General features: G+C 58.9%; 56 protein-coding genes (2 of these 56 running past the window's edge). 20 read left to right on the top strand and 36 right to left on the bottom strand.

All coding sequences use genetic code 11. The features are described 5' to 3' along the window. The 5 genes in view from ASD46_RS06435 to deoA are tightly spaced (at most 19 nt apart) and all read left to right on the top strand, a layout consistent with a single transcriptional unit that may run on beyond the window. Positions 1–366, top strand: the end of a protein-coding gene (locus tag ASD46_RS06435; RefSeq protein WP_003514401.1) for an ABC transporter permease. The gene continues 606 nt to the left of window position 1, outside the view; the window shows 366 of its 972 coding nt (coding positions 607–972); its start codon lies off the left edge, out of view; the stop codon is at positions 364–366. Positions 367–385: 19 nt separating this feature from the next. Then, a complete protein-coding gene (locus ASD46_RS06430) occupies positions 386–775 on the top strand; it encodes a cytidine deaminase (RefSeq protein ID WP_060641876.1) in 390 nt (129 codons plus the stop codon). Beyond that, on the top strand, positions 775–1,575 hold the full coding sequence (locus ASD46_RS06425) for a purine-nucleoside phosphorylase (protein WP_003514406.1): 801 nt from the start codon (positions 775–777) through the stop codon (positions 1,573–1,575). The genes ASD46_RS06430 and ASD46_RS06425 overlap by 1 nt, the downstream gene beginning before the upstream one ends. Positions 1,576–1,577: 2 nt before the next feature. Then, positions 1,578–2,351: a deoxyribose-phosphate aldolase gene (deoC, locus tag ASD46_RS06420; protein ID WP_025592063.1), complete on the top strand. Its 774-nt coding sequence runs from the start codon at positions 1,578–1,580 to the stop codon at positions 2,349–2,351. Beyond that, positions 2,348–3,664, top strand: coding sequence for a thymidine phosphorylase (gene deoA / locus ASD46_RS06415; RefSeq protein WP_076843886.1), 1,317 nt, complete (start codon positions 2,348–2,350; stop codon positions 3,662–3,664). Before deoC ends, deoA begins: the two co-directional genes overlap by 4 nt. Here the strand turns inward: deoA and ASD46_RS06410 are convergent. The 9 genes from ASD46_RS06410 to cyoA form a co-directional block, all read right to left on the bottom strand. Further along, positions 3,657–4,178 carry a TIGR02281 family clan AA aspartic protease gene (locus ASD46_RS06410; RefSeq protein WP_025592066.1) on the bottom strand — a complete coding sequence of 174 codons (522 nt, stop codon included), beginning with the start codon at positions 4,176–4,178 and terminating at the stop codon, positions 3,657–3,659. The genes deoA and ASD46_RS06410 overlap by 8 nt on opposite strands. A gap of 135 nt (positions 4,179–4,313) precedes the next feature. Next, positions 4,314–4,943, bottom strand: coding sequence for a uracil phosphoribosyltransferase (upp, locus tag ASD46_RS06405; protein ID WP_003493096.1), 630 nt, complete (start codon positions 4,941–4,943; stop codon positions 4,314–4,316). 96 nt (positions 4,944–5,039) lie between these two features. Beyond that, entirely contained in the window at positions 5,040–6,017 is a 978-nt protein-coding gene (locus ASD46_RS06400) for an adenosine deaminase (protein ID WP_025592068.1), read from the bottom strand. After that, positions 6,014–7,234, bottom strand: coding sequence for a phosphopentomutase (locus tag ASD46_RS06395; RefSeq protein ID WP_025592070.1), 1,221 nt, complete (start codon positions 7,232–7,234; stop codon positions 6,014–6,016). The genes ASD46_RS06400 and ASD46_RS06395 overlap by 4 nt, the downstream gene beginning before the upstream one ends. A 114-nt stretch (positions 7,235–7,348) precedes the next feature. Beyond that, positions 7,349–8,119: an SURF1 family protein gene (locus tag ASD46_RS06390; RefSeq protein WP_025592072.1), complete on the bottom strand. Its 771-nt coding sequence runs from the start codon at positions 8,117–8,119 to the stop codon at positions 7,349–7,351. A gap of 202 nt (positions 8,120–8,321) precedes the next feature. Continuing rightward, on the bottom strand, positions 8,322–8,717 hold the full coding sequence (cyoD, locus tag ASD46_RS06385) for a cytochrome o ubiquinol oxidase subunit IV (protein ID WP_003514416.1): 396 nt from the start codon (positions 8,715–8,717) through the stop codon (positions 8,322–8,324). Then, the gene (gene cyoC, locus ASD46_RS06380; protein WP_003514417.1) at positions 8,717–9,343 is read right to left on the bottom strand and encodes a cytochrome o ubiquinol oxidase subunit III; all 627 of its coding nucleotides are present in this window, start codon (positions 9,341–9,343) and stop codon (positions 8,717–8,719) included. The genes cyoD and cyoC overlap by 1 nt, the downstream gene beginning before the upstream one ends. Before the next feature lie 5 nt (positions 9,344–9,348). Then, positions 9,349–11,352: a cytochrome o ubiquinol oxidase subunit I gene (gene cyoB / locus ASD46_RS06375; protein WP_003514419.1), complete on the bottom strand. Its 2,004-nt coding sequence runs from the start codon at positions 11,350–11,352 to the stop codon at positions 9,349–9,351. Positions 11,353–11,428: 76 nt separating this feature from the next. Continuing rightward, positions 11,429–12,502 carry a ubiquinol oxidase subunit II gene (gene cyoA / locus ASD46_RS06370; RefSeq protein ID WP_003514421.1) on the bottom strand — a complete coding sequence of 358 codons (1,074 nt, stop codon included), beginning with the start codon at positions 12,500–12,502 and terminating at the stop codon, positions 11,429–11,431. Between the two features lie 306 nt (positions 12,503–12,808). Between cyoA and ASD46_RS06365 the strand changes: the two genes are divergently transcribed. The 3 genes from ASD46_RS06365 to ASD46_RS06350 all read left to right on the top strand — a co-directional run bounded on the left by ASD46_RS06365 (position 12,809) and on the right by ASD46_RS06350 (position 21,812). Then, positions 12,809–14,137, top strand: coding sequence for an MFS transporter (locus ASD46_RS06365; protein WP_003514422.1), 1,329 nt, complete (start codon positions 12,809–12,811; stop codon positions 14,135–14,137). 407 nt (positions 14,138–14,544) lie between these two features. Further along, positions 14,545–20,049 carry a glutamate synthase-related protein gene (locus tag ASD46_RS06355; RefSeq protein ID WP_060641875.1) on the top strand — a complete coding sequence of 1,835 codons (5,505 nt, stop codon included), beginning with the start codon at positions 14,545–14,547 and terminating at the stop codon, positions 20,047–20,049. Next, complete coding sequence (locus ASD46_RS06350; RefSeq protein ID WP_025592077.1) at positions 20,046–21,812, top strand: sulfite reductase subunit alpha; 1,767 nt, start codon at positions 20,046–20,048, stop codon at positions 21,810–21,812. Before ASD46_RS06355 ends, ASD46_RS06350 begins: the two co-directional genes overlap by 4 nt. 19 nt (positions 21,813–21,831) lie before the next feature. On the opposite strand, the gene ASD46_RS06345 is transcribed toward ASD46_RS06350, so the two are convergent. The 5 genes from ASD46_RS06345 to fabA form a co-directional block, all read right to left on the bottom strand. Continuing rightward, positions 21,832–22,425 (bottom strand): TadE/TadG family type IV pilus assembly protein, encoded by a 594-nt coding sequence (locus ASD46_RS06345; RefSeq protein ID WP_003514432.1) that lies wholly within the window; start codon positions 22,423–22,425, stop codon positions 21,832–21,834. Continuing rightward, complete coding sequence (locus ASD46_RS06340) at positions 22,422–23,015, bottom strand: TadE/TadG family type IV pilus assembly protein (RefSeq protein ID WP_025592078.1); 594 nt, start codon at positions 23,013–23,015, stop codon at positions 22,422–22,424. The genes ASD46_RS06345 and ASD46_RS06340 overlap by 4 nt, the downstream gene beginning before the upstream one ends. Before the next feature lie 189 nt (positions 23,016–23,204). Then, positions 23,205–24,011: an enoyl-ACP reductase FabI gene (gene fabI / locus ASD46_RS06335; RefSeq protein ID WP_003514436.1), complete on the bottom strand. Its 807-nt coding sequence runs from the start codon at positions 24,009–24,011 to the stop codon at positions 23,205–23,207. Positions 24,012–24,016: 5 nt separating this feature from the next. Beyond that, on the bottom strand, positions 24,017–25,240 hold the full coding sequence (fabB, locus tag ASD46_RS06330; protein WP_003514438.1) for a beta-ketoacyl-ACP synthase I: 1,224 nt from the start codon (positions 25,238–25,240) through the stop codon (positions 24,017–24,019). A 75-nt stretch (positions 25,241–25,315) separates the two neighbouring features. After that, the gene (gene fabA / locus ASD46_RS06325; protein ID WP_003514441.1) at positions 25,316–25,831 is read right to left on the bottom strand and encodes a 3-hydroxyacyl-[acyl-carrier-protein] dehydratase FabA; all 516 of its coding nucleotides are present in this window, start codon (positions 25,829–25,831) and stop codon (positions 25,316–25,318) included. Positions 25,832–26,147: 316 nt separating this feature from the next. Between fabA and irrA the strand changes: the two genes are divergently transcribed. Then, positions 26,148–26,567: an iron response transcriptional regulator IrrA gene (gene irrA, locus ASD46_RS06315; protein ID WP_003507276.1), complete on the top strand. Its 420-nt coding sequence runs from the start codon at positions 26,148–26,150 to the stop codon at positions 26,565–26,567. Between the two features lie 71 nt (positions 26,568–26,638). Here irrA and ASD46_RS06310 read toward each other — a convergent pair whose 3' ends face one another. Then, complete coding sequence (locus ASD46_RS06310; RefSeq protein WP_003514444.1) at positions 26,639–27,277, bottom strand: trimeric intracellular cation channel family protein; 639 nt, start codon at positions 27,275–27,277, stop codon at positions 26,639–26,641. 77 nt (positions 27,278–27,354) lie between these two features. On the opposite strand from ASD46_RS06310, the gene ASD46_RS06305 reads away from it, so the two are divergent. Beyond that, complete coding sequence (locus tag ASD46_RS06305; RefSeq protein ID WP_025592081.1) at positions 27,355–27,873, top strand: hypothetical protein; 519 nt, start codon at positions 27,355–27,357, stop codon at positions 27,871–27,873. A gap of 12 nt (positions 27,874–27,885) precedes the next feature. Here ASD46_RS06305 and ASD46_RS06300 read toward each other — a convergent pair whose 3' ends face one another. After that, complete coding sequence (locus tag ASD46_RS06300) at positions 27,886–28,596, bottom strand: YoaK family protein (protein ID WP_025592082.1); 711 nt, start codon at positions 28,594–28,596, stop codon at positions 27,886–27,888. Between the two features lie 205 nt (positions 28,597–28,801). Here ASD46_RS06300 and ASD46_RS06295 point away from each other — a divergent pair, with 205 nt between their 5' ends. The 8 genes from ASD46_RS06295 (at position 28,802) to ASD46_RS06260 (ending at position 36,164) form a co-directional block, all read left to right on the top strand. Further along, the gene (locus ASD46_RS06295) at positions 28,802–29,743 is read left to right on the top strand and encodes an ABC transporter substrate-binding protein (protein ID WP_003514451.1); all 942 of its coding nucleotides are present in this window, start codon (positions 28,802–28,804) and stop codon (positions 29,741–29,743) included. 141 nt (positions 29,744–29,884) lie between these two features. Continuing rightward, entirely contained in the window at positions 29,885–30,658 is a 774-nt protein-coding gene (locus ASD46_RS06290; RefSeq protein ID WP_003514452.1) for an ABC transporter permease, read from the top strand. Continuing rightward, positions 30,658–31,443 carry an ABC transporter ATP-binding protein gene (locus tag ASD46_RS06285; protein WP_013635262.1) on the top strand — a complete coding sequence of 262 codons (786 nt, stop codon included), beginning with the start codon at positions 30,658–30,660 and terminating at the stop codon, positions 31,441–31,443. Before ASD46_RS06290 ends, ASD46_RS06285 begins: the two co-directional genes overlap by 1 nt. Positions 31,444–31,478: 35 nt before the next feature. Continuing rightward, positions 31,479–32,216: a histidine utilization repressor gene (hutC, locus tag ASD46_RS06280; RefSeq protein ID WP_003514455.1), complete on the top strand. Its 738-nt coding sequence runs from the start codon at positions 31,479–31,481 to the stop codon at positions 32,214–32,216. Between the two features lie 193 nt (positions 32,217–32,409). After that, positions 32,410–33,573: a tonB-system energizer ExbB gene (gene exbB / locus ASD46_RS06275; RefSeq protein ID WP_025592084.1), complete on the top strand. Its 1,164-nt coding sequence runs from the start codon at positions 32,410–32,412 to the stop codon at positions 33,571–33,573. 6 nt (positions 33,574–33,579) lie between these two features. Then, positions 33,580–34,065 carry a TonB system transport protein ExbD gene (exbD, locus tag ASD46_RS06270; RefSeq protein WP_025592086.1) on the top strand — a complete coding sequence of 162 codons (486 nt, stop codon included), beginning with the start codon at positions 33,580–33,582 and terminating at the stop codon, positions 34,063–34,065. Beyond that, on the top strand, positions 34,062–34,988 hold the full coding sequence (locus ASD46_RS06265; RefSeq protein ID WP_025592088.1) for an energy transducer TonB: 927 nt from the start codon (positions 34,062–34,064) through the stop codon (positions 34,986–34,988). The genes exbD and ASD46_RS06265 overlap by 4 nt, the downstream gene beginning before the upstream one ends. 186 nt (positions 34,989–35,174) lie before the next feature. Continuing rightward, a complete protein-coding gene (locus ASD46_RS06260) occupies positions 35,175–36,164 on the top strand; it encodes an Ldh family oxidoreductase (protein ID WP_025592090.1) in 990 nt (329 codons plus the stop codon). A 223-nt stretch (positions 36,165–36,387) separates the two neighbouring features. Here ASD46_RS06260 and ASD46_RS06255 read toward each other — a convergent pair whose 3' ends face one another. The 16 genes from ASD46_RS06255 to phnG all read right to left on the bottom strand — a co-directional run bounded on the left by ASD46_RS06255 (position 36,388) and on the right by phnG (position 50,662). Further along, positions 36,388–36,633, bottom strand: a complete 246-nt coding sequence (locus ASD46_RS06255) for a LuxR C-terminal-related transcriptional regulator (protein ID WP_003514469.1) — start codon at positions 36,631–36,633, stop codon at positions 36,388–36,390. Between the two features lie 383 nt (positions 36,634–37,016). Further along, the gene (locus ASD46_RS06250) at positions 37,017–38,057 is read right to left on the bottom strand and encodes an AraC family transcriptional regulator (RefSeq protein WP_013635267.1); all 1,041 of its coding nucleotides are present in this window, start codon (positions 38,055–38,057) and stop codon (positions 37,017–37,019) included. 87 nt (positions 38,058–38,144) lie between these two features. Then, on the bottom strand, positions 38,145–38,759 hold the full coding sequence (phnN, locus tag ASD46_RS06245; protein WP_025592092.1) for a phosphonate metabolism protein/1,5-bisphosphokinase (PRPP-forming) PhnN: 615 nt from the start codon (positions 38,757–38,759) through the stop codon (positions 38,145–38,147). Then, on the bottom strand, positions 38,756–39,892 hold the full coding sequence (locus ASD46_RS06240) for an alpha-D-ribose 1-methylphosphonate 5-triphosphate diphosphatase (protein WP_025592093.1): 1,137 nt from the start codon (positions 39,890–39,892) through the stop codon (positions 38,756–38,758). The genes phnN and ASD46_RS06240 overlap by 4 nt, the downstream gene beginning before the upstream one ends. Beyond that, entirely contained in the window at positions 39,889–40,587 is a 699-nt protein-coding gene (locus ASD46_RS06235) for a DUF1045 domain-containing protein (RefSeq protein ID WP_029658721.1), read from the bottom strand. Before ASD46_RS06235 ends, ASD46_RS06240 begins: the two co-directional genes overlap by 4 nt. A gap of 266 nt (positions 40,588–40,853) precedes the next feature. Beyond that, positions 40,854–42,203 (bottom strand): phosphonate ABC transporter, permease protein PhnE, encoded by a 1,350-nt coding sequence (phnE, locus tag ASD46_RS06230; RefSeq protein ID WP_025592096.1) that lies wholly within the window; start codon positions 42,201–42,203, stop codon positions 40,854–40,856. Further along, positions 42,203–43,189 (bottom strand): phosphonate ABC transporter, permease protein PhnE, encoded by a 987-nt coding sequence (gene phnE / locus ASD46_RS06225; RefSeq protein WP_013635271.1) that lies wholly within the window; start codon positions 43,187–43,189, stop codon positions 42,203–42,205. Before phnE (ASD46_RS06225) ends, phnE (ASD46_RS06230) begins: the two co-directional genes overlap by 1 nt. 69 nt (positions 43,190–43,258) lie before the next feature. Next, positions 43,259–44,164, bottom strand: coding sequence for a phosphonate ABC transporter substrate-binding protein (gene phnD / locus ASD46_RS06220; protein ID WP_003514479.1), 906 nt, complete (start codon positions 44,162–44,164; stop codon positions 43,259–43,261). A gap of 85 nt (positions 44,165–44,249) precedes the next feature. After that, entirely contained in the window at positions 44,250–45,110 is an 861-nt protein-coding gene (phnC, locus tag ASD46_RS06215) for a phosphonate ABC transporter ATP-binding protein (protein ID WP_003514481.1), read from the bottom strand. Positions 45,111–45,346: 236 nt separating this feature from the next. Then, a complete protein-coding gene (locus ASD46_RS06210) occupies positions 45,347–45,964 on the bottom strand; it encodes a DapH/DapD/GlmU-related protein (RefSeq protein ID WP_025592100.1) in 618 nt (205 codons plus the stop codon). Then, the gene (gene phnL / locus ASD46_RS06205) at positions 45,961–46,668 is read right to left on the bottom strand and encodes a phosphonate C-P lyase system protein PhnL (protein ID WP_025592102.1); all 708 of its coding nucleotides are present in this window, start codon (positions 46,666–46,668) and stop codon (positions 45,961–45,963) included. Before phnL ends, ASD46_RS06210 begins: the two co-directional genes overlap by 4 nt. A 4-nt stretch (positions 46,669–46,672) precedes the next feature. Then, positions 46,673–47,449: a phosphonate C-P lyase system protein PhnK gene (phnK, locus tag ASD46_RS06200; RefSeq protein ID WP_003514488.1), complete on the bottom strand. Its 777-nt coding sequence runs from the start codon at positions 47,447–47,449 to the stop codon at positions 46,673–46,675. Further along, positions 47,446–48,348, bottom strand: coding sequence for an alpha-D-ribose 1-methylphosphonate 5-phosphate C-P-lyase PhnJ (locus ASD46_RS06195; protein ID WP_003514490.1), 903 nt, complete (start codon positions 48,346–48,348; stop codon positions 47,446–47,448). The genes phnK and ASD46_RS06195 overlap by 4 nt, the downstream gene beginning before the upstream one ends. 133 nt (positions 48,349–48,481) lie before the next feature. Next, positions 48,482–49,591 carry a carbon-phosphorus lyase complex subunit PhnI gene (locus ASD46_RS06190; RefSeq protein WP_060641874.1) on the bottom strand — a complete coding sequence of 370 codons (1,110 nt, stop codon included), beginning with the start codon at positions 49,589–49,591 and terminating at the stop codon, positions 48,482–48,484. A gap of 1 nt (position 49,592) precedes the next feature. Next, positions 49,593–50,201: a phosphonate C-P lyase system protein PhnH gene (phnH, locus tag ASD46_RS06185; protein ID WP_013635274.1), complete on the bottom strand. Its 609-nt coding sequence runs from the start codon at positions 50,199–50,201 to the stop codon at positions 49,593–49,595. After that, entirely contained in the window at positions 50,201–50,662 is a 462-nt protein-coding gene (phnG, locus tag ASD46_RS06180) for a phosphonate C-P lyase system protein PhnG (RefSeq protein WP_013635275.1), read from the bottom strand. Before phnG ends, phnH begins: the two co-directional genes overlap by 1 nt. A gap of 82 nt (positions 50,663–50,744) precedes the next feature. Here phnG and phnF point away from each other — a divergent pair, with 82 nt between their 5' ends. Continuing rightward, positions 50,745–51,482, top strand: coding sequence for a phosphonate metabolism transcriptional regulator PhnF (phnF, locus tag ASD46_RS06175; RefSeq protein ID WP_003514498.1), 738 nt, complete (start codon positions 50,745–50,747; stop codon positions 51,480–51,482). Positions 51,483–51,504: 22 nt separating this feature from the next. Here the strand turns inward: phnF and dapB are convergent, their stop codons facing one another. The 4 genes from dapB to mepA all read right to left on the bottom strand — a co-directional run bounded on the left by dapB (position 51,505) and on the right by mepA (position 55,026). Further along, positions 51,505–52,332 carry a 4-hydroxy-tetrahydrodipicolinate reductase gene (gene dapB, locus ASD46_RS06170; protein WP_013635276.1) on the bottom strand — a complete coding sequence of 276 codons (828 nt, stop codon included), beginning with the start codon at positions 52,330–52,332 and terminating at the stop codon, positions 51,505–51,507. Between the two features lie 115 nt (positions 52,333–52,447). After that, complete coding sequence (locus ASD46_RS06165) at positions 52,448–53,470, bottom strand: glucokinase (protein ID WP_019564516.1); 1,023 nt, start codon at positions 53,468–53,470, stop codon at positions 52,448–52,450. 21 nt (positions 53,471–53,491) lie between these two features. Then, a complete protein-coding gene (locus ASD46_RS06160; protein WP_013635278.1) occupies positions 53,492–53,875 on the bottom strand; it encodes a methylglyoxal synthase in 384 nt (127 codons plus the stop codon). Between the two features lie 101 nt (positions 53,876–53,976). Beyond that, a complete protein-coding gene (gene mepA / locus ASD46_RS06155) occupies positions 53,977–55,026 on the bottom strand; it encodes a penicillin-insensitive murein endopeptidase (protein ID WP_013635279.1) in 1,050 nt (349 codons plus the stop codon). A gap of 206 nt (positions 55,027–55,232) precedes the next feature. Between mepA and ASD46_RS06150 the strand changes: the two genes are divergently transcribed. After that, positions 55,233–55,686: the start of an extracellular solute-binding protein gene (locus tag ASD46_RS06150; RefSeq protein ID WP_013635280.1), read on the top strand. It continues 1,391 nt past the right edge of the window; only the first 454 of its 1,845 coding nucleotides appear in the window; it begins with the start codon at positions 55,233–55,235; its stop codon lies off the right edge, out of view.

Genomic DNA, 55,686 nt, shown 5'->3' with positions numbered 1-55,686 from the left:
TGGATGCGTTACCGCGCCGTCATCGTTGCCGGCTTCCTCTGCGGTTTTTCGGGCGCCTATCTAGCCGTTGCGCAATCGGCGGCCTTCATCGCCAACATGTCGGCCGGTAAGGGCTATATCGCACTCGCCGCGCTGATCTTCGCGAAATGGAAGCCGGTGCCGGTCATGTTCGCATGCCTCCTCTTCGGTTTCCTGGATGCTTTCGCCAACTTCATGCAGGGCAAATCCGTGCCGGGTATCGGTGAAGTGCCGGTGCAGATTTTCCAGGCCATGCCCTATATTCTGACCTGCATCCTGCTTGCCGGTTTCATCGGCGTCGCCAAGCCCCCCAAGGCCGGTGGCGTTGCCTATGCGAAGGAGCGTTAAATCCATGTCCCGTGAACCAATGTCCCATCAGTTGTTCGAGGCAGCGGTGGAGGCCATGGCCTTTGCCCATGCGCCCTATTCGAAATTCCCTGTCGGTGCGGCAATCCGCGCTGAAGACGGCAAAATCTACAAGGGCGCCAATATCGAGAACCTCTCCTTCCCTCAAGGCTGGTGCGCCGAGCCTTCGGCCATCAGCGCCATGATCATGGGTGGAGCAAAGAAGATAAGCGAGATCGCCGTCGTCGCGGAAAAGCTTGCTCTTTGCCCGCCCTGCGGCGGCTGCCGGCAGAAGATCGCCGAATTCGCCTCGCCAGACACCAAGGTCTATCTCTGTGACGAAACCGGTGTTCAGAAGGTCATGACCATGGATGAACTTTTGCCCTTCAGCTTCAAGACCGAGCTGCCCTGATGCCGGATACGCTGATCGATATTCTGGTGGAGCGTCTGAATGGCCTGATGCCGCGCATCGCCATCGTGCTGGGCTCAGGCCTGGGGTCGCTGGTGGACGAGGTCAGCGATGCGATCCGCGTGCCTTATGCCGAACTTCCCGGTTTCCCTGCAAGCGGCGTTTCTGGCCATGCGGGCGAGTTGGTGGCCGGATATCTCGGTGGCGAGCCGGTAATGATGCTGTCCGGCCGGGTGCACTATTACGAAAAAGGCGATCCGGCCGCCATGCGCGCGGTCATTGAGGCGCTCGCCGGTCTTGGCGTGCAGTCGCTCATCCTCACCAATTCCGCAGGCTCGGTCAGGCAGGACATACCGCCCGGCTCGGTCATGCAGATCACCGATCATATTAATTATTCCGGCATGAACCCGCTGATTGGCGAAGAGAGCGACAACCGCTTCGTCGGCATGACAACGGCTTATGATCCGGACCTGATGCTCGCCATGCGTAATGCCGCGATCCGCGCGACGGTGCCCTTGTTCGGCGGCGTCTACATGTGGTTTTCCGGCCCGAGCTTCGAAACGCCGGCGGAAATCCGCATGGCGCGGCTGCTGGGTGCGGATGCCGTCGGCATGTCCACCGTGCCGGAAGTCATCCTCGCCCGCTTTTTCGGGATGCGCGTTGCCGCCGCATCGGTTATTACCAATTACGGTGCCGGCATGACTGGCGCTGAACTGAGCCATGAGGAAACCAAGGACATGGCTCCGGTAGGCGGCAAGAGGCTTGCCGCCATCTTGAAAGAAATGATCGCAGGAGGAGCGTGACCATGGAACTCCAGCGTCCGCGCGAAGCGGCTGCCCTGACACTATCCTTGCTGGACCTGACCAACCTCAAGGAAGACTGCACGCCCGAGCAGATTGCTGCTTTGTGCCAGAGGGCTCATACCGAATACGGCAATACCGCCGCGATCTGCATCTGGCCGCGTTTCGTCGCCCAGGCGCGTGCCGCTTTCGGAAAAGACCATGCGATCCGTATCGCCACGGTCGTCAATTTTCCTTCGGGCGATCTGGATGTTGCGACCGTGGTGGCGGAGACCGAGGCAGCTATCCGCGACGGTGCCGACGAAATCGATCTGGTCATCCCCTATCGTAAGTTCATAGCAGGCGATGAAACGGCCGTTTCCGAGATGGTGGCTGCCGTACGCAAGGTCTGCGTCCCACCCGTTCTTCTCAAGGTCATTCTCGAAACCGGCGAGCTGAAGGACAAGGCTCTCATTCGTCGTGCTTCCGAACTCGCCATTGCCGAAGGGGCCGATTTCATCAAGACCTCAACAGGTAAGGTCGCCATCAACGCCACGCTGGAAGCCGCCGATATCATGTTGCAGGCGATCCGCGACAGCAGGCAGAAGGTGGGCTTCAAGCCTGCCGGCGGTGTCGGCACGGTGGAAGACGCCACGCTTTATCTGCGGCTGGCGGAAACAATCATGGCGCCCGACTGGGCCATGCCGTCCACGTTCCGCTTCGGCGCTTCCGGCGTTCTCGATGATGTCCTGAACGTGCTGGCCGGTGGCGAACCGGCCAAGGCCGCCAGCGGGTATTGAGCTTGATCCCGCAGGAAATCATCCGCCGCAAACGTGATGGCCTGCCGCTTGCGCCGCAGGAGATTGCCGCTTTTATCGAGGCGCTGTCCAAGGACGGCATATCGGAAGGCCAGGCCGCTGCTTTTGCCATGGCGGTGTTTTTCCGGGGTATGAACCGCGACGAGATGGTGGCGCTGACACTCGCCATGCGCGACAGCGGTGATGTCCTGTCCTGGAACGATATTGGCAGGCCGGTGGCGGACAAGCACTCGACCGGCGGCGTCGGCGACAATGTCTCCCTGATGCTCGCCCCGATCGTTGCCGCCTGCGGTCTTGCGGTGCCGATGATTTCCGGCAGGGGTCTTGGCCATACCGGCGGCACGCTCGACAAGCTGGAAGCGATCCCCGGTTACGATGTGATGCCGGACGAAGCCCTGTTCCGCCGGACGGTCAAGACGGTCGGCTGTGCCATCATCGGCCAGACGGGCGATCTCGCCCCCGCAGACAAGCGCCTCTATGCTATCAGGGACGTGACTGCGACGGTGGATTCCATCCCGTTGATCACCGCCTCCATTCTGTCTAAGAAGCTTGCGGCCGGACTTCAGACGCTGGTTCTGGATGTGAAGGTCGGCAACGGCGCTTTCATGCAGAGTGTGGAGGATGCCCGTAATCTCGCCGTCGCGCTGGTCGATGTGGCAAATGGCGCAGGCCTGCCGACGACGGCTCTTATAACCGACATGAACCAGCCGCTTGGCGATGCCGCAGGCAATGCGGTCGAAATCGTCAATTGCCTGGACTTTCTGGCTGGCCGCAAGGCGGGAAAACGTCTCGAAAAGGTGGTTCTTGCCTTTGCTGCGGAAATGCTGGTGCAAGCGGGCAGCGCGGCCACTCTGGATGAAGGCGAGGCGCTGGCTGAGGCCGCCCTTTCCTCCGGGCGTGCCATGGAAGTCTTTGCGAAAATGGTCGCAGCACTTGGCGGGCCTGCGGACTTTGTCGATCATCCATCGCGTTACCTGCCATCGGCGCCGGTCATTCTCCCGGTTTCGGCTGAGCGCAGCGGCTGGCTGGCATCCTGTGCGACGCGCGATCTCGGCATGGTCGTTGTCGAGCTTGGCGGCGGCAGAAGAATGCCGTCAGACAAGATCGACCCTTCGGTCGGGATTTCCGATATCCTGCCGCTCGGCACAAAAGTGGAAAAAGGCGAACCAATCGCCTGCGTCCATGCGGCCTCTAAGCAAGAAGCGGAACTTGCCGTCAAAAGGATTACGGCCTGCTATGGGGTTGCTGACACTGCGATGGAAACCAGCACTGTGGTCCTCGAGCGAATTACCTGACCAGCCTCATTTCGCCACCCGATACCTTGAATGACGATAGTTGTTTCAGGAAGCTCATGCCAACAAGCATGTTGCTCAACGCATTATCTTTCAGCACCATGGCGTCGACATTCTGGACCCGGATCGTGCCGATTTCCACCCGGTCGAGCTTCAGATAGGCCGCCATGGTCTGGCCGTTGGCGGTTGATATCGGATATTTGAAATCGAGGCTGTTGACGCCGAAACCGAGCCGCCGGGCGATCGTCTCATTGATGGCAACCATGGAGGCGCCGGTATCGACAAGCCCGTCGAAAGATTTACCGTTGATACGGAAGGCGGCGTTGAAGTGGCCGCGTGCGTCCGCTTTCAGATTGACGCCACCAAGCGAAACGGGTTCCGGTTTGACGGCTTCCGATTTGACTTCGGCTTTTTTTACCTTGGCTTCCGGGCGCGGCTGAAATTTTTCCACCAGCGCCGGAATCTGCGTGGCGCTGACCGAAAGACCGATAAGCAGAAAAATCGTACGCGCCAGCAAGTCGTCGCTCCTGAGAAGGCAGGGTTATCCCTATGCAGAATAGACGCAAAACATGCTGAAATCTTAAAAGAAAAAAGCCATTCGCCGCTTGTTGGTCGGCGAATGGCTCAAACGGTTAAGCGATGATGAACGGTGTTATTTCGTGCCGTACATGCGGTCGCCCGCATCGCCGAGGCCGGGAACGATATAACCCTTTTCATTCAGCTGCTTGTCGATTGCGGCAGTATAGATCGGCACATCGGGATGCGCTTCACGGAAATTCTTGATGCCTTCGGGTGCAGCCAGCAGACACAGGAAGCGGATGTTCTTCGCGCCCCGCTCTTTCAGCTTTTCAACCGCAGCGATGGAGGAGTTGCCGGTCGCCAGCATTGGATCGACGACGATGATAAGGCGGGCATCGAGGCTTTCAGGAGCCTTGAAGTAATATTCGACCGCCTCCAGCGTATCGTGATCGCGATACACGCCGATATGCGCAACACGCGCCGAAGGCACGAGCTCGAGCATGCCTTCCAGAAGGCCGTTGCCGGCACGCAGGATGGAGGCGAAAACCAGCTTCTTGCCCTCCAGCACCGGAGCCTCGATGGTTTCGAGCGGCGTATCGATGGTTTCCATCGTCATTTCAAGGTCGCGCGTCACTTCATAGCAGAGCAGCGTCGAGATTTCCCTGAGCAGGCGGCGGAAGCCGGCTGTCGAGGTTTCCTTCTTGCGCATGATGGTAAGTTTGTGCCGCACCAGCGGATGTTCGATGACTGTGACGCCGTCCATGAAACTGGCCTTCCTTTTTTATCCTGTGCCCCTGTAATTCACCGAAAGCAGGCTTTTCGCAAGCCTTCTTCGCGGTTTTACCCCGCCAACCGATGCCTAGTGGCTATCGAGTTTCGCAAGCAGCCGGGCGCGTGTGACTTCATCCATAAAGGCGCTTTCCAGTGCGGTTCGGGTCATACGGTTGATCTCGGCATCGCTGAAACTGAAAGCATCCGCAGCCAGCGCATATTCCCGGGCAAGCGAGGTAAAGAAGAATGGCGGATCGTCGGAATTGATGCAGACGCGCACCCCGGCATCGCGCAACGCCCTCAGCGGATGGCTGCCGAAATCGGGATAAACGTTGAGCGCGATATTTGATCCGGGGCAGACCTCAAGCACTGTTCCCGCCTCAACCAGCCGATCGACGAGAGCGGCGTCTTCGATGGCGCGCACGCCATGACCGATGCGCGACGGCTTTACGAGGTCGAGCGCATCGACGACGCTTTCCGGTCCGCAGACCTCACCCGCGTGGATGGTCAGCCCAAGGCCGGCATCGCGGGCAATGTCGAAGGCGCGTGCATAATCGGCGACGCGGCCCATGCGCTCCTCGCCAGCCATGTTGAAACCGGTCACCAGCGGGTGTTTCGTCCGTGCTGCATATTCAGCCGCCGCGATGACCCGTTCAGGACCGAAATGCCGCTCGCCGGTCACGATGATGCGGGTTTCGATACCGGTCTTTTCTTTCGCGATCCGGATGCCCTCGGCGATACCGGAGAGATAGGCGTCAGCGCCGAGCCCGATGCGGTCGCCATGATCGGGCGAGATGATGAGCTCGCTATAGATCGTATTGGCCTCGGCAAGTTCGGTCAGATAGGTTTGCGTCAGAACCGCATAGTCCTCATCGGTCTTGAACACCTGCGCCACCGCATCGTAGCACTGGATGAATTGCGCAAAATCCGACCAGACGTACTGGCCGTCGCGCAGAAAGCTACTGGTGTCTATGCCGTATTTCTCAGCCTGTTTTGCGACGAGGGCAGGGGGTGCCGCACCTTCCAGGTGGCAGTGAATTTCCGCTTTCAGCAAATGCGATGTCAAATGAAGCTCCTGCCGTGCGAACCGGCCTCGATACCTAGATGGTGGGCGATGCTCTCGCCGATGTCGGCGTAGCTTGAACGAATGCCGACATCGCGGGAGCGGATGCCCGGCCCGAATGCCATGATCGGCACTCTTTCCCGTGTATGGTCCGTGCCCCGCCATGTGGGATCGCAACCATGGTCGGCGGTAAGAATGGCGATGTCGCCGGGCGCCATTTTGCGATGGATTTCCGGAATGCGCGCATCGAAGGCTTCAAGCGCCGCCGCATAACCGGCAACATCGCGTCGATGGCCGTAGAGCATGTCGAAATCGACGAAATTGGTGAAGACAAGATCGCCGTTTTCGGCTTCGTCAATAGCGTGCAGCGTTGCATCCATCAGGGCGCTGTTGCCATTTGCCTTGATGACGCGCGAGACACCCTTGTGGGCATAGATATCGCCGATCTTGCCGATCGCGTGCACTTTCCTGCCAGCCTCCACAAGGCGGTCGAGCAACGTCGGTTCGGGCGGCGGAACGGAGAAATCGCGGCGGTTGCCGGTGCGTTCGAAGGTTGCGACCGTCTCGCCGATGAAGGGACGGGCAATGACACGGCCGATATTCAGCGGATCGAGCAGCTTGCGCACCGTCTCGCAGAGCGTGACGAGCCGCTGCAATCCGAAATGGGTCTCGTGCGCGGCGATCTGGAACACGGAATCGGATGAGGTGTAGCAGATCGGCTTGCCGCTCCTGATATGCTCTTCGCCAAACGTCGCGATGATCTCGGTGCCGGAAGCGTGGCAATTGCCGAGAATGCCTGGAATATCCGCTTGCGTGCAGATGGCTTCCACCAGTTCGGGAGAAAAGGCGTCGCCCTCTGTCGGGAAGTAGCCCCAGTCGAAGGTGACGGGCGTGCCCGCGATCTCCCAATGGCCTGAGGGCGTATCCTTGCCCTTCGATATTTCGCTGGCAGAGCCATGCAGGCCGAAAATACGCTCCGGCGGCTCCATGCCGGCGGGAATGTCGCCGCTTGATTGTCGTGCAATCTCCAGAAGACCAAGCGAAGACATGTTGGGCAGCTTCAGCGGACCCGCCCGAAGGCCCGGCCTGTCGGCAGCACCTGCCGCGCAGAATTCGGCGATATGACCGAGCGTATTGGCGCCGAGGTCGCCATAATGCTCCGCGTCAGGCGCACCGCCGACACCGAAGGAATCCAGAACGAGAAGAAATGCTCTTGCCATAACTCACCGAAACGAAAATGCGCCGACGGGCAATGTCAGGCCGAACTGTCGTTATAGATCAGCAAAACGTGAAGAAGGAAGTGATTTTATGAACCATCCGGTAAAACCGGCTGTTCAATCCTCTTCCCGTTTCGATTTCGGCGCGTTGAGATTGCGCAGCACGTACCATCCAGCGGCAATTACCATGGCCGCCAGAATGTACCATGTGATGGCGTAGGACAGGTGGTTGTTGGGGAAGGTGAGCATGGTCTTGCCGCCGACCGGTAGGCCACCCGGATTGGGCGTCGCATCGGCATCGACATAAAAGGGCGCCACGCCGGAAAGGCCGGATGCCTGCGATATCTGCGGGATATTGCGGGAGTACCAGCGCCGATTTGCCGGATCGTTGGTTCGAAGGAAAAGCCCGCCGGTTTCTGACGCGCGCATCAGCCCGACGATCTCGACCTGCCCGGTTGGCTCGCCTTCCCGGCGCGAGGATGGATCGCGTTTGTCGGAAGGCACGAAGCCGCGATTGACGATGATATTCGATCCGTCATCGCGTCTCAGCGGCGTCATCACCCAGTAGCCGGGCCCGAGATCACTGACCGTATAGACCTGGACCTCCTTGTCGTTGAGGAAGGTGCCGGACAGTTTCACGCGGCGATATTCATACTCTGCGGGATCGGCAAGGGCCGGCCATTCGCTGGCTGCCGGTGCATCCACAGGTGCGGCATGGGCGCGAGCTTCGACGCGTTCGATGAGATCGAGCTTCCAGAAGAGGCGTTGAACCTGCCATGTTCCAAGCGCCAGCAGGAAGCCTGTCAGTACAATAGTCAGAAGCAGGACGACGATTGCTGCGGGGCGGATGCGTCGCGTGTGCGGGGCGGTTGTCGACGGATCGGTCATGGTTTCACAGTCCTTGCAAGGCCATGCGGTTTGCTGCGGCAACACTGTCGGCTGTCGGCTGTCGGCTGTCGGCATCCGGGTCTTCCAGCAAATAACCCCATAAATCGCGCCGACGATTCATGGGGTTATGCGCTGCGGGGGTCGTGTGCTGGCGCAGAAAGCGGCCCGCCGGAAATCCGGCAGGCCGTTGATCTATGGCTGCTCAGGGCAGGTTTTTCACATCCTCGATGTGCAGCGGCATCATGTTCTTGTTCATGTTGTACATGACCCAGAGTGAGCCGGAGAGCGTGATCAGCAGCACCACGACGGTGAAGATCAGCGCCATGAAGGTCCAGCCGCCTTCGGACTTGGTGTCCATGTGCAGGAAGTAGATCATGTGCACGAAGATCTGGATGACGCCGAGACCCATGATCGCGATGACCAGCAGCGTCTTGTTTTCAAGAACGTCGCCCATGACCAGCCAGAACGGGATCGCCGTCAGGATGACCGACAGGACGAAGCCGATCATGTAGCTTTTGAACGTGCCGTGGCTGGCGCCATCATGGTGATGATGGTCGTCGCCATGCGCGTCGTGGTGTGCGTGTGCTTCGGAACTCATCAAAGAACTCCCATGAGATAAACGAAGGAGAAGACGCCGATCCAGATGACGTCAAGGAAGTGCCAGAACATCGACAGGCACATCAGGCGACGCTTGTTTGCGGCGATCAGACCATGTTTTGCGACCTGGAACATCAGTGTGACGAGCCAGATTACGCCGAAGGTGACGTGCAGACCGTGCGTTCCAACCAGCGCGAAGAAGGCGGAAAGGAACGCCGAACGCTGTGGACCTGCACCTTCTTCGATCAGGTGATGGAACTCGTAAAGTTCCACGGCGAGGAAGGCGAGACCGAAGAGACCGGTGATGCCGAGCCAGATCAGCGTCGTCTTCACCTTCTGCTTTTCCATTTCCAGCATGGCGAAGCCATAGGTGATGGAAGAGAAAAGCAGGAAGGCCGTGTTGATCGCCACAAGCTTCAGATCGAACAGATCTGCGCCCGAAGGGCCGGCCGCGTAGTTGCGGCCGACAACGGCATAGGTGGCAAACAGCGTTGCGAAGATGAGGCAGTCGCTCATCAGATAGAGCCAGAAGCCCAGCGAGGTGCCGTTCTCCGGATGGTGGTCTTCCTTGAGGTAGAAGACCGGTGTTTCCGCGCCCGCGGCGCTTTGTGCAGGTGTATGAGCCATATTCGTTACGCCTGTTCCGCAAGCAGCTTCGTACGTTCCGCCTCGACTGTCGAAACATCGGAGGCAGGAATGTAGTATTCGCGGTTGTAGTTGAAGGTATGGGCGATCGAGACCGCGATGATTGCGAGCATGGACAGAGCCGCCAGCCACCAGATGTGCCACACCAAGGCAAAGCCAAGCACGACGCTGATGGCGCTGATGATTACGCCCGCACCGGTGTTCTTCGGCATATGGATCGGTATGAAGCCTTCCTTGGGACGGTCGTAACCGCGCTTCTTCATATCCGCCCAGGCGTCGACGTCATGCACAACCGGCGTGAAAGCGAAGTTGTAGGCAGGCGGAGGCGACGAGGTCGACCACTCCAGCGTACGCCCATGATAGGGATCGCCGGTCACGTCACGGAGCTGATCGCGCTTCAAGAAGCTGACGATGAGCTGGATGACGAAGGAAGCGATGCCGAGCGCGATCAGGAAGGCGCCGAAGGCTGCGATCAGGAACCAGATCTGGAGCGAATTGTCTTCGAACTGGCTGATACGGCGGGTCACACCCATCAGGCCGAGAATGTAGAGCGGCATGAAGGCGAAGTAGAAGCCGATGAACCAGAACCAGAAGGACAGCTTGCCCCAGAACGGATCGAGGCGGTAGCCGAAGGCCTTCGGGAACCAGTAAACGATACCCGCAAGCACACCGAACACCACGCCACCGATGATGGTGTTGTGGAAGTGGGCGATGAGGAACAGCGAGTTGTGGAGCACAAAGTCCGCCGGCGGAACAGCGAGAAGAACGCCGGTCATGCCGCCGATGACGAAGGTGATCATGAAACCGATCGTCCACAGCATCGGAACGTCGAACTTGATGCGGCCCTTGTACATGGTGAAGAGCCAGTTGAAGATCTTCGCACCGGTCGGGATCGATATGATCATCGTGGTGATGCCGAAGAAAGCGTTGACGCTTGCGCCGGAACCCATGGTGAAGAAGTGGTGCAGCCAAACGATGTAGGCGAGGATGGTGATGACACCCGTCGCATAGACCATCGAGGCATAACCGAAAAGACGCTTGTTGGAGAAGGTCGATACGATTTCCGAGAAGACGCCGAAGGCCGGCAGCACCAGGATGTAAACTTCGGGATGGCCCCAGATCCAGATGAGGTTGACATACATCATCGGGTTGCCGCCGAGATCGTTGGTGAAGAAATTCGTACCAACATAACGGTCAAGGGTCAGAAGGGCGAGCGTGCCGGTGAGGATCGGGAAGGATGCCACGATCAGGATGTTCGAACACAGCGACGTCCAGACGAAGATCGGCAGGCGCATCATGGTCATGCCAGGTGCGCGCATCTTGATGATCGTGACGATCAGGTTGATACCCGAGAGCGTCGTGCCCACACCGGCGATCTGCAGACCCCAGATGTAATAATCCACACCCACGCCCGGACTTCCATCAATGCCGGAAAGCGGCGGATAGGCAAGCCAGCCAGTCTGCGCATATTCACCGATGAACAGCGAGATCATGGTGATGACGGCGCCGGCCGTGGTCATCCAGAACGAGAAGTTGTTGAGGAAGGGGAACGAAACGTCGCGGGCGCCGATTTGCAGCGGCACGACGAAGTTCATGAGACCGGTGATCATCGGCATGGCCATGAAGAAGATCATGATGACGCCATGGGCCGTGAAAATCTGGTCGTAATGGTGCGGCGGAAGATAGCCTTCCGATCCGCCCGAGGCGATCGCCTGCTGGACGCGCATCATGATGGCATCTGCGAAACCGCGCAGCAGCATGACGAGTGCCAGAATGATGTACATGATACCGATCTTCTTGTGATCGATGCTCGTGAACCATTCATTCCAGAGATAACCCCACAGCCGGAAATAGGTGAGGGCGCCGACGACGGCGATGCCGCCCAGAGCCACTGCCGCGAAGGTCGCGACGAGAATGGGCTCGTGAAGCGGGATGGACTCCCATGTCAGCTTCCCGAACAGGAATGACGTTTGATCGGAATTGACGATCATTTTTAGCCTCTTGCGATTCTAAGACATAAGATCGGCGCAGCCATTGGCCGCGCCGCATAATGCCGGGACTTATCCGTCAGCCAGCGACTTGTTTCGTTTCCGGCAGCGCCGCGGGTTCGAAAGTCTGTCCTTCGATCGCAGCCGGAGTGGATTGGGGTCCGCTGGCGACACCGTAAGGTGAAAGCGGTGTACAGACGACGGAGTTCAGCGCCTTGGCGATATCGATGCCTTCCTTGCCGCCGCCGCCCTTGGCGTCGATATGCATCATGTCACGCATGCAGAGCTTGTTGGGCTCGACACAGCGGTTGAGGATGGCATCGTAAAGCTGCGGATCGACGGAGGCGAAATATTGCACCGGCTCACGTTCCGAAGGCTTGGCAAAGTCGAGATATTCCTGGCGACCGAAGCCTTTGCCGCCATCCTTGATCTTCGCAACCCACTGATCGAAGCCCTGCTGGCTGAGACCATGGAACTTGAAGCGCATATGCGAGAAGCCAGGGCCGGAGAAGTTGGCCGAGAAGCCGTCATAAACGCCTTCCTTGTTGATGACCGCGTGCAGCTTGGTCTGCATGCCACCCATGGCGTAGATCTGGCCGGCGAGTGCCGGAACGAAGAACGAATTCATAGCGGTCGTGCCGGTGATCTTGAAGTTGATCGGAACATCGACCGGAGCTGCGAATTCATTGACGCTGCCAATGCCGAGCTCGGGGTAGAAGAACAGCCACTTCCAGTCCATGGCCACCACTTCCACCGTAAGCGGCTTGGTTTCGGCGGTAACCTGACGGTTTTCGTCGATACGCTCCAGCGGGCGGTAGGGGTCGAGACGGTGGGTGGAAATCCAGGTCACCGTGCCTAGCATCAGGATGATGGCGACCGGGGCGGACCAGATCACCATTTCAAGGCGCGTCGAGTGATGCCATTCGGGATCGTAATCCTCGGCCTTCGCCGATTCGCGATACTTCCATGCGAAGAACAGCGTCAGGGCGATAACCGGGACGATGATGAGCAGCATCAGAACCGTGGACGTGATGATGAGGTCGCGCTGCTGGATGGCGACGTCGCCCGAAGGGTTCATCACCACGAGGTTACAGCCGCTAAGCAGCAGCAGTGCGGGGATTGCCAGAAGGGCAGATGTGATTTTCTTGATCATGCGCACGTTCTTTGAACTCGTACAGTTTGGATTATGCCGCGATTAATTGCCGAACATCATTTTTGAAATGAGGTATATTGTCGCGGTGCAGCGAAACCTTCGCGATGCACCATAGGCTTAGCGGAGCCGCGTTTGAAGGCGGAGCAGCTGCATTATCGCATAGGGAGCTTGCGGGGCAAGCCTTTCTTATCAAACTTCAATTGACGTTACGTAGGGTGCGTGTGACAATCCGTCGCATCGTAACGCTAAGGAAGAGGAGCCGGCGCGTTACAGGAAATGGTTCGTCCATGACGCAGGAGGGATATTATGAGTTATACTGATGCTGCTCCATCTTTTGGGCAGGCGCCGGAAGCGAAGGGACATGGGACCGATCCGGTCAAGGTCGATCCGGATCGCATTACAATTGCTGTCATTCTTGCGAGAATGACGGAGTTTTTCGACTTTTTCATCTACGCCATCGCCTCCGCGCTCGTTTTTCCGCATGTCTTCTTTTCCTTCGTCGATCCGCTGACGGCGACGCTTTATTCCTTCGCGGTCTTCTCGCTGGCCTTCATCGCAAGGCCGATCGGTTCATTGATCTTCCTCCAGATCGACCGAAAGTTCGGCCGTGCCGTCAAGCTGATGGCGGCCCTGTTCACGCTTTGCGGTTCCACCATGGCGATCAGCTTTCTTCCGTCCTATGCGGAAGCCGGCATGCTTGCCCCCTGTCTTCTGGCGGTATTCCGTATCGGTCAGGGACTTGGTCTCGGCGGCGCCTGGGATGGTCTTGTCTCGCTCCTCGCCATGAATGCACCGCCGAAGCAGCGCGGCTGGTACGCCATGATGCCGCAAATTGGTGCTGCGATGGGCTTTGGTCTTGCCAGCGCATTCTTCATCGTGTTCGTGACGCAGCTCTCCAGCGCGGAATTCCTGGCCTGGGGCTGGCGTTTCCCGTTCTTCGTTGCACTGGCGCTCAATGTTCTCGCGCTCTTTGCCCGCCTGCGCATGATTGTCACGCCGGAATTCCAGTCCATGCTGGCACAGCATGAGCTGGAGCCGCGCCCCGTGTTCAAGATGCTGCGCTCGCAGTTCCCGGTCGTGCTGACGGGCGCTTTCGTGCCGCTCGCAAGCTTCGCGCTCTTCCATCTCGTCACGGTCTTCCCGCTGAGCTGGGTTTCCCTCAATACCACCCAGCGGGTTTCGGACTTTCTGTTCGTGCAATTCGTCAGCGCGATCATCGCCGGCGGCATGATCGTCGTTTCTGGTATTCTCGCCGACAAAATCGGCCGGCGGAAGCTGCTGGCTTTCGCCGCAGTGCTGATCGGTCTTTTCAGCCTCGTGGCGCCGCTCCTGCTGAGTTCGGGCGATATAGGGCGCTATCTTTTCGTCTTGGTCGGCTTTGCATTGCTTGGCCTGTCCTTCGGCCAGGCGGGCGGTGCGCTCGCCTCCCGCTTCAGCCGCGAATACCGTTATACCGGCGCTTCGCTCACCTCGGATATTTCCTGGCTGATCGGCGCTGGTTTTGCACCGCTCGTGGCGCTCGGATTTTCGTCCAAATTCGGACTGTTTGCCGTCGGGATTTACCTGATGTCGGGTGCAGTCTGTACACTGGTCGCACTGTGGTTCAGCCGAACACTGGACATGCCCTCGGAGTGAACAGGGCAATATAAACACCTCTGCAGCCATCGCGCCGCGGAATCCTGTCGGATTTCGCGGCGTTTTTGTTTTTTTATTGCGTGAGGCCGATTTTAATCTTGACTCGGTCCGTCATGAAATATTATGTAAGCAATACTGACGTAATTCAATGTGTCTCACTGCCGGAAATGCCGGCCATCAGGGAACGCAATGCGAACGATGACGATCATTATTTGCGAGAAAGCGGCCAATGCCGCCACGCCGTTTGGCGGCCGCAAAACGACCGTTCGCGCCATTAAACGCCGATAAGCAGAAAAGAAGAGGAGCAGCCAGGTCGCCTGCGGCTCCGCCCGCAGAGTGCCGGCTGACGCGCCGGGTTTCGGGAAAAGGGCGATGCCGCGCGGAATGCGCAACGAGAGGAGAGAACCTTGAGCGTGACGGAGCAAAAATTCGGCCTTTACGATGCGGCTTTTGAGAAAAGCAGCTGTGGCGTCGGTTTCATCACCCGCAAGGACGGTGTGCAGACGCATGATGTGCTGAAGCGCGGTCACGAGGCGCTCTGTGCCGTGCCGCATCGCGGCGGCATGTCGGCGGAGGGCGTGGGTGATGGTGCTGGCGTGTCGCTCGATCTTTCACTCTCATTTTTCCGAAAGCTGACTGACAACGATTCCTTGCAAGCCGGCCGGTTCGGCGTCGGCAATTTTTTTCTGCCGCAGAACCCGGCTTTTCATGACCAGGCGATCGGCATCATCGGCAGTGCTCTGGAGGAACAGGGCTTCTCGATCCTGCTCGTCCGCAATATACCGGTGAATGACGCGGCCATCCGCGCGGCCGCCATTTCCTATCAATTGCCGATCCGGCAATGGGTTTTTTCGGCGCCAGCGGAATGCGCAACCCTTGCCGAGTTCGACTGGCGTATTCACAAGGCATTGCTCGCTATCGAGGCGCTTGCCTATACTGCGCCGGAACTTGCCGGTTTTTATCCGCTGTCGCTCAGCGCACGCACGCAGGTTCTGAAAGGGCGTTTGAACTCGCATGAGGTCATGCCCTATTTCTGCGACCTGACCGATCCGCGCCATGAAGTGCATACGATGTATTTCCACACGCGGTTTTCCACCAATACGGATCCGCACCCCTCCATGGCGCAGCCCTTTCGGTTGATGGCGCATAATGGCGAACTCAACACCGACAAGAAGAACAGGCTGTCGGAAGCGGCCGTGGCGCTGGCGAAAAATGCCAGCATCATCCGGCCGAAGGGCCAGTCTGACAGCTGCCGTCTGGACCAGACATTGCAGGCGCGGGTGATGGAAGACGGTCTCGACCTCGTCACCGCCGTCGTCTCGATGATGCCGCCCGCCTGGGAAAACGACGACACGCTCTCGCCTGGCGTCAAGGCGATGCTGGAATATTTCTCGCTCTACGAGGAGAAGAATGACGGCCCGGCTGCGCTGATTTTCGGCGACGGCACCATCATCGGCGCACGGCTTGATCGCCTCGGCTTGCGCCCGCTGCGGACCGTCGAGACAGACGATTATCTCTGCGTCATGTCGGAGGCGGGGCAGATCGCCTTTCCGGCCGAAAGCGTCATTCGTCGCGGTCGCATCGAGGCCGGCGGCATGCTTTATTACGACCACGCCGAACGGCGCGCCTTTTCCACCGTCGAGGCGCTGGAGCTTCTGGCGGCGCGGCGGGACTACCCGTCGCTATTGTCTGAAGCGCGCGTCATGCTTGCGGATTTGCCGGAGGTGCCCGCCGAAAAGCAGGGATCGCCGCTTCGATACAATGGCGATCTGGAACGGCATCAGCGTTATGTCGCCTATTCGCACAATCAGGAAAGCTTCAAGTTCCTGATGGATCCGATGCTGGCGTCGGGTGCTGAAAAAATCTCGGCCATGGGTTATGGCAATGCCATCAACGCGCTCTCCGATCAGGAAGGCGGGGTTGCCAAATATTTCTCGCAACGCTTTGCGCAGGTCACCAACCCCCCGCTCGACAGCATTCGTGAGGCCGATGGCATGACGCTGCGCGTGGCGCTTGGCGCAAAGCCGAATAGCGGTGCGAAAGCGGCCCGCCAGATTGTCGTGCGCTCCCCGATCCTGACCCATCTCGACATGCTGCGCATTCGCGAGCAGTCGGAGACGCCAGTTCGTCGTTTCGAGATGCTTTATACGCCGATCTTTGATGCTGCGAGTGCCAACGAAGCGGCCTTGCGTCAGGCGATAGATGGCCTCTGCGGTGAGGTTGTGGCTTTCGCGGCCGGGGAGGGCGGTATTGCCGTCGTCACTGACCGGCACGTTTCGGCAGGTCGTGCGGCGTTGCCTATGATCATGGTCGTCTCCGCCATCAACCAGCGGCTGATCGAGGAGGGGCTGCGGCTGCGCGTGTCCCTGATCGTTGAAAGTGGGCAATTTTCTTCCTCGCATCACATCGCAGCGGGCCTTGGTTTCGGGGCTTCGGCTGTCTACCCACTCGGCGTGCAGTTCCGTGCCGAGGAGAAATTTGGTGCCGATGCTGACAAGGCCTTCAAGCGTTTTGCCAAGGCGGCTGAAAAGTCGCTGATGAAGACCATGGGCAAGGTCGGGCTGTGCACGGCGGAAAGCTATATTGGCGGCGAGTTCTTCGAACCGAACTTCCTCGACACCAACGATCCTGTGCTGAAGCGTTATTTCCCCAATGTTAAGACCCCGGTCGGTGGCGTTACCTTCGCTGTCATCGCGCAGGCGGTGTCGGACTGGCATCGAAAGGCGCTGTCGGTAAAGGGTGAAAACGACATTCCGCTGCTCGGTCTCTTCAAGGAGCGCGCCGAAGGTGCGGGCCATTCCTATGGCACGACGGCGGTTCGCGGTTTCGTCGATATGACGGAGGAAAAGATCGGTTTCGACAAGGGAACCGACAACGAAGAGGCGCTGCGTCTCCTGCCGCTCAACCGGCTGGAGGATGCTTTCGGCCTCAACGATGCGGCCTATTATCACAACAGCTTCGACCGGCTGACGCCCGAAGCAATCGACGCTTTCGAGGTAACGCCGGGTTACCGCGCCTTCGCACGCATGATGGCCGAAGAAAGGGCCCGCCGTCCGGCAGCCCTGCGTGATGTTCTGGAATTGCCGGCTGATGTGACCTTTGCCGGTTCGGCCGAAGAATTCCGCCGCGAGATGGGGCGCTTTTCCAGACGTGGCAACAACAGCTTCATGGTGCGCGGATTGCTCTGCGAAAGTGCGGGCGAAGGCGCGTTCCGGCTGCAATTGACCGGGCCGCACGGTCATGAGCTTGCCCGGCTTGCCGCACTAGGACAGTCGCTGCTCGATCGTTTCGGTGAGGATATTGCCGGCCATTGGCTGGAGGGCGGCGCGCTTCTGGTTCAGGCGAAGGGTGAAGCATTCACCTATCTGTCGCTGATCCGCACCGCACCTGACAGCATTGCGCTCGATGCTGTGCAAAAGGCGAGTGAGATCACCAAGACCCTCGCTTCGGGTGCGATGAGCCATGGCGCGCTGGTCGCAGCCGCCCATGAGGCGGTGGCGCATGGCACCAATATGGTTGGCGGCATGTCGAATTCGGGGGAGGGCGGCGAGCATATTTCCCGTTACGGCACCATCCGCGCCTCGCGCATCAAGCAGTTCGCCTCTGGCCGTTTTGGTGTCTGGGCGGGTTATCTTGCCGACCCGATGCTGGAGGAAATAGAGATCAAGATCGGCCAGGGTGCAAAGCCCGGCGAGGGCGGGCAATTGCCGTCTCCAAAGGTAACGGTGGAAATAGCCGCGGCCCGTGGTGGCACCCCAGGCGTCGAGCTGGTTTCGCCGCCGCCGCACCATGATACCTATTCGATCGAGGATCTGGCCCAGCTTATCCACGACGCCAAGGCGGCGCGCGTGCGCGTCATCGTCAAGCTCGTTTCGTCGGAAGGCATCGGCACGATTGCAGTCGGTGTTGCGAAAGCGGGTGCGGATGTCATCAATGTTGCCGGCAATACCGGTGGCACGGGTGCGGCCGCTGTCACCAGCCTCAAATATACCGGCCGCGCGGCGGAAATCGGCATCGCCGAGGTGCATCAGGCGCTTTGTGCCACAGGCCTTCGTGCCAAGGTGCTGCTACGCTGCTCCGGCGCGCACCAGACGGCGAGCGACGTGGTGAAATCGGCCCTTCTCGGCGGCGACAGCTTCGAGTTCGGCACCACGGCGCTGATGATGCTGAAATGCGTCATGGCGAAGAACTGCAACATCAAGTGCCCCGCCGGCCTCACCACCAATCAGGAAGCCTTCAACGGCGATCCACGCGCGCTGGCGCAGTACCTAATGAACATCGCCCATGAAACCCGCGAGATCTTGGCCGCACTCGGGCTGCGCTCGCTGCGCGAAGCTCGGGGCCGCTCCGATCTTCTTCACCTCCTCGATCATCCGGCGAGCGTCGGCCAGCTTGACCTGCGGGCGATGCTTTCGGTGGTGGAGGAAGTGAAGATCGACAGCCCTGTCTATATGGAAAAGGACTTCGCGCTGGACGATGCCTTCATTGAACTGGTGCGCTCGGCTCTGATCGACAGCAGACGGGAAAACATCGAGCTTGGCGGCAACCGCTTCCTCAACAATTGCAACAAGAGTGTTGGCGGCCAGCTCGCCGTCGATATCGAGCGCATGCTGAACCACGAACTTTCCGACGAAGAGGCGGATGCGCTTCCGGCTGTGAAGCGGGATAGCCGTGGACGCCGTTTTCTGGAGGCGGGTTCGGTGCGCATCGACACATCAGGTTCAGCCGGGCAGTCCTTCGGCGCTTTCTGCAATGACGGCATGGTCATGGTCCATACCGGTACCTGCAATGATGGCGTCGGCAAAAGCGCCTGCGGCGGCACCATTGTAGTGCGCTCCCCCGGTGGCGGTTCGCAAGATGCTGATGGCAATGTGCTGGTCGGCAATTTTGCATTGTTCGGCGCCACCGGCGGTCGCACTTTCGTGGAAGGGCAGGCGGGCGACCGTTTCGCGGTGCGCAATTCGGGTGCGACAGCCGTTGTCGAAGGTGTGGGCGACTTCGCCTGCGAATATATGACCAATGGCGCTGTGCTTAACCTCGGCAGTTTCGGCAAGGGTTTCGGCAACGGCATGAGCGGCGGCTTCGTCTATCAATATGACCCTTACGGCGATCTGCCGAAGAAGGTGAGCCATGATTCCATCCTGCTCGGCTCCATCACCGGCGAGGACGAACAGGCATCTATCCACAATCAGGCCGTTCACCAGCTTTTGACCTGGCATGTCGACGAAACAGGGTCGGCCAAGGCCGCATGGATTCTGGAAAACTGGGAAAGCGAACAGCACAATTTCGTCTACGGCATGCCGCGCGCCCTGCTGCTTTATCAGGACAGCGACGAAATTCTGAAAGCCAAGCCCCGCAAGGAGCTGCTGGAGGAACTGGCGTCCGCGCTTGCCGCCCATCAGGTGCGGAAGTTCAAGCTGGCCTATCGCGACCGCAAGGCCGTGTTGAACGGAACCGTCCCTGGTTATGGTGAGACGGATACGGAAGACATGTATGCGCTCATCAACAACTACACGGTTTTGAGTATGGCGCAGGCCATTGCTCTCCAACGGTTGCCGATGGCATCCAGTCCTTCCGATCCCGCCATCGAAAAAGCCGTGCGCAATCTCGTCCTCACGGAGGACTATGCGTTGATGCAGCGGCTGCTGAAATATGCGCGCGAGGCGCTTTCCGATCATGATGACGAGCAGCTTGCGGTGATGATCGCCGCCAAGCGGCTCGACGATTACAAGCAGGCGCTTGCGCGCCGCAACATCTGGTCGGTGGATAGTCCCGGCACCTATGGCTGGATCATTCAGCAGAACCGCAAAAACATCGAGAAGATCGGTCGTTTGCCGGGCTTTGAGGAGCTTTTCGCGGCGCGTGCCATTCCCGACCTTGCCACCGCATCCAGCCAGAACAGGGCAGCATGATGAAGATACCTTACATTCCTCAAGATGCCCCTTTCAATGGCGACCAGCGCGCCTGGCTATCCGGCTTCCTGGCCGGGCTTCATTCCCGCGCAGCAATGGGTCTGGACACATCGGTTGCCGCTGCCGCTCCCAAGGCGGCGGCCAGCGTGTTGAACATTCTCTTCGGCACCCAGACCGGCAATGCCGAGGCGCTGGCGATGGATATAGCCGACGCCGCCCGTGCCCAGGGCATGCAGCCTGTGGTGACGGCCTTGGATGATGTGTCCATGGATAGTCTGGGCGCCATGAAGCGCGTCATTGTAGTCACCTCCACCTACGGCGAAGGTGAAATGCCTGACAATGCCCAGCTTTTCTGGGAGGCACTTTCCAAGGAGGCCGCACCCCGGCTGGATGAGATGAACTTTGCCGTGCTTGCGCTTGGCGACACCGGTTACGATGGCTTCTGCCAGGCGGGCAAGCTCATCGATACCCGCTTCGAGCAGCTTGGCGGCAAACGCATGAAGACGCGTATCGATTGCGATATCGATTTCGAAGATGTCGCCGCCAACTGGATCGGCGAGACCCTGCCACTCGCGCTCGCCATCGATGGTGGCAATAAGGTGGCGGTTGTGCCGGCGATCGCCGAGGCGCCCGCGCGGGCAAAACAGGGCTGGAGCCGCAAGAACCCCTATGCTGCGCAGGTGAGCGTCAATCGCCTTCTTTCCGGGCCTGCTTCGTCCAAGGAAATTCGCCACTACGAATTTGATCTCGGCGAAAGTGGTCTCGATTATGAGGCGGGGGATGCTCTGGGCGTCGTTCCCCTAAACGACCCGAAACTGGTGGGCGCGCTGCTCGAACGCTTCGGAGTGAGCGCGGATGGCGAAGTCGCCGGACTCGACCGTCCGGTCGGCGATGCGCTTCTCAATATGTTCGAGATATCGACACCGTCGCGTGAACTGGTCGCGGAGATCGGCAAGCGCGCAGGGCACGATGAACTCAGCCACATCCTTGCGAATGGAGACAGGGAACAGCTTGCCGCCTTTCTCTGGAGCAAGGATATTCTCGACCTGCTTAGTCTCGGTGAAAAACCCGTATTCGAGCTTGCTGAATTCGTGACTTTCCTGAAGCCGTTACAGCATCGCGCCTATTCTATCTCTTCCAGCCCTCTGGCCGCGCACAACAGCGTGCATCTGACAGTCGCCAGCGTGCGTTATCGCGCCGAAGGTCGCGAGCGTGGCGGCGTGTGCTCCACCTATCTCGCGGACCGGGTAGAAGCGGGGCAGAGTGCCGGGATTTTCGTCTCTCCGAACAAGGCGTTTCGCGTGCCTCAGGACAATGACGCACCTGTTATCATGGTGGGACCCGGCACGGGCATTGCGCCATTCCGGGCATTTTTGCAGGAACGGCAGGCGCGGGGCGCAAAGGGCCGGAACTGGCTGTTTTTCGGCGATCAACACCGGCAGTCGGATTTCATCTACGAAGACGAACTTGGAAAGATGAGTCGCGATGGCGTGCTGACCCGTCTCGATCTCGCTTTCTCGAGGGATCAGGCCGAAAAGATCTATGTTCAGACCCGTATGCGCCAAAACGGCAAGGCACTCTATCAATGGCTCGAAGAGGGCGGCCATTTCTATGTTTGCGGCGACGCGACCCGAATGGCGAAGGATGTTGACGATGCCCTGCACCGGATCGTTATTGACGAGGCGGGCATCTCTGCGGAAGCGGCAAGCGACTATGTAAACCGGCTGAAGCGCGAAAAACGGTATCTGCGCGATGTTTATTAGAGCAAAGCGCTGAGGCGCATCAGCAATTGGAGCAGGTTATCTCAGCGTCGCGCTGTTTGAAGAAATAATCGCGTGCAATCGTGATCGATCTTACGCCGGACGAAGAAATATCTGGCATGAACATCAACAATTCATGCGGCACGGAAAGCTCGACGTGGATGAGGAAACTGTCCGCTACAAGCAAACGTGTGGGAACGGAGACTGGCGATCCCACCACATAGGGCCGCGCGTTTTTCTCGTTCCAGGACCAGGCGATAGTCGCCTGTTTCTGCTTGTCGATCTTGATGCCGCTGATCTTCAGCTGCAGACCCTTGGTGCTGTAAGGCGCAAAGACGGCAGCCGTTACGTCCTGCATGCTCGTCAGATAAGCCTTGTCGACGGAATTTGTTTTGGAGATCAGGTCGTTGATCGTTGCGGAGGCGCTGCTTGCCCGCTTGTAGGTATTATAGCCGATGGTGAGTTCGAAGGACGTCAGATAAAGCGCAAGCAATATCGGGAAGACGATCGCAAATTCTACCGCACCCACGCCACGGCGATCCCTTGCGAAGCGTGCAACGAGCGCGATAAAACGAAGTCGGCCGTTCGTGATGGTAGAAACAAGCCCTGCCATCATGAGCCCCCGCTCGTGGTGTACTTCTCATTCATGAAAGCGTCGGTCGCGACAATGAGGAAATGCGAGGGCATTGACCCGTCGGCTGGTCGTATTTTGGTAAGATATGGTCGGATGATATCTGCGACTACACGCCAGCGATAATAGACGCGCAGCATATTGATCGTGTCAGGTCCACCCGGCTTGAAGCCGAATTGCGCCGTGTCGAGATCGTAATATTCGCCGTTAGCTTTCAAAGGTATCGTAGTTGGAATATCTTTGAAGGCGGTGAAGGAGCGAAGGTCTATATAAAGCTTCTGTTCTTTTTTGATCTCATCATCGCAGGTGATAATCACCGAAACTTCGTTGCAGAAACTCTTGCGAAAATCCTCTTTGGAAATCGAACTGCTGATCTGCCCGGTGCGCAGACGCCTCGCCATTGTGTCGGTAGCATTGACGACCACTTGCTCCGCCATCAAGGCGATGAAAGTTTCGATGATCGCAAAGACGACGAGGAAATAGGGAAGCGCTAGGATCGCGAATTCGATGGCTGCTGTCCCGTCACGCGAGAGCCCGAATTTTTCCAGCAATGGCTTCAATTTGGCCAGTCGCATATGTCGGTGTCGATCTTTAGAATATGCGGCAAGCGCAACCGTTGAATTTGTTGCTGACCATAACCAGCCGGTGTTTAAATTCAGTTACCCCGACGAGTTATACTTTATCAGTTCGCAAAAATGGCACAGGCTATAAACGCAAAAAGCCCGGCATATCGCCGGGCTTTTACTTACTGGAAAAACGATAGCTTATTCCGCATCCGCTTTTGAGAGAACCTCAAGGGTGGGTGTGGAGGTGATATTGTAGCCGCAATCCACGTAGTGGCACTCGCCGGTAACGCCGCGCGACATGTTGGACAGCAGATAAAGAGCCGATCCGCCGATATCGTCGATATCCGCTGTCCGCCGCAGGGGTGCGTTTTTCTGGTTCCACGCATAGATTGCGCGCGCATCGGAAATGCCGGCGCCCGCCAGTGTGCGGACCGGTCCGGCCGAGATGGCGTTGACGCGAATATCGCGCGGGCCATAGTCGGCAGCGAGATAACGCACGGACGCTTCGAGAGCTGCCTTGGCAACGCCCATGACGTTGTAGTTGGGGATGACCCGCTGCGAACCGTTATAGGTCAGCGTCAGCATGGATCCGCCATTCGTCATCAGTTCGGCGGCACGCTTGGCGATTTCCGTGAACGAGAAACAGGAGATGACCATAGTGCGGCTGAAATTCTCGCGGGTCGTATCCGCGTAAAGACCCTTCAGCTCGTTCTTGTCGGAAAAGCCGATCGCGTGCACGACGAAATCCAGCGTACCCCATTTTTCTCGGATTGCCGCAAAAAGCGCGTCAACCGAGGCGATATCCTCGACATCGCAAGGCACGATAAAGTCGGATCCGAGCTCGGCGGCGAGCGGCTTTACCCGCTTGCCGAGCGCCTCACCCTGATAGGTGAAGGCAAGCTCTGCGCCCTGCGCCGCAAGAGCCTTGGAGATACCCCAGGCGATAGAGTGATTGTTTGCGACGCCCATGATGAGGCCGCGTTTACCCTGCATGATGCCGTTCATGGCAATTATCCGTTATGACGCTGGAAGACCAGCGTGGCGTTGGTGCCGCCGAAGCCGAAGGAATTGGAAAGGATCGTGTCGATCTTGGCATTGTCGATGCGGCTGCGAACAATCGGGACGCCCGCAAATTCCGGATCGAGTTCGGAAATATGCGCGCTCTCGCCGATGAAGCGTTCCTGCATCATCAACAGGCCGTAGATCGATTCCTGAACGCCTGCTGCGCCCAGCGAGTGGCCGGTGAGGGACTTGGTCGACTGGATATGCGGGATCTTGTCGCCGAAGACTTCCCGGATCGCGCCGATTTCCTTGCTGTCGCCAACCGGCGTCGAGGTGCCGTGGGTGTTGATGTAGTCGATATCGCCCTTGACGGTGGAAAGGGCCTGACGCATGCAGCGGATCGCGCCCTCGCCGGAAGGAGCCACCATGTCGTAACCATCCGAGGTTGCGCCATAACCGACGATCTCGGCGTAAATCTTGGCGCCGCGCGCCTTTGCATGTTCCAGCTCTTCAAGAACCAGTACGCCAGCACCGCCGGCGATCACGAAACCGTCGCGGTTGACGTCATAGGCGCGGGAAGCGAGGTTTGGCGTCTCATTATATTTCGACGACATCGCGCCCATGGCGTCGAAGAGGTTGGACATGGACCAATCGAGGTCTTCATGGCCGCCAGCAAACATCACGTCCTGCTTGCCCCACTGGATCATCTCGGCGGCGTTGCCGATGCAATGCGCCGATGTGGAGCAGGCCGAAGAGATCGAATAGTTGACGCCGTGGATCTTGAACCAGGTCGCAAGTGTAGCCGATGCGGTCGAGGACATGGCCTTCGGCACGGCAAACGGGCCAATACGCTTCGGGCTGTTGTTCTTCAGCGTGATATCGGCGGCTTCAACGATGGTGCGGGTGGAAGGACCGCCCGAACCCATGATGATGCCGGTGCGCTCGTTGCCGCTGATGTCGCTTTCCTCGAGGCCGGAATCGGCAATCGCCTGCTTCATGGCAACGTGGTTCCATGCGCCGCCCTGCGAAAGGAAGCGCATGGCGCGACGGTCGACCAGTTCGGTCGGATCGAGAGACGGCTTGCCCCATACCTGGCACTTGAAACCGTGTTCAGCGAAATCCGGTGAAAATGAAATGCCGGATTTGGCGTCGCGCAGTGATGCGGTGACTTCGGCGGCATCACCACCGATGGAAGAAACAATGCCGAGGCCGGTGACAACAACTCGTCTCATGAAATGGACCTTTTCTTAAGATTTCGGCTGGACGACCGAAGCCGCCCGGCGTTTGCCAGGACTATTCCGTCCGCTTCAGGCGGTCTTTTCCTTCGACAGCCCCACACGAAGGTCCGTCGCTTGATAAATGGTTTCGCCGTCTGCCTTCAGCCATCCGTCTGCGGTACCCAGAACAAGACGTCCGCGCATCACACGCTTGAAGTCTATGCCGTACTGGAGGAGCTTCGTCTCCGGGCGAACCATGCCCTTAAACTTGACTTCGCCGGTGGAGAGCGCCATGCCGCGGCCTTCTTCGCCCAGCCAGCCGAGGAAGAAGCCGGTCAGCTGCCACATGCCGTCAAGGCCGAGGCAACCCGGCATGATCGGGTTGCCCTGGAAATGGCAGGGGAAATACCAGTCGTCTGGGCTGACATCGTATTCAGCGCGGATGAAACCCTTGTCGAACGCGCCGCCGGTTTCGGAAATTTCGGTGATGCGGTGAACCATGAGCATGGGAGGCAACGGAAGCTGGGCATTTCCCGGGCCGAACAATTCGCCGCGTCCGCAGGAAAGGATCTCCTCGTAATTGTAACTTGATTGCCTCGTTGCCATACCGCTTTCACTTCCTCAATCACTGGTGTTTATCGACTTCACTAGAGCAAGTTAGGTTCAAAATGAAGCGCTGCAAGGGCAGAGGCCATTATGCCCCCATTCTTTGTCTTCAAACCTTCTTTAGAGAAGTCATTACCTCAATATGCCGTCCGCATACAGGAACCATCCGGCAGGAACCAGAGGAAATTTGCAAGAATGGCCGGTTTGCAGCCATTTGCGACACTCGGCGACGCTGAAACTATTGAAAGCATTCACCGCAAAAGATATATGCTATTGCAATTGATGGGTTTCACCCCTGTGTTTGGAATGGGATTGCATGGCATTTGACGCCACATTGGATATCGGGACAAGGCTGCGGCGCTCGGGGCTGCGGCCCACGCGCCAACGCGTTGCTTTGGGCGATCTTCTTTTCGCAAAGGGTGATCGCCACCTGACAGTCGAGGAGCTGCATGACGAGGCGGTGACCGCCGGCGTGCCCGTTTCTCTTGCGACGGTATACAACACGCTGCATCAGTTTACCGAAGCCGGCCTGATCCGCGTTCTGGCCGTCGAAGGTGCCCGCACCTATTTCGACACCAACGTGTCCGACCACCATCACTTCTTCGTTGAAGGAGAGAACGAGGTTCTCGACATTCCCGTCAACAATCTCCAGATCGACAATCTGCCAGAGGCGCCCGAAGGCATGGAAATCGCCCATGTGGACGTGGTCATTCGCCTGCGTCGCAAGCGCGGTTGAAGCTTCGGCTTGATAAACAAAAAAAATGGCGCCTGTAGGCGCCATTTTTGTTTCAGGCAACCTTCGCCGCCTCACTTCAATATATCTTCAGGCCGTCTGCCGGGCTTGCCCTTGTAGGGCGGAAAGGTCCATCCGAAGATCAACGCTCCGGACCGGACACCGAAAGCCGTCAATACGCCGATGCCCGACGCGACATAAAGCGGCGCTCCGAGGAAATAAGCGCCGGTGAAGATGGAGGCGCCCAAAAGCGCGCAGGTGATGTAGATTTCCGGGCGCAGCAGCACGGAGGGTTCTCCCGCGAGAACATCGCGCAATACGCCGCCGAACGTCGCTGTCAAAACGCCTGTCACGATCGCCACGGTTGCGGAGCCGCTTGCAGCCAGACCCTTGGCGGCTCCCATGACGCAATAGGCTGAGAGGCCGACGGCATCGAGCCAGATGAGCACCCGATACCGGGATTCGAACAGGTAGGCGGTGAAGAAAAGTAGGACCGCAACTGATACGCAGACCAGAATATAGGTCGGGTTCAACACCCAGAACACGGGCGCCCTGCCCAGCACGAGATCGCGCACGGTGCCGCCGCCGATCCCGGTCGCGGCGGCGAAAAACAGGAAGCCGATCAGGTCGAGCTGCTTGCGTGAGGCGGCCAATGCGCCGGTTGCGGCAAACACGGCAACGCCGGCATAATCGAGAAAACCCAGCAGTGTCATGGAAAAGGTCCCCCCGGAAATTTGGATGCGTTTGCGTCAGTGTCGCGCAAGCACGGAACTCTAGGCTGGCCGCCCGGATGATCGCAACATCCATAAACGAAACGGATGCAAAGGAAAATGCCGTGCGAATCGCTATCGTTGCCGCTCTTCAGGCGCTGGTCCTCTTGGTGTTTCCGGTCGCGCTGGCGGCACAGCAGCAGCTGGTGAACGATCCCGAGATCTATGAAAAGGATCATTTCCGCAAGGAGTGCAAGACGGCTGGCTTCGGCGATGATTTCATCACCAGACTGGATATCAACAATGATGGCCTGATGGATGCCGTCGTCAATCACGGCGTGCTGGATTGCGATGGCGAAAAAGGCCGCAGCTGCGATGACGAAGGTTGCCCTTACAATTTTTACGTCCAGGTCAAAGAGGGCGGATATCTGATGATCGCGACGGCCCGGATTTACGGCTACGATTTCATCAAACGTTTCGGCAACATGGTCTTCGTACTGAAGATGCACCCGCGTTATTGCGATCGAACCGACAAGGAAGCCTGCCTGATGACGGTGCGGGTGCGCGGCACAAAATTCGTCACCATCTCACGCAAGTGACGACGCAGTCCGTCAGGGCGCGATGCGCCTGATCCGGACCCTTTGGTTATAGCGGTGGCGAAGCGAACGCGGAATGACGAGTGTGGCGATGGCGACCGCAAAAACGGTTGCCGCAACCACCCACAGGGCATCGTACTGCAGCGTGGCGCCCAACACCGCCCCGCAGATTGCGCCGCTTATCATACCGAGCCAGGGCACGATCTGGATGCCCCAATCGAGGCTTCGCTCCCCCAGAAGATAGCGACCGATGCCACGGCCAAAACGGGAAAGGGCGCCGGTCACGTAGGTGAGGCCAATAGGCAGCCCCTCAATATGTTCGACGGCAGCGTTGACCATCCCCATGGCGAAAACGACAAGATAAAACTGCGCCAGGGCGGAAGCATCGCCGCGCAGCAATGCGGCAATCGCCACCAGCGACCCGACGGCCACGAGAACGGCAAAGATGCTCCGGTCGAATTTATGCGCGACCACGATACCGCCAGCATTGCCCGCCACGAAAGCGATGATCGCGAAGAGTAGTTTCGCCGCATGGGAGTAAATGCCAGCTTCCACAGAAATGGCCGCGCGGGTGGTGTTGCCGGTCATGAAGGAAACGAAATCGCCGGAAAGATGAAGACCCACCGCATCTGTCATTCCGGCGATGAATGAAATGGCGGCGACGAGCGCAATGCCGGTGCCGGTGCGCCTTGCCCTGATGATGTTACGGCGTCTCTGTCTGGTCATGGAAAAGCTCGATATGGAAAACAGCGGGCCGATGCGCCGGGCTGTGCTATCCTATGTCTAGAATGCCGGGCGGCTTGTTTGCAATCTTTCTGGAAGCGTTTGAGCGCCTCTATTTTGTCTAGACAAATGTAAAATCCCTGCCTAGCATGCCTCAAATAAAGCGAAAAAAATATCGCACAAAAATAAATCAAAAGGGGTTCCGATCATGAAAAAGACATGGGTTATCGCAGCAATCGCGACGCTTGTTTCATCTGCTTCCGCCTATGCCGAAACATCGGTTACAATAGGGATGTCCGGCTGGACCGGCTTTGCGCCACTGACGCTTGCCAAGCAGGCCGGCATTTTCGAAAAGAATGGCCTCAAGGTCGATATCAAGAAGATTCCGCAGGCAAGCCGGCATCTGGCGCTTGCTTCCGGTGACATCCAGTGCGCCGCCACCACGGTCGAAACATGGATCGCGTGGAATGCCAACGGCGTGAAGTCCACCCAGATTTTCCAGATGGACAAGTCGCACGGCGCCGACGGCATTGCGGTGCGCAGTGATGTTGCAAAGGTGTCGGACCTCAAAGGCAAGACGGTTGCCGCTTCTGCACCGGGCACATCCCCCTATTTCTTCCTTGCCTGGATACTGAAGGAAAACGGCCTGACCCTGAAGGACGTGAAGGTCGTCAACCTTGAGCCGGGACCGGCCGCGCAGGCATTCGTCGCCGGCCAGAATGAAGCCGCCATGACCTATGAGCCTTATCTGTCAACAGTGCGCGCCGCACCGGACAAGGGGAAAATCCTTGCGACGACGCTGGATTATCCCGCCGTCATGGACACGTTCGGCTGCACGCCGGATTTCTTGAAGGCCAATCCGCAGGCGGCAAAAGCCCTTGCGGACAGCTATTTCCAGGCGCTCGAGCTCATCAAGACGGACCCTGCAAAATCCTATGAGACCATGGGAGCGGACGTAAAACAGACCGGCGAGGCATTCGCAGCTTCGGCGAAATTCCTGGAATGGCAGGACAAGGCCGCCAACCAGAAGTTCTTCGACGGTGAATTCAAGACATTCTCCGAAAAATCGGCTGATCTGCTTCTGGAAATCGGCGTGATAAAATCGAAACCCGATCTTTCGACACTCGCGGACACGTCCTTCATCAAGTAACAGAAGCAAACTGCTGCTTTTCCTTCGGGGATTATTGCAGCCAGTGAGAAGCCTTACAGCGCCTGTGCGTCATGGACGACGCACGGCGCCTAGATGGTGCGGCGATAGAGTGCCGCGCCCGTTTTCCGGACAGGCGACAGAATGCAACCTCTTCAACCCATAAAGAACAGCACGCGGATTTTTCTCGGCATTCTGTTCTTCGTGCTTTTTTTCTCCGCCTGGGGCTTTGCCACGCTCGGCGGTTTCGTATCGCCGACCTTTCTGGCTGACCCGATCACTATGCTGAAGGACGGCATCTATCTGCTGACCGATCAGGGATTTGCCAGCGATATCGGAATGACGATCTGGCGTGTTGTCGGCGGCTTCGTGCTGGCCTCGCTCGTTGCCGTACCAGTCGGCATCGCCATGGGCGCTTACAAGCCGGTCGAGGCGCTGCTTGAGCCCTTCGTCTCCTTCGCACGCTATCTTCCGGCTTCTGCCTTCGTGCCGCTGCTTATTCTCTGGGCCGGCATCGGCGAGATGCAGAAGCTGCTGGTGATCTTCATCGGCGCAGTTTTCCAGATCATTCTCATGGTTGCCGTGGCGGTTGCCGGCACAAGACGCGATCTGGTGGAGGCTGCCTATACACTTGGCGCAAAAGACCGGGGCGTGGTCCGCCGCGTTCTCATTCCCGCCAATGCGCCCGATATTGCGGAAATTCTCCGTCTCGTCCTCGGCTGGGCCTGGACCTATGTCATTGTTGCCGAGTTGATCGGCGCGTCGTCGGGCATCGGCTATATGATAATCAACAGCCAGGCGCTGATGGCGACCGGGCAAATCATCTTCGGCATCATCGTCATCGGTGTCATCGGACTTATTTCTGACTTCGCGTTCAAATCGCTGAACCGGAAGCTTTTCGCCTGGAGGCTTGCCTGATGAGCGAACTCGTTATCAAGGGCGTCAGCCGCACTTTCCCCGGCGTTCAGGGCGGCCAGCCAACGCTGGCCTTGCAGCCCACGGATCTGGAAATCTCCCGCAACGATTTCGTCACCATTCTCGGCCCGTCCGGATGCGGAAAGTCGACCTTGCTGCGCATCATCGCCGGTCTTGACCGTCCAACGACGGGTGAAGTCCTTTTGTCCGGCCGGGCAGTGACAGGGCCGGGGGCGGATCGCGGCATGGTGTTCCAGTCCTACACGCTGTTTCCGTGGCTAACGATCCGGGAAAATGTCGCCTTCGGTCTGCGCGAGCGTGGTGTGGCCGAGAAGGAAAAATGGGAGATCGTCGACAGCTATATCGACAAGGTTGGCCTGCGCGGCTTCGAGAACCATTGGCCGAAACAGCTGTCCGGCGGCATGCAGCAGAGAACAGCCATCGCGCGCGCTCTGGCAAACGGCCCGAAGATCCTGCTGCTCGACGAGCCTTTCGGCGCACTCGACAACCAGACGCGCGGGCTGATGCAGGAATTGCTGCTCGGCATATGGGAGCGCGAGCAGAAGACCGTCATTTTTGTGACGCATGACATCGAGGAGGCGGTGTTCATGGCGTCGCGGGTTGTGACGATGTCAGCGCGGCCGGGGCGCATCAAGTCGATCATGCCGGTCGACCTGCCGCATCCGCGTCACTACACCGTCAAGGCCAGCCCGGAGTTTTCGCAGCTACGCGCCAAGTTGACGGAGGAAATTCGCAGCGAGGCGATTGCCGCCGCTGCCCATGGATAGTTGATCCATAGAACCGGGAGGAAGGAAGCATCGGTATGAGGAGTACAGGCGCCGATCTTCAGGAAAAATCACTGCACGAGCGCATCCGCAACGATGTCGAGCGCCACATCATGTCGGGCGAGTGGCCGCCGGGGTACCGTATTCCCTACGAACACGAGATGACCCGGCAATATGCCTGCTCGCGCATGACGGTGAACAAGGCGCTCGGCGAACTGGTGCAGCGTGGCCTGATTGAAAGACGCCGTCGTCTCGGCACTTTCGTTCGCCAGCCCCATGCGCAATCGGCCGTGCTGGAAATCCACGATATCGAGCGGGAGGTGCAGGCCCTTGGCCTCGTTTACGGTTACCGTCTCGACAGACGGCGACTGCGCCCTGCGGGGGAAGAAGACGGCGCGGCCATGGCGCTTGCCGCGGATGCCCCGGTTCTGGAACTCACCTGCACGCATTTTGCCGGCGGCGTTCCCTTTTGCCTTGAAGAACGCATCATCAATGTCACCGCCGTTCCGGAGGCTGAGGCAGCGGATTTTTCACAGATCGGGCCGGGCACTTGGCTGCTGAAAATGGTTCCCTGGAGTGCCGCGGAACATCGCATCAGCGCAGTTTCCGCTGATCGCAAAAATGCGACCGCGCTCGGCATTGCTTCCGGTGCGGCGTGTCTGGTCATCCACCGCCGCACCTGGCACGGAGCGGATTATGTCACCAGTGTTCGGGTCACCTATCCCGGCGACCGACACGCGCTGGTGGCGCAGTTTTCGCCTTCGCAAAACACCTGAAGACCGCAGGTCGGTCAATTTTTTGTAAAGAAGAGTTTACGGGTCGTCTTTTGGCAATATAATAGTTGTCAAAAGAACTCAGGTTTATTATCGGAACGTCAAGCTTTCACGACGGCATCCGTTCATGGCCCCGGTTTTAATGAACCGGTCAATCTGCGGATGAGTTCATCGACGGAAATCCGGGATAAAAATTATGTCAGCTGAGACCTCAACTTCTTCCGCGTGCTTCACCAGAGCAAACAAAACACGGCATATCTCACTTGCCATGACGGTCACTTTGCTGGCCGGCTTGAGTGCTGGAGCGGTTTTTGCTCAGTCGGCATCTGAGACCCCGATCCAACCAGCACCTGCACCGGCAACGGAAACGATGCAGCCCGCGCAGTCGCCGGCTGAGACGCCGAGCACTCCGGCAGTCCAGCCTGTTCCGCCTTCCGCTGCCGCGCCCACACAGCCCGCGCCGGCCCAGCCTGCGCCCGCCGCAAGTAATCCCACGCCGGCAGCCGAAGGTGTTTCGCCGCAGCCGACACAGACGGAGCAACCCGCTCCGACGAACGGTACGGCAGCGCCGAACGAGGTCTCCACCCCGGTTGAACCGGTAGTCGCCGAACCCGCAAGTGCCGGACATCGTGCGGACATTCCGCACAACCTGTCTCCCTGGGGCATGTTCATGGCGGCAGACTGGGTCGTGAAGGGCGTGATGATCGGTCTCGCTTTTGCATCGCTCGTCACCTGGACGGTCTGGGTGGCGAAGTCTATCGAACTTGCCGGTGCACGGGTGCGCGCCGGTGCGACGCTCAAGGTCATCCGCCGGGCGAAAACCCTGAACGAGGCGACTGAGGCCGTCGAAAAGAAGGGCGGGCCGGCAGCGCTCATGTTGCGCATGGCAACTCACGAAATGCAGCTTTCCGACGCGGTGGTCGAACACACCGACGGCGGCGGGATCAAGGAGCGTGTATCCTCGGCCCTGTCACGCATTGAAACCCACGCCGGTCGCCGCATGTCGCGCGGAACGGGCGCCTTGGCGACCATCGGCTCCACCGCTCCCTTTGTCGGTCTGTTCGGTACCGTCTGGGGCATCATGAATTCCTTCATCAGCATCTCGGAATCGCAGACCACCAATCTTGCCGTCGTGGCACCCGGCATTGCCGAGGCGCTGCTTGCCACGGCAATCGGCCTTGTTGCTGCTATTCCAGCGGTGGTGATCTACAACGTCTTCGCCCGCTCGATCACGGGATACCGGCATTTGCTGGCGGATGCCGCAGCCGGCGTGGAACGCCTCGTTAGCCGCGACCTCGATTTCCGCCGCATTCCGCCGGGCAGCAGCAGCAAGCCCGCAGTGTCGTTGGTTGGGCGGTGATCGGTCATGGCTGGCGGTATTCGCGAAAATAGCGGAGACGATCTCTCCGAAAACCACGAAATCAACGTCACGCCTTTCATCGACGTGATGCTGGTTCTGCTCATCATCTTCATGGTGGCCGCACCGTTGGCGACCGTGGATGTGAATGTCGATCTGCCCGCATCCACCGCCAAGCCGGCGGAGCGCCCGGAAGAGCCGCTTTATCTGACCGTCAAGGATGATCTGTCGCTCAATCTCGGCAATGATGCGGTTGCCCGCGAAGCCCTGGCAGCGGCGATCGACCGGCAGACGAGCGGCAAGAAAGATACGCGAATTTTCCTGCGCGCCGACAAAGCCGTCGACTATGGCCACTTCATGGAAATCATGAACCTGCTTCGCGATGCCGGATATCTGAAAATCGCTCTGGTAGGGCTGGAAAATGCCGCTGCGGCAACGCAGCCAGCCGGTGCCGTTCCGCCCGCCGCGCCTGCAGTGCCAGGAACCGCGCCATGACTGAAAACGGCTACCCGCAGTCCCGACATTCCCGCCTCGGGGAAGCGGCGTTGTGGTCCGCCGCAGCACTGCTCATGCTGGGCGTTCATGCGGGGTTTGCCTATTACCTGATGCAGGAACCAGAGGAACTGGATGCCGGCGGGCCTCCGCCTGCCGCGATCATGATCGAAATGGCAGCCATACCGGAAGCCGTGAACACCGAGGAAACGACGCCTGCGCAGGACGTTGAAGATGCCGAAGAGGTAAAGAGCGACAACAGCCAGCCGGTAGAGGAAGTCACCCCGGAGGAGCCGCCGCCGCCAGAGCCGGTTGTGGAAACGCCGCCGCCGGAACCCGTGCAGCCGCCGGAACCGCCGGTCGAGGAGATTGTCGAACCGCAGGAAATCCCTGAACCGGTGGAGCCGATCGATCCTGTGCAGGAACAGATGATGGCGGAACTCGAAAATGTCGAGGTTCCCTTGCCCGTCATCCGGCCACCGCCGCCGCCGGTCGAAAAGAAGGTGGAGAAGAAAGAACCGGACGACAAGAAGAAGGTCGAGCGCCAGCGCCCCAAACCGCAACAGGCATCGGAACTGCGCGAAACGGCCAAGGCCGAGACACAGCAATCCGACCGGACGGCGGCATCGCGCAACAATGCTGGCTTCTTCTCTTCGGCGTCCGTTTCGCCCGCAAAATGGGGCGCTAAAGTTCATGCACATATCAAACGTCGTAAACCCCGCTCTCTTCGTGGTGGTGATATGACGGCGACTGTACGCTTCCGGGTCAACGATGCAGGTGTCGTTAGTGGGGTGAGTATTGTGCAGTCTACGGGTGATTCCTCTGTCGACCAGCAGATCGCGGCCTGGGTACAGAGTGCCTCACCGGTCCCGCCTCCTCCTCCGGAGATAAATAAGACGATCACTTTGCCGATCAGTATCCGCTAGATCGATTCCAAGGCCACGTCGCGGTTCTGCTGGAATAAGCTCTTGCCTGGCTTGACGCCCTGCCGAAGGGCGAATGCGTGCCCGACCGGTATTCTCTATAAGATATCCATTTGGGCCTGAATTGCATTTCGCGAATGTTTTCGATGGTGTAGGTCTTGTAGACTTAACACGCAGAGGCATTCCGGAATGAAATTCTCAATCGCAGAGGCGGAGGATCTCGTATCCTCTATCTTTGAGCGTAACGGCGTTCTGCCGCAAAACGCCCGCTCCGTGGCGAAGGCGCTCGTGGCATCCGAGGCTGCAGGCCAGGGCGGCCACGGTTTTCGGCGTATCCCCGTTTATGTCCGTCAGGCGCGGGTTGGCAAAGTTGATGGCAATGCGCGGCCGGTGGCAAGTCGTGTCAAACCGGGTGTGCTTTCAATCGACGCTAACAACGGTTACGCCTATCCCGCGATCGACTGCGCCGTAGACGAGTTGCCGGACATGGCCCGGCAGCAGGGCATCGCGCTCGCCGCGATCCATCGCTCCCATCATGCAGGCGTCATGGCACTTACAGTCGAGCGTTTCGCGGAAATGGGCCTCGTGGCGCTGATGTTCGCCAATGCGCCAGCATCCATGGCGCCTTGGGGTGGCACCAAACCGCTCTATGGCACCAATCCGATTGCGTTCGCCAGCCCTGTTGGCGAGGCAGATCCGCTGGTGATCGATCTGGCGCTTTCCAAGGTTGCGCGCGGAAAGATTATGGCGGCCCGCCAGAAGGGCGAAACCATTCCGGGCGACTGGGCGCTTGATATGAATGGCCGGCCCACGACCGATCCCGAAGAAGCCCTAGCCGGAACGATGGTGCCTGCGGGCGAGGCCAAGGGGGCTGCCTTGGCGCTGATGGTGGAGATCATGGCCGCCGCGCTCACCGGTGGAAGCTTCGCCTTCGAGGCCTCTTCCCTTCTGGACGACAAGGGTGCGCCACCCTCTCTCGGCCACACGATCATCGCCATAGACCCCGTATCGTCGGGCGGTGCGGCCTTTAGCGAGCGACTGGCGCTTATCGCCGGAGAGATAGAGAAGCACGAAAACGTGCGTTTGCCCGGTCGGCGAAGCCAGGGCATTCGAAGGCAGGCGCTGGAAAGCGGTATCATCGTCGAAAGCGATATTCTTGCCGAGATTCAGTCGCTGTGAGGAACTGAAAATGAAAACCCGGCGGACCGGAAAGTCCGCCGGGTAAACCGTGTATGGCTGCCTTGCAGTTGCGCCGATAGGCCGGAAGTCATTTCCGACCCGCCTTTTGGTCCGCCGTCCCGCCATCGAAATGGTGGGTTTTTGGCGCAGAAAGCAACACATCCGGTTTTGGCTTACGGGAAGGGGACGATTTCGCGTAAGCTTTTGGAGCGAGAGGGAAGCTCTAAATATCCTGTTCGATCAGTCCACGCAGCAGGGCGATGCTGACGGCATTCAGCAGATTGGCCGCACCCAGCCTTAGGCGGACCCGTTCCAGAGTATCTTTAACATCCGCTTCGTCCGCTCCCGTTATCAAGGCAATGTGAGAAGGATGTCGGCCCCGCGCAACGAGCCCCAGATATTGCCGCTCACGATCCGAAAGGACGATTTCACGCGCCTGATGACGTTCATGCTGCGTTTTTGACGACATAGTCTTTCAGCCTCAAAAGAGATTGACCTTCCCAAAGCGGGATGTGGCCTTAGGAACCAGGCAATAAGCGGCTGATCTTGCAGCCAGCCGGTCCCGGCATGGGCATATCCTCGGCGATGAAAGAATGACTGCATCGTCCTTCCCAAAAACCTGAAATCGGTTCTTGTCCAGAACAATGTAAAATTCAAAGCCTTGGAATATTTTCCGTCATGCCCGAAGGCACATTGCGGCGTTCTATTAGGCGGTCCGCCATCTCAAGAGAATAACATCTCACGCCAAGTTTTGCGTTTTTATTGTTATGTTTCGATACATAACCCAATGAACGCCGACATATTTCCCAATTTTATTTTGGATATATGGAATATTGATGCTGGGAATTCGCCCTATACGGCGGAATGATGCGCGTGTTTCTTGCGAATATCCGTGGGCGTTGCCCCGAACCAGCGGGAAACGGAACGCGAAAACGCACCCGGCGTGGAATAGCCGAGCCTGTAGCTGATATCGGAAACCGGAAGATCGCTTTCCACGAGGAGCTTGAAGCCGGCATTCTTGCGAATGGCGTCCTTTATCTCGTTGAGATTAGTCCCAAGCTCGGCAAGCCGTCTTTGAAAACTGCGTTCCGACAGGTTGAAATAGGGGGCGATCTCGCTCAGCGAAAGCTCGGCATCCGACAGCCGCACCTGCATGTAACGCTTCACCTGATCGATGAAATGCGTGGCGTCTGCCGATGTCTCCGGCCGCAGCATCCGGCATTGCAAGTTCATCAGCTCGAACAGCCGCTCATCTGCATTTGGGTTGACCACGTCCAGAAGTGATGTGGGAAGACGCATGGTGTGGATGGGTTGCGAAAAGCTGACGCGCTTGGTCATTCTTTCTTTAAATAGCTGAATATTAACCGGTTTCGGCCGTTCCAGACCGATCTCGATCAGGTTCACGCGCTCCCCCAGAATATCGCGAAGGCGCTGGATCAGAGCTGTCAGCGACAAATCCACATATTGATCGCGTTTGGCGATGACAGGCGCAAAGGACCACGACAGGGTTACGTGCGCGGCATCCGTGACCATGGTGAAATTGCTGTTATTGGTCGCGTAATAAACGTGATCCTGAAGAAAACGCAGGAAAGCCCGCACTGTCGGCGCGCTCATCAGGCCATATCCGAACGCGCCGGATGCGCCGGCGGGAAAGGTGGACGCGCATTGCAAACCAAAGGCGTCGTCGCCGGAAATCAACGCACATGTCTCGAGCAGGCGGCAAAATCGGTCGAGGCTGATGCGCTCCGTCACGCTGCCGAAAGTGGCGGGATCGATATCGAGAGCCTTGCAGATGGGGGCAATATCGATGCCCCGCGACCGTGCATAATTGGCGACGCCGGCGGCCAGACCGGCCACCACTGTTATCTCGTCGCTGACCCTCTTTTCAGGCATCCCTCGCCTTGGCGTACCATGTTTGGAAATTGTCGCCTGATGGTAAGCGTTGGGAAGCCATTTGTCGAGCAGTTCGGCCTATGGAGTTTAAATGTGGCGACGGCAGGCGCTCTGCTCCAGCACCTCCATGATGGTTTTGCCCGCATCTTCCATGGAACCGCTATTGTCCACGGTCGTCACATCAAAATCCCCGACGACCGTGAGCGAACTGCGTTCCAGCCGCCGGAGAATATCCTCCCGGCTTTCCCGCCCGCGCTGCTCCAGCCGCTTCGCCAGCACGTCCGGCCGTGCAACGATGTTCACGACCTTGAGGCGCGCAAAGGCGGTGCCGAACTGGGGCAGGGCCGAGCGGGAGCCGTTGGCGATGACCACGTCTCCCGCATTAAGATGACGATAGACGGCGGCCGGAATGCCATATTTCAGCCCGTGCGCCTGCCAGGAAACGGCAAAAGCACCTTCCTCTTCCAGCCGGTTGAACTCGTGCATGGAAACCGCATCGTGATTTTCGCCGCCGGCATCGCCGCTGCGGGTAATGACCCGGCGGGTGAAATGGAAGCCCGGCCGCCCGGACAGCTGCGCTGCCGCATAATCCATCAGCGTGTCCTTGCCGGCCCCACTCGGGCCGACAATTACGATCATGGTTCCGGGCACCGTACCCAGCGTCTGGCCGTCAAGCCGGCTATCCTGTCCGTTGCCGGTCATGCCACACGTTTGCCCTGACGCCAGACCGAGCGGGCGACGGGAACGCCGTCCTCACGGTGAACTCGGACCAGATCGGCCCGCAATCCCGTTGCGATGCTGCCGCGATCGCGAAGGCCCACCGTTCGTGCCGGCGTGGAGGTAACCATGCGCAACGCTTCCGGCAGAGTGATGGCTTCCACCTGGTCGGCGAGCAGGAACGGCGCGTAAAGCAGGCTGAACGGTACATAGTCGGAAGAGAGAACATCCAGCACGCCAAGTTCGGCAAGATCACGGGCGGCGATGTTGCCGGAATGGGACTTGCCGCGAACGATGTTCGGTGCGCCCATCAGCACGCTCATGCCGGCGCTGTGCGAAGCCTTTGCGGCCTCGACGCTGGTGGGGAACTCCGCGAGTTTCACGCCGTGCCTGATCGCTTCGCCCACATGCGCTTCTGTAGCGTCGTCATGGCTTGCAACGGTTATGCCGCGCTCGGCGCAGCGGGCCGCCAGGTAATCCCGGTGCTTGGCAGAAAACTCCGCCGATGCCGTCTGCCGGCGTCTGACGAACTCAGCGAAAGCCTCGTCGCTCAGTCCGCGCTTCTTCTGGTAATAGAAGATATATTGGTCCATCGACTGAAACTGGCGCTGCCCCGGGGAGTGGTCCATCATCGAAATCAGCCGCACACGCGGATCGGTCTCAAAATCTTCGAAATGCTCGAGCACATCGGCGGAGGCGACTTCACAGCGCAGGTGCAGCAGGTGATCTGCCCGCAGGCGGTTCTGATCGGCAGCGGTTTCAATGGCATCCGCCATTTCCCGCATCTCGCCCTTCTTGAACCCGCCATCTTCGTCGGAGCCCAGCCGCAGGCAGTCGAAAACAGTGGTAATGCCTGATGACGCGACCTGCGCATCGTGAGCCTGAATGGCGGCAATCTTATCCCAGATAACCCCGGGACGCGGCGAATAGTGCTGTTCCAGATGGTCGGTGTGCAGTTCCACCAGACCCGGGATGAGGAAATCGCCTTCGAGATCCTCACCGGTCTTGGAGGCGCCTTCGCTGATATCGGCGATCTTGCCGTCACGGATCAGAACGGATCCCAGAATAATATCGTCTTCCAGAACGATACGGGCGTTGGAAAGGGCATGCTCGGTCATGGGTCAGCATCTTTCTTTGGCGGCTGGCCAAGCGGGTGCCAGCGATGAACGGTAAATGGTGCGCCGCGCGTTTCCTCAACGAACAAAGCGAGGCCGGAAATGGTGAGAGGCCGGTCGACGAACTCGGAAAACTTGGTCGAAAGCACATCCTGGATAGCGGGCGCGTCGCTTTCGTCGATGCGGCCCGTCAGCGTCATATGAAAGCGGAAGTCATCCATGACATGCGGATAACCCCAAAGCGACAGATTTTGCCGCTGGCTTTCGGTCAGGTTTTGCGGGCGCCGGCGGGCAATGTCCGTCTCGGACAGGGGCGCGCGAAAACGGTCGAAATGGTCAACGATCTCAGCGGCAAAATCCTGCAGCGGCTGGTAGGTGCGATCCGGAACGAGCGCGAAAAACGGCCCGAGTGCACCGATGACAACACGTGGAATATCGAAGACGGACTGGCTGGCCGCAAACTGTTCGAGGGCGGCGACGAGATCCGCTTCGCTGTATTTTTCGGAAAGCTCGAAGGGGGCTTTCAGCGTCGCGTGGAAACCGTAACGGCGCGGCTCCTCGGTCATCTCCGCATAAGCGCCATGGTCATCATGTTGCGCGCCGGAAAAGGCATTGCGTCCCAGCCAGCGCGACGCCGCTTCAGTCAGTGGATGATCTTTAGCCGGAGAAAAATAGATGGCGTAGCGCACGGCAAGCACTCTTCGGTGTCATGGAAAACCTGGATGAAAAGCTATTTGGCGTGACTCGCCCGCTTCCCGCAAGGTCAGGAGTGCGAGGTAATCGCTTTCCGTGACAGAATGATGATGCCCCAGGAAAAAAAGCGCTTGAAACGCCGCGTGTCTCTCGAATGTCCGCAAGACGGATGCTGGCGCATTGACGGGATGTATCTGACTTTGCAAAGAGGTTCCGGTTTTGCGCACGTCTTGGGAAGCGGGATAGCCAAACCCCGCTCCTGCTTTATGAATTAATGCTGGGTTTTCCCGATCAGGCGCGACCGCAGGGAATTCGAGATGTGGTCGAACAGGAAAACCACGAAGAGAATGAGCAGCACCATATAAGCGACCTTGTCCCAGTCGGCATTGGTACCCATCGCTTCCAGCAGTTTCAAACCGATGCCGCCAGCACCAACCGCACCGATGATCGTGGCTGAACGGGTGTTGCTTTCCCAGAAATAAAGCGACTGGGAAATGAAGACCGGCAGGACCTGCGGAAGCACGCCGAAACGATTGACGGCAATGGGGGAAGCGCCAACCGATTTGACGCCCTCGCGCTGCTTGTCGTCAACATTCTCCAGCGCCTCGGCATAGACCTTGCCGAGCGCGCCGGTATCGGTGAAGAAGATCGCGGCAATGCCGGGGATCGGCCCCGGACCGAAGCTGCGGGTGAAAAACAGCGCCCAGATCAGCATGTCGATCGAGCGCAGGAAGTCGAATAGACGCTTCATGCCCCAGTTGGCGGCCCTGTTGGCGGTGATATTGCGTGCGGCGAGAAAAGCGAGCGGCAGGGCAACGAGCGTGCCGAACAACGTGCCCACAAAGGCCATCACCAGCGTCTGCATCAGCTTGGAAAGAATATCGGCGTGCTGCCAGACACCATTGTCGAGGAAATCATCGACCATGTGGCTGATATTGGAGCGCGTGGGATCGAGCCTTTCCCCCCACAGCGCCAGTGCGGCAAGGTCGCCGTAGCCCTTGCCCCAGAATTCCGATTTGGTATCGAACAGAAAGTTCGCCCACCCGAGGAACCGCCGCTGCACGTAAACCTGGCTGGTGCGGATTTCCGCCTGTCCGGCAAAACCGTAATGCACGAGAACCTTGTTGCCGTCCTGCGTGATCTCTTGCGGCAGGACCTCAGGCGCCAGAGCCTTGTCGCCATTGATGATGACGGGATAGTTCTTGCCGTCCACATAGACGTCCACCCGGGTCGGCGTTACGTCCAGACGGTTTTGCGTACCCGCATAAACGACGCTGTAGCCACCATCCGGCAAGGGTTGCAGCCAGTCGATCGGCGCATCGGCGGGATATTGCATCCGGCTTGACCACTGCGGGTTCACCTTGCCGTCTTCGAAACGAAGGCGTGGCTGGGCCCGCCAGGAATACCAGTCCTGAATGTAGCTCGAAGCGCGATCCCATCGGCCCTGCATGAAAGCGGGGCCGACATTGAAGAAGAAAAAGCAGGCGGTGAGATAGACGAGGACGGCGACAATACCGGTCAGCAAGCCGTATCGCTGCATGAAGCCGCGATTGAAAATTGCGGGATGTGCGGCCGTCAGCCTCTCGCGGTCTGCGGTATTGAGAATGAAGCTGGACGACATCAGGCCGCTCCCCGTCCGAATTCGAAGGATTGATGGCCGATCAGCCTGCGGCGCAACCAGCTTGAAAACTGGTCTACGGCGATGATGGTGATCAGCAGCAGGATGATGATGGCATAGGTCTTGGAGGCGTGATCGTTACCGATCGACAGCCGGAAGACCTCGCCAATGCCGCCACCACCAACGGCGCCGATGATGGTCGAGGCGCGTACGTTGATTTCGGCACGCAGCAATGCATAGGACACGAAATTGGGCAGGACCTGCGGCACGATGGCAAAGCGCACTCGCTCCAGCCAGTTGGCACCCGCGGCACGCAGGCCTTCATCCGCCTTCATGTCGGCATTTTCCACGACTTCGAAGAATAGCTTCCCCAGAGCCCCGATGGTGTGCACGGAAATCGCGATGATCGCCGCGATCGGCCCGATCGATAAGATGGCAGTCAACAATCCCGCGACGACGATCTCCGGAAAAGCGCGCAGGATCTCCATTACCCGGCGTACAACCCAGCGCACGAGGCCGGCACCGATAAGGTTGGTGGAGGCAAAGAAGCACAGCACAAATGCGAAGGTCGTGCCTATTATCGTCGAGACCAGCGCGATGTTGAGCGTGATGATCAGCTGATAGATGAAATGCGGTATGTAGAAACCGTTGGTGATGTAAACGCGATCCGCGACATAGTTGTATTTCAGCGAGCCGTTGTCATAGGGCGACGGAAGGTCGAACATCGCCCGGAAGACCTCGAGCGGGCTATCCGGCACGAATGTTTTCATGAAGTCGAAAAAATATGGCAGGCGCTCGAAGAACTTGCCCGAATTGGCCTCATTGGCGAAATTCAGTGAGGCGGCAAGGACGATGAGGAAGATAACGAGCGACATAACGGTATAAATCCGCCGTGTCCTAAGCTGCTGTTGATAATGACGCATCACCGTTCGGGACGATGCGCTCAATCCCTCGGGCGTGAGGGTACCATGTTGCAGTGTGGTCGCCATGCCGCTTTCCTTTATTGGCAAAAGCGGCGATGCCGCAAGGCACCGCCGCTTCCGGATATGATCTGAGGATCAGCCGCCGATAACGGACTTACGGGCGTCGATGATCGTCTGGTAGAAAGCCGGGTCGACCTTGATGTAGGCAGTGTTCTTGCCCTGGGTGTAACCCTGGAAGCAGGCGAGATCCTTCTTCGGCAGTTCCATGAAGAAGTCTTCGACCTTCTGCTTCATGCTGTCACCGATCTTGTTGGCAACGAGAAGCGGACCGTTCGGGATCAGCGGGGACTTCCAGACCTGAACGATATCGTCCATGTCGAGGTTGCCCTTCTTGACCATCTGGTGAAGGTTGCCGCCGGAGTAGCCTTCTTCCCACTTGCCGACGCCCGAACCGAATGTCGTGCCGACGTCGAACTTTTTGTCGAGAACGGCGAGAACGAGGTTCTCATGGCCGCCGCCGAAGCCGGTTTCGGAGAAATATTCCTTGACCGGAACGCCGGTTTCCTTCGGGATCGATACGTTCGGGACGAGGAAGCCCGAGGTGGAGTCAGGGTCGGCGAAGCCGATCTTCTTGCCCTTGGCGTCAGCCAGAGACTTGATGCCGCTGTCCTTGCGGGCAACCATGATCGTGTAGTAGCCGCTGGAACCGTCAGAGCCGGTATAGGTCAGGATCGGATCGACGGCCTTGGGATCGGCAATGGCGATCTTGGCGTAGGAAGAAGCGCCCATGGATGCAATGTCGATGGTGCCGCCGAGCAGGCCCTGGATAACGCCGTTATAGTCCGGCGACGGGAAAACCTGAACTTCGGAAACGCCGGTTGCAGCCTTGAGGCCATCGGCAACGCACTTCGTGTTGCGGATCTGGTCGGCTTCATTTTCCGAACCGTCGAGGCCGATACGCAGGACCTTGACGTCCTGAGCCATGGCCGAACCGGCCAGAACGCCAAGGGCGACTGCCGAAAGAAGGATTTTCTTCAACATGGACTTTCTCCTGTTTCCCGGCGAGCCGGAGTTTGTTGTGAAGTATCGGCCCTTGACGCGGGCGCAAACGATGCTGAGCGGTTCCTCAGAGCCCGGCGAGAGCCAGCGGTTCGGGACCGGCAGATTGCTGAACCGGACGCGCGGCAAGCTGCGCGCCGGGAATATTGATGCTGGTCGAGGTCATGGTCTCGTCGATGCCGGCGCCGTGTGAATCCGTGCCGTAAATCTCGGTGACCGCCGCCGCCGTCAGTTCGGCGGGTGTTCCGTCGAAAACGACTCGACCCTGCGACATGCCGATGATGCGTTCGCAATAATTGCGCGCCGTATCCAGCGTATGCAGATTGGTGATGACGGTGATGCCTTCACGCTCGTTGATGTCGCGCAGGGCGTCCATGACGATCTTGGCGTTCAGGGGATCGAGAGAGGCGATCGGCTCGTCGGCGAGAACCATCTTCGGAGACTGCATTAGTGCCCGGGCAATAGCGACGCGCTGCTGCTGGCCGCCGGAAAGCGTGCCCGCCGCCTGCATGGCCACGTGCTCGATGCCGAGCCGCTCGAGGGCGGCAATCGCCATCAGGCGCTCTTCATCCGTGAAGATGTTGAACAGGCTGAGCACGGTCGAACGGTGGTTCAGGCGGCCGAGCATGACATTGGTGAGCACGTCGAGACGCGGCACCAGATTGAACTGCTGGAAGATCATCGCGCAGTCGCGCTGCCAGTTGCGCAGGGCGGCACCCTTCAGCGAAGAGACTTCCGTGTCGTTGAAGTGAATGGAACCCGAGGAGGGATCGACGAGGCGGTTGATCATGCGCAGCAGCGTTGACTTTCCTGCGCCAGAACGTCCAATCACGCCAACCATCTGGCCTTGCGGAATTTCCACATTCACGGAATCGACCGCAGTGTGGTTGCCGAAACGGCGCGTGACTTGCTTCAGGTGAAAGCTCATTTCCCCGTCCAATCTTCTTCTGATGGGGTTCGACCTAACAGCGGTGCGTGAAGCGTGAATGTCAGTTTGATGAAGAAAATATTACAGAATGCGCAGATAAGGCGTGCGCGTGGTCGCCTGCGAACCTTTTAGTAGTCGTGCCAAGGGCTTGAAGCCCGCGCTGTGTCTCGCAGACATGGTTAGGGAGACCCCGGAGCATGACCCCGGAATCTGCAGTTTCTTCGGTGTGGGCGATTTTACCGGGCGTATTTCGCCACGAAATCCTCGGCGGCGAGGGTGCGGAAATCGTCCAGTGCGCCGCGCAGCGTTGCGTGGTCCCAGTCCCACCATTTGAGATCGTCCATGCGCTGGCCAAGGTCCGCCGGGAAGCGGTTCCTGATCAGCCGGGCGGGTACGCCGCCGACGATGGTATAGGGCGCAACGTCTTTCGACACGACCGCACCGGCCCCGATTACCGCACCGTTTCCGATTGTGACGCCAGGCAGGATGGTCGCGCCATGGCCGATCCAGACATCGTGGCCGATCACCACGCGCTTGGCGCGGCGGGCGGCGAAGAAGTCATTTTCATCATCGGCGTCGTCCCAATAATTGTGGGCACGGTAGGTGAAATGGTGAAGTGTGGCGCGCGACATCGGATGATTGGTCGCGTTGATGCGGACGGATGCGGCGATGTTGACGAATTTGCCGATGGTGGCGCACCAGATCGCACCGTCCTGCATGACATAGGAATAGTCGCCCATCTCCACTTCCTCGATGCGGCAGCGTTCCGAAATTTCGGTATAGCGGCCGATCGATGAATTGGTGACGCGGGCACTTTCGTGGACAACAGGTTCGAGACCGACCTTCACACTCATGCCGCTGCCTTCCGGGGGGAGAATTGCGAGACATCCAGAACGCGATCGGCCACGGCTTCCCGCACTTCCTCGTCATGGAAAATACCGAGCAAGGCGGTCCCTTTGCGCTTCTTTTCCGCGATCATCTCCACGACCACCCGTCGGTTGGCGGCATCCAGGGATGCGGTCGGTTCATCGAGAAGCAGGATCGCGTGATCGGTGATGAAACCGCGTGCGATGTTGACGCGCTGCTGCTCGCCGCCGGAAAAGGTTGCTGGCGGCAGCGACCACAGTTCCCGCGGCAGGTTGAGTTTCGAAAGCAGAACGGCTGCCTGCTCGCGGGCCTCGTCCGCAGCAACCTTGCGCGCAAAAAGCGGCTCGGCGACGACGTCGATCGCCGGAACGCGCGGCACGGTGCGCAGAAACTGGCTGACATACCCGATGGTGCGATGGCGAATCTCGAGGATGGTGCGCGGCGAGGCGCTGCCCATGTCAATGACCTGATCCTCGTGGCGGATGAGGATTTGGCCGCTGTCGATGGCATAATTGCCATAGAGCATTTTCAGGATCGAGCTTTTGCCGATGCCGGACGGGCCGCCGAGCACGACACATTCTCCGCCGGACACGGAGAAACTGACATCGCGGACAACAGGCAGTTCGATGCCATCGCGAAGATGCATGGTGAAGCTTTTAAAGACTTCCGAAACGATGAGGGGTGTCGGCATGGCGTCAAACCTGCAAAATGGAGGAAACAAGCAATTGCGTGTAGGGTTCGCGCGGATCATCCAGCACCCGGTCTGTCAGACCGTGTTCGATGACGTCACCACCCTTCATCACCATCATGCGATGGGAAAGCAGCCGCGCGACCGCCAGATCATGGGTGACGACGATAACGGCGAGGCCGAGATCGTTGACGAGACCACGCACGAGATCGAGCAGGCGTGCCTGCACCGAAACATCGAGGCCGCCGGTCGGTTCGTCCATGAAGACGAGTCGTGGTGAGGTCACCAGGTTGCGGGCAATCTGCAGACGCTGACGCATGCCGCCGGAAAAGGCGCGAGGCTGGTCGTCAATGCGGTCGGTGCCGATTTCCACCCGTTCCAGCCACTCGCTGGCTGATTGCCGGATATTGCCGTAATGCCGGTTACCGACAGCCATAAGCCGCTCGCCGACATTGGCGCCGGCCGAAACCGCCATGCGCAGTCCATCCGCTGGGTTCTGGTGCACGAAACCCCAGTCTGTCCGCATCAGGAAACGCCGTTCGGCCTCGCCCATATGATAGAGGTCTCGCACCGAGCCATCGCGCATGCGATATTCCACGCTGCCAGCCGTCGGCACGAGCCGTGTGGAAATGCAGTTGAGAAGCGTGGTCTTGCCGGAGCCGGATTCACCGACGATTGCCAGAACCTCGCCCGGATAAAGCTCGAAGGAGACGTTGCGGCAACCGGCGCGGTCGCCGTAATATTTCGAAACGTCCCTGACTTTCAGAAGCGGTGCGTCGCTCATTCTGCGGCCTCCTTCACATCCGCCAGCAAATGGCCCTTGTGGCCATGGGCGCGGCGGTCTTCGCAATGGTCGGTATCGGAGCAGACGAACATCCGCCCGCCCTTGTCGTCCAGCACCACCTCGTCCAGATAGACATTCTCCCCGCCGCACAGCGCGCATGGCTTGTCGAAGCTCTGGATTTCAAACGGATGGTCCTCGAAATCCAGGCTGACGACATCCGTGTAGGGTGGCACGGCATAGATGCGCTTTTCGCGCCCGGCCCCGAACAATTGCAGGGCGTCCGACAGGTGCATTTTCGGATTGTCGAACTTCGGGGTTGGCGAGGGGTCCATCACATAGCGCCCCGCAACCTTCACCGGATAGGCATAGGTGGTGGAGATACGGCCGTTGCGGGCGATGTCCTCATAAAGCTTGACGTGCATCAGGCCGTATTCCTCCAGCGCATGCATGACGCGGGTTTCGGTCTCGCGCGGCTCGAGGAACCGCAAGGGTTCAGGAATGGGAACCTGATAGACAAGCACCTGCCCCGAATGCAGTTCTTCTTCGGGAATGCGGTGCCGCGTCTGGATGATGGTTGCATCCTTGGTGCGTGTGGTGACGGCGACATCAGCGACTTTCTGGAAGAAGGCGCGGATGGAAACGGCGTTGGTGGTGTCGTCGGCGCCCTGGTCGATAACCTTCAGGACATCGTCTGGACCGAGGATGGCGGCGGTCACCTGCACGCCGCCGGTGCCCCAGCCGTAAGGCATGGGCATTTCACGGGAAGCGAAGGGAACCTGATAACCGGGAATGGCAATTGCCTTCAGGATCGCCCGGCGGATCATCCGCTTGGTCTGTTCGTCCAGATAGGCGAAGTTGTAGGCAGCCAGCCCGTCGTCGAATGAAACTTCTTTAAGCATTGCGCGTTAACCTTGCGAAAAAAGGAGTACAAGCTCATGGAGATTGGAATTCTTGCAGCCGTGTTCTTTGCCGCTTTTGCAGCATTGACCGTCTTTTGTGCCTATTGGTTCGGCGAGCAGCACAGTCGCTAATTTATTCGGCGGCATCGCTCATCCATTCCCCGGCATGGGTGTCGGTCGCGTCGAAATCGGCGCGCATTTTGCGCACCAAGCCCAGTTCGGCCTGAAAATCCACGTAATGCGGTAATTTCAGATGTTCGACAAAGCCCGTCGCCTGAACATTGTCGGCGTGCGAGATGACGAATTCCTCGTCCTGCGCCGGGGCAACCACATCCTCACCGAATTCAGCGGCGCGTAGCGCACGATCGACCAGTGACATGGCCATCGCCTTGCGCTCGCTCTGTCCGAACACCAGACCGTAACCGCGGGTGAATTGCGGAGGTGCCTTGGCAGAACCCTTGAACTGGTTGACCATCTGGCATTCGGTGACCTTGATGTCGCCGAGCGAGACAGCAAAACCGAGCTCCGGCACATCCAGTTCGACCTCCACCTCGCCGATGCGGATTTCACCGACGAACGGGTGTGTGCGGCCGTAACCGCGCTGCGTCGAATAGGCGAGCGCCAGAAGAAAGCCCTCGTCGCCGCGTGCAAGCGATTCCAGGCGCAGGTCGCGCGCCATCGGAAACTCTATTGGTTCGCGTGTCAGATCGCCGGCAACGTGGTCGTCCGGCATGTCGCCGTCACTTTCGATCAAGCCTTCTTCGGCGAGAATGTCGGATACGCGCATGACGTATTCTGTCTCGCCTTCACGGATGGCAGGGATCTCGACAGCTCCGTCCTCCAGCAGCGAGGGATCGAGCAGGCGGTGGGTGTAATCGAAGGTCGGTCCCAGCAATTGCCCGCCCGGCAAATCCTTGTAGGTTGCCGAAACGCGCCGTTGGACCGTCATCTTCGCAGTATCCACGGGAACAGAGTAGCCGAAACGGGGCAGGGTCGTGCGGTAGGCGCGCAGCAGGAAAATCGCTTCTATCATGTCGCCGCGAGACTGCTTGACGGCAAGGGCGGCCAGCGACTGGTCGTAAAGCGAAGCCTCCGCCATCACCCGGTCAACGGCGAGCGAAAGCTGCGAAACGATCTGCGCCACCGTCATGGCGGGCAGGTCGCGGTCTCCGCGCCGCTTGTCGGCCAGAAGCCGGTGGGCGTTGGCGATGGCGGTTTCCCCGCCTTTGACAGCAACATACATCTTATGCCTCCACGGGTTGAATGCGCGTCGTGCGCGGCAGGCAGACGAATTTGTCGCCAGCCGTCAGGATGACGTCGATGCCGCGCGGGAAGATGGCGTTGTTTTCCGCCCATAGCCTCGGGAATATGTCCGGCAGGCCGGATGGGCTAATGATGTTGATATGGCGGATGCCGGGGCCGGACAGCAGCAGTTCCCGTCCGCCGTCAAGATCGGGCAATTCAATGATGACCGTCGTGGAACGGTCGGGGTATTCCTGACTGCCTTGGGCAAAGAGACCGAAGGAGGCAATTGCGCTTCCCGCCTCAATGACGGCGAAATGCGCCGCGCTTTTTTCCTCTGTTGTAACCGCCCCGGTGTGAAACCCGATCCATCCCGGCACCGTGGTTTTGCGTAGCGCGCCGCTCAGCCAGACCGGCGTGTCATGATCGCAAAGTGCAAGAAGAACGGCGCCGCTGGCCGCACCAAGCGGCAGCGGCGGGGCAACTGTTGTTTCAATCGTTTGCGCTGTGCCTGGCCGGGCCATGCCGTCCATGAGCTTCTTGAAGATTCGCTGTGAATCGAAAACGGCGTCGGAAAAACCGCCCGTCAATGCTTCGGCTTTCACGCCCATCAATCCTCTCCTCGAACCATGGTGAAGAAATCCACACGAGTTGCGGCTGTTTCTTTCGTTTTCCGGTCTTTCTCCTCGGCCAGTCTTTTTTCGACCGGTGAAAGAAGCTCGGTCTCGATGAAGCCGCGTGTCGGGTTTTCCTGCCAGAGCGCATCGAAAACCGCAGCGTACCAGGCCTTCTTGCGACCGGTGCCGAGCACATGCGCATGGCCGACGGTGCCGGATGCGAGCTTCACGGTTGCCCGGGTCACGGTGGTTTCGCCCAGATTAAAGGGCGCACCGCCACCGCCGATACGGCCCTTGACCATCACGAGGCCGGTTTCAGGCCCCCGCACGTTTTCCGTCTGCGGGCTGGCATCCTGCCGGCTCCAGACCGCCTCAAGTTCCTGAACGGTGGCGCGGGCAAGAAGTGCTACCACCCGTTTCCTTTCCGCATGTGAATTCGCAGCTTCGTTATTCATCGCTTGACCTCTAATGTATATTGATATAGACAACTATACAATATAAGTTACAATTAACGTCGATGAATGACAAGCGTGTGACATGAGCCCTTCGGCAGCGATGAAAAGAAAGAACGGCGTGGCGCTCTGGCGACAGATCGCCGACAGGATCAGGGGCGAGATCGCAGCGGGCGATCACGACGAAACCGGCATGTTGCCGCCAGAAATGACGCTGGCCGAAAAATTCGGTGTCAACCGCCATACCGTCAGGAGCGCCATTGCCGCGCTGGCAAGCGAAGGCATTCTCGAGGCGAGGCAGGGGCGCGGCACGATGATTGCGCGCAAGGAACGACTGAGCTTTCCGATTTCACTGCGCACACGGTTCACGGCCGGTATCAGCGATCAGGTGAAGGATATGCAGGCGCTGCTTCTTTCCCACACCACCGAGCCGGCAAATGCCGACCTGGCGGCACGGCTGCAATTGCAGCCGGGTGCACCGCTTGTGCGTCTGGAAACCCTGCGAAAGGCCGACAGCCGGCCGGTTTCGCGCTCGACCACGTGGTTTCCGGCGGACCGTTTTTCAGGGATAGGGGAAGCCTATCAAAAAAGTGGGTCGATCACCGCCGCCTTCGAAATGCTGGGCGTCGCGGATTATGTGCGCATCTCTACCGTCATTTCCGCGAGCCACGCCGATACGCAGGATCTGGCCGATCTCGAATTGTCGCCGGGCGCAATACTGCTCGTCACTCAGGCGCTGAACGCGGATATGGACGGCATTCCCGTGCAATATGCCATCAGCCGGTTCTCGGCAGATACGGTTGAGTTTACCGTGGAAAATTAAGGCGCAGACATAGACTGAAGCGTTATTCTGCCTGCGAAAGGCCGAGAACATCCAGCATCGAGTAGAAGCCCGGCTTCTTGTCGAAGGCCCAGACCGCCGCCGCAATCGCGCCGCGTGCGAAGATGGAGCGGTCGCCGGCGTAGTGGGAAAGCTCGACGCGCTCTCCCTCGCCAGCGAAGATCACCGAATGTTCTCCGATCACCGAGCCGCCGCGCAGGGTCGCAAAACCGATTGTGCCCGCTTCGCGGGCACCCGTATGCCCGTCACGCACGCGAACGGAGGAGGTGGCGAGATCGACCTTGCGGCCCGCTGCCGCCGCTTCGCCGAGCAGCAGCGCTGTTCCGGAGGGCGCGTCCACCTTGTGTTTGTGGTGCATTTCAAGGATTTCGATATCCCAGTTCTGCGCATCCAGTGCCTTGGCGGCCTGCTGCGTCAAAACGCTGAGCAGATTGACGCCGAGGCTCATATTGCCCGATTTGACGATGCGGGCATGGCGTGACGCTGCCTTGAATTTTTCCTCGTCGCCCAGTGAGCAACCGGTGGTGCCGATGACGTGTACGATGCGGGCCTGCGCGGCGAGACCGGCGAAAGTGACGCTGGTTGCAGGCGAGGTGAAGTCGATCACCCCTTCCGCATGCAGGAATGCCTGCAAGGGATCGCTGGTGATCTTGATGCCGATTGGTCCGAGACCGGCAATCTCGCCGGCATCGCGGCCAACAAAAGCAGACCCTTCGCGTGCGACGGTGGCATGCAGCGTTACACCCGGTGTCTGGTGAATAAGGCGGATCAGCGCCTGTCCCATGCGGCCCGCCGCACCAACCACCACCAGTTTCATATCGCTGCCGCTCATGCCTTCACTCACTTTTCACGTGCTGCCGTTCAAGGTCGCCATTCAATTGACTGACCCATACCTCACCGACGTTAAAGACCGCCCGCCCGCTTCGCAAGTCTGTCCCAAGCGCAGATCAGGCTCTCCAGCGCCGCCCGTCGAGTGAAAGGCCGAAATCCGAAGGGGTGCGCGCGTAGGTGGCGAGACCGGAAAGGGCCGCCTGTGGATGGGTAACGACGAAGGTGGGAATGCTGCGCATCAGGGCACTGTGCGGCGCCTTGTCTTCGAACGCCGCCCGGAATTCAGGGCTTTTCAGCGCGGGAACGATTTTCTGCGAAATGCCACCTGCGAGATAGACACCGCCCTTGGCCATGAAGATCAGGGCAAGGTCACCCGCCACACGGCCGAGATAGGTGCTGAAAAGCGAAAGCGTCTCTTTCGCCTGCGGGTTCTGGCCCGAAAGCCCCTGCGAGGTTATGTCGGCCGGATCGGAAAAGATCGGCTCGATGCCATCGGCGGTGCAGATGGCCCGGTAAAGATTGACCAGCCCGCGCCCGCAAAGGATCTGTTCGCCGGCGATACGGCCCTCGATGGTCTCGATATGCGGAAAGACCGCATAGTCACGCGCGCTTCTGGGGCCGATATCGATGTGGCCGCCTTCGCCGGGTACGGGAAACCACATATGCCGGGCGTAAACCAGACCGGCAACGCCAAGGCCTGTGCCTGGTCCGAGAACGACGCGCGATGCCAGCATGTCTTTTTTGCCGGAGCCGATAGAATCGCGGTTGTCGTCGTCGAGCGCGGCAATAGCCAGTGCCTGCGCCTCGAAATCGTTGATGACGATGACGTCCTTCAGGCCGAGTTTGGCCAGCATATCCTTCGGCTTAACGACCCAATGGCAGTTGGTCAGCGGAATCTCGTCGCCTTCGATGGGGCCGGCGATCGCAAGGATGGTCGACACGGGCTGAAGCGAGGTCTTGTCCAGAACCGCCTGCTGGATGGCGTCGTCAATTGTCGGATATTCCGCTGTTTTCACGGTGGTGAGGTGCACCGGTTCCGCAAAGGAATCGATCAGAATGGAAAAGCGGGCATTGGTGCCGCCGATGTCGCCAAGAAGGATCGGAAAGGAAAGATATTCGGTATCGGACGTCTTCGGCATTACCTGTTCCATGTTGGCGCGTCATTCGGCGAGGTTGAAGTCGATCAGGTTTTCTGCGGTGGCGCGATTGAGCGCCATGGGAATATCGTAAACCGTGGCAAGCCGCGTCAGCGCCTTCACATCCACATCATGCGGCATCGCCGTCAGCGGGTCGGTGAAGAAGATAAGCATATCGACCTCACCGGTGGCGATCATCGCACCGATCTGCTGGTCGCCGCCAAGCGGGCCGCTTTTGAGGCGAATGACGCTGAGGCCGGGGCAGGCTTCCTGAACGCGCCCGCCGGTGGTGCCGGTGGCGACGATCTTGAAGCCGGAAAGCGCCTTTTGGTGATGACGCGCAAAATCCGCCATATCGTCTTTTTTCTCGTCGTGAGCGATGAGTGCGATACAGCGTTGTCCTGCCATGTCCCCAGCCTGTTCCCATAAAGAATTAAATCGATTTGAAGCCTTCTATAACAGCTTGTCCCCATTTGAAAAGGGAAGCTGTTTAATGCCGCATTTCTGTTTCAGTTCAATGTCGGGCGCTGGGTCGGAAGCGGAATATCCGCAGGTGGCTGAATGGCCGGAGCGTTCTGGATTATCTGTTCCACGCCTTGCTGGCGCACGGCCTGCGCCGGGGAATATGCCTGGGCAGCAAAACCTTCCGTATTGGCGGATGGGGCGGCGGCCACGGCGGCACAGGCTGCGGGCAGATCGGAGACCATGACCTGACGGGGTTTCACCGGCTTGGCATTGGGGTCTTTTTTCGGCGGCGCCCATGGTTCCTTGGTGAACCACCAGGCCAGCGACTTGTCGCAACCGTCACCTTTGCCAACTTCTGCCTGAGGTTTGCAGTTGGGCGCGCCGGGCGGGCATTCCAGCCGGATGTGGAAATGTTCGTCGTGACCGTAGATTGGCCTGATCTTGCCCATGAAGGTGCGGTCGCCGGTCCATGTCTGGCAGAGTTTCTGCTTGATTGCCGGGTTAACGAAGACCCGCTCCACCTGCGGATAGCTCGCTGCCATCATTACCAGCCGTGCATTGAGCGGCGACCATTTGCGGTCATCGACCGTCAGGAACTTGGACTTATCAAGCATGGAAATGAAAGGCAGCGTCTCGCGCTGCTGCACCGTCAGCCTCGGGTTCGGCATGGGCCGCCACCACACATCGACATCGAGGCCGATCTGGTGCGAGGCATGGCCTGTCAGCATCGGTCCACCGCGCGGCTGTGAGATATCGCCGAGCAACAGGCCCGGCCAGCCGATTTTCTGTGCATCCTGCGAAAACCGCTCGAGGAAGGAAATGAGCTGCGGTTGGCCCCAGTTGCGATTGCGGGAAAGGCGCATGGCTTGCCACGTCGGGCCATCTGCGGGCATTGCGATGGCGCCGGACTGACATCCCTTTGCATAGGAGCCGATCGGCTGGGAGCTATTCGCAGATGGCAGGTCGATGTGGCCGAATACTTCTTTCGCGGGCCTGTCCTCGGCCGATGCGATTTGCGTCTGCAACTGGAGCGCCGAAACGACCGAAATCGCCAGCATGGCCGCCTTGAAAACTCTGGATGATCCCGCCGTCATATATTCGTGCCCGTTCCGACTAAATGATTCTCTCGCCCCTCAGGATAAACTGGATCGGGATTTTGTTGAAACCATGTTTCAAGTCGCCCGCACCAAGGCATGCGAATAAAGGCCTCAATAAAGAGCTTGTGAGCCGGAGCATCTGTTTTTTGCCAATGTTTGTTTTATGCTCTCTTCAACAAACACGAAAACAGGGAACGTCCCGAATGAAATTGGCACCGTTGAAATCCCGGCTCCTCGTCGCTCTTGCGGCCTCCGCCATGCTGATGCCGGCGGCCGCCTCCGCACAGTCTGCGGATGTGTGGCGAAAGGGAATCTCGACGGTCGGTGAATTGAAACATCCCGATGGTTTTGATCATTTTGACTATGTGAACACCAAGGCGCCGAAAGGCGGCACGCTACGCCTGTCGACGTCGGGAACCTTCGACACGCTCAATCCGCTGCTCGCCAAGGGTGAGGCGGCTACAGGTCTTTCGTTGGTTTTCGACACTCTGATGAAATCGACGGAAGAGGAACTCTCGGCCTCCTATGGTCTCCTGGCAGAGGGCGTGAGCTTTCCCGACGATATCTCCAAAGCCACCTTCAGGCTGCGCGCAGAAGCGAAATGGGCCGACGGCAAGCCGGTGACGCCGGAAGATGTCGTCTTCAGCTTTGAAAAAG

The sequence above is a fragment of the Rhizobium sp. Root491 genome, from assembly GCF_001427205.1.
In the GTDB taxonomy this organism is placed as follows: Bacteria; Pseudomonadota; Alphaproteobacteria; order Rhizobiales; family Rhizobiaceae; genus Agrobacterium; species Agrobacterium tumefaciens.
Note: the sequence above shows the minus strand (reverse complement) of the source record. Positions and strands in the feature narration are given on the sequence as shown.

What these genes read in the sequence shown, in the direction of transcription:
- ASD46_RS06160 (WP_013635278.1), bottom strand. Translation starts at nt 53,875, where the DNA reads ATGGCAGGACAACGCTGTATCGCACTCATCGCTCACGACGAGAAAAAA.
- phnK (WP_003514488.1), bottom strand. Translation starts at nt 47,449, where the DNA reads ATGAGCGACGCACCGCTTCTGAAAGTCAGGGACGTTTCGAAATATTAC.
- ASD46_RS06295 (WP_003514451.1), top strand. Translation starts at nt 28,802, where the DNA reads ATGAAAAAGACATGGGTTATCGCAGCAATCGCGACGCTTGTTTCATCT.
- ASD46_RS06285 (WP_013635262.1), top strand. Translation starts at nt 30,658, where the DNA reads ATGAGCGAACTCGTTATCAAGGGCGTCAGCCGCACTTTCCCCGGCGTT.
- phnH (WP_013635274.1), bottom strand. Translation starts at nt 50,201, where the DNA reads ATGGGCGTGAAAGCCGAAGCATTGACGGGCGGTTTTTCCGACGCCGTT.
- upp (WP_003493096.1), bottom strand. Translation starts at nt 4,943, where the DNA reads ATGGACGGCGTCACAGTCATCGAACATCCGCTGGTGCGGCACAAACTT.
- deoC (WP_025592063.1), top strand. Translation starts at nt 1,578, where the DNA reads ATGGAACTCCAGCGTCCGCGCGAAGCGGCTGCCCTGACACTATCCTTG.
- ASD46_RS06340 (WP_025592078.1), bottom strand. Translation starts at nt 23,015, where the DNA reads ATGCGACTGGCCAAATTGAAGCCATTGCTGGAAAAATTCGGGCTCTCG.
- irrA (WP_003507276.1), top strand. Translation starts at nt 26,148, where the DNA reads ATGGCATTTGACGCCACATTGGATATCGGGACAAGGCTGCGGCGCTCG.
- ASD46_RS06190 (WP_060641874.1), bottom strand. Translation starts at nt 49,591, where the DNA reads ATGTATGTTGCTGTCAAAGGCGGGGAAACCGCCATCGCCAACGCCCAC.
- fabB (WP_003514438.1), bottom strand. Translation starts at nt 25,240, where the DNA reads ATGAGACGAGTTGTTGTCACCGGCCTCGGCATTGTTTCTTCCATCGGT.
- exbB (WP_025592084.1), top strand. Translation starts at nt 32,410, where the DNA reads ATGTCAGCTGAGACCTCAACTTCTTCCGCGTGCTTCACCAGAGCAAAC.
- hutC (WP_003514455.1), top strand. Translation starts at nt 31,479, where the DNA reads ATGAGGAGTACAGGCGCCGATCTTCAGGAAAAATCACTGCACGAGCGC.
- dapB (WP_013635276.1), bottom strand. Translation starts at nt 52,332, where the DNA reads ATGAGCGGCAGCGATATGAAACTGGTGGTGGTTGGTGCGGCGGGCCGC.
- ASD46_RS06365 (WP_003514422.1), top strand. Translation starts at nt 12,809, where the DNA reads ATGAGTTATACTGATGCTGCTCCATCTTTTGGGCAGGCGCCGGAAGCG.
- ASD46_RS06390 (WP_025592072.1), bottom strand. Translation starts at nt 8,119, where the DNA reads ATGACCGATCCGTCGACAACCGCCCCGCACACGCGACGCATCCGCCCC.
- ASD46_RS06310 (WP_003514444.1), bottom strand. Translation starts at nt 27,277, where the DNA reads ATGACACTGCTGGGTTTTCTCGATTATGCCGGCGTTGCCGTGTTTGCC.
- ASD46_RS06210 (WP_025592100.1), bottom strand. Translation starts at nt 45,964, where the DNA reads ATGAGTGTGAAGGTCGGTCTCGAACCTGTTGTCCACGAAAGTGCCCGC.
- ASD46_RS06260 (WP_025592090.1), top strand. Translation starts at nt 35,175, where the DNA reads ATGAAATTCTCAATCGCAGAGGCGGAGGATCTCGTATCCTCTATCTTT.
- ASD46_RS06350 (WP_025592077.1), top strand. Translation starts at nt 20,046, where the DNA reads ATGATGAAGATACCTTACATTCCTCAAGATGCCCCTTTCAATGGCGAC.
- cyoD (WP_003514416.1), bottom strand. Translation starts at nt 8,717, where the DNA reads ATGAGTTCCGAAGCACACGCACACCACGACGCGCATGGCGACGACCAT.
- ASD46_RS06255 (WP_003514469.1), bottom strand. Translation starts at nt 36,633, where the DNA reads ATGTCGTCAAAAACGCAGCATGAACGTCATCAGGCGCGTGAAATCGTC.
- ASD46_RS06240 (WP_025592093.1), bottom strand. Translation starts at nt 39,892, where the DNA reads ATGACCGAGCATGCCCTTTCCAACGCCCGTATCGTTCTGGAAGACGAT.
- cyoA (WP_003514421.1), bottom strand. Translation starts at nt 12,502, where the DNA reads ATGATCAAGAAAATCACATCTGCCCTTCTGGCAATCCCCGCACTGCTG.
- ASD46_RS06395 (WP_025592070.1), bottom strand. Translation starts at nt 7,234, where the DNA reads ATGGCAAGAGCATTTCTTCTCGTTCTGGATTCCTTCGGTGTCGGCGGT.
- phnN (WP_025592092.1), bottom strand. Translation starts at nt 38,759, where the DNA reads ATGACCGGCAACGGACAGGATAGCCGGCTTGACGGCCAGACGCTGGGT.
- ASD46_RS06345 (WP_003514432.1), bottom strand. Translation starts at nt 22,425, where the DNA reads ATGATGGCAGGGCTTGTTTCTACCATCACGAACGGCCGACTTCGTTTT.
- phnG (WP_013635275.1), bottom strand. Translation starts at nt 50,662, where the DNA reads ATGAATAACGAAGCTGCGAATTCACATGCGGAAAGGAAACGGGTGGTA.
- fabI (WP_003514436.1), bottom strand. Translation starts at nt 24,011, where the DNA reads ATGAACGGCATCATGCAGGGTAAACGCGGCCTCATCATGGGCGTCGCA.
- phnL (WP_025592102.1), bottom strand. Translation starts at nt 46,668, where the DNA reads ATGCCGACACCCCTCATCGTTTCGGAAGTCTTTAAAAGCTTCACCATG.
- phnE (WP_013635271.1), bottom strand. Translation starts at nt 43,189, where the DNA reads ATGGCGACCACACTGCAACATGGTACCCTCACGCCCGAGGGATTGAGC.
- fabA (WP_003514441.1), bottom strand. Translation starts at nt 25,831, where the DNA reads ATGGCAACGAGGCAATCAAGTTACAATTACGAGGAGATCCTTTCCTGC.
- ASD46_RS06165 (WP_019564516.1), bottom strand. Translation starts at nt 53,470, where the DNA reads ATGCCGAAGACGTCCGATACCGAATATCTTTCCTTTCCGATCCTTCTT.
- ASD46_RS06265 (WP_025592088.1), top strand. Translation starts at nt 34,062, where the DNA reads ATGACTGAAAACGGCTACCCGCAGTCCCGACATTCCCGCCTCGGGGAA.
- ASD46_RS06305 (WP_025592081.1), top strand. Translation starts at nt 27,355, where the DNA reads ATGATCGCAACATCCATAAACGAAACGGATGCAAAGGAAAATGCCGTG.
- exbD (WP_025592086.1), top strand. Translation starts at nt 33,580, where the DNA reads ATGGCTGGCGGTATTCGCGAAAATAGCGGAGACGATCTCTCCGAAAAC.
- ASD46_RS06300 (WP_025592082.1), bottom strand. Translation starts at nt 28,596, where the DNA reads ATGACCAGACAGAGACGCCGTAACATCATCAGGGCAAGGCGCACCGGC.
- phnF (WP_003514498.1), top strand. Translation starts at nt 50,745, where the DNA reads ATGAGCCCTTCGGCAGCGATGAAAAGAAAGAACGGCGTGGCGCTCTGG.
- cyoB (WP_003514419.1), bottom strand. Translation starts at nt 11,352, where the DNA reads ATGATCGTCAATTCCGATCAAACGTCATTCCTGTTCGGGAAGCTGACA.
- mepA (WP_013635279.1), bottom strand. Translation starts at nt 55,026, where the DNA reads ATGACGGCGGGATCATCCAGAGTTTTCAAGGCGGCCATGCTGGCGATT.
- ASD46_RS06195 (WP_003514490.1), bottom strand. Translation starts at nt 48,348, where the DNA reads ATGCTTAAAGAAGTTTCATTCGACGACGGGCTGGCTGCCTACAACTTC.
- ASD46_RS06430 (WP_060641876.1), top strand. Translation starts at nt 386, where the DNA reads ATGTCCCATCAGTTGTTCGAGGCAGCGGTGGAGGCCATGGCCTTTGCC.
- ASD46_RS06250 (WP_013635267.1), bottom strand. Translation starts at nt 38,057, where the DNA reads ATGCCTGAAAAGAGGGTCAGCGACGAGATAACAGTGGTGGCCGGTCTG.
- cyoC (WP_003514417.1), bottom strand. Translation starts at nt 9,343, where the DNA reads ATGGCTCATACACCTGCACAAAGCGCCGCGGGCGCGGAAACACCGGTC.
- phnC (WP_003514481.1), bottom strand. Translation starts at nt 45,110, where the DNA reads ATGAGCTTTCACCTGAAGCAAGTCACGCGCCGTTTCGGCAACCACACT.
- phnD (WP_003514479.1), bottom strand. Translation starts at nt 44,164, where the DNA reads ATGTTGAAGAAAATCCTTCTTTCGGCAGTCGCCCTTGGCGTTCTGGCC.
- phnE (WP_025592096.1), bottom strand. Translation starts at nt 42,203, where the DNA reads ATGTCGTCCAGCTTCATTCTCAATACCGCAGACCGCGAGAGGCTGACG.
- ASD46_RS06425 (WP_003514406.1), top strand. Translation starts at nt 775, where the DNA reads ATGCCGGATACGCTGATCGATATTCTGGTGGAGCGTCTGAATGGCCTG.
- ASD46_RS06290 (WP_003514452.1), top strand. Translation starts at nt 29,885, where the DNA reads ATGCAACCTCTTCAACCCATAAAGAACAGCACGCGGATTTTTCTCGGC.